This is a genomic window from Streptomyces sp. NBC_00377 (assembly GCF_036075115.1).
Taxonomy (GTDB): domain Bacteria; phylum Actinomycetota; class Actinomycetes; order Streptomycetales; family Streptomycetaceae; genus Streptomyces.
On sequence record NZ_CP107958.1, the window covers coordinates 4,518,356 to 4,574,621 of the forward strand.

Annotated in this window: 55 protein-coding genes (2 of these 55 cut by a window edge); 31 read left to right on the forward strand and 24 right to left on the reverse strand. The window is 73.0% G+C overall.

Features of this window, described 5'->3' with window-relative positions; translation table 11 throughout:
- Window positions 1-356, forward strand: partial view of a TIGR03618 family F420-dependent PPOX class oxidoreductase gene (locus OHS71_RS20280; RefSeq protein ID WP_328480791.1) — the 3' portion only. 103 nt of this gene lie to the left of the window's left edge; only the last 356 of its 459 coding nucleotides appear in the window; its start codon lies off the left edge, out of view; the stop codon is at window positions 354-356.
- A gap of 91 nt (window positions 357-447) precedes the next feature.
- Here OHS71_RS20280 and OHS71_RS20285 read toward each other — a convergent pair whose 3' ends face one another.
- A complete protein-coding gene (locus OHS71_RS20285; RefSeq protein ID WP_328480792.1) occupies window positions 448-2,031 on the reverse strand; it encodes a carbohydrate-binding protein in 1,584 nt (527 codons plus the stop codon).
- A 290-nt stretch (window positions 2,032-2,321) separates the two neighbouring features.
- On the opposite strand from OHS71_RS20285, the gene OHS71_RS41360 reads away from it, so the two are divergent.
- Entirely contained in the window at window positions 2,322-3,266 is a 945-nt protein-coding gene (locus OHS71_RS41360; protein WP_443046987.1) for an SCO2400 family protein, read from the forward strand.
- A gap of 144 nt (window positions 3,267-3,410) precedes the next feature.
- Window positions 3,411-3,866: a tellurite resistance TerB family protein gene (locus OHS71_RS20295; RefSeq protein ID WP_328480794.1), complete on the forward strand. Its 456-nt coding sequence runs from the start codon at window positions 3,411-3,413 to the stop codon at window positions 3,864-3,866.
- 46 nt (window positions 3,867-3,912) lie between these two features.
- On the opposite strand, the gene OHS71_RS20300 is transcribed toward OHS71_RS20295, so the two are convergent.
- Window positions 3,913-4,275: a DUF952 domain-containing protein gene (locus tag OHS71_RS20300; RefSeq protein WP_328480795.1), complete on the reverse strand. Its 363-nt coding sequence runs from the start codon at window positions 4,273-4,275 to the stop codon at window positions 3,913-3,915.
- 269 nt (window positions 4,276-4,544) lie between these two features.
- Between OHS71_RS20300 and OHS71_RS20305 the strand changes: the two genes are divergently transcribed.
- Together OHS71_RS20305 and OHS71_RS20310 are read left to right on the forward strand one after the other, a co-directional pair.
- Entirely contained in the window at window positions 4,545-4,748 is a 204-nt protein-coding gene (locus OHS71_RS20305) for a cold-shock protein (protein WP_020133270.1), read from the forward strand.
- A 130-nt stretch (window positions 4,749-4,878) separates the two neighbouring features.
- On the forward strand, window positions 4,879-6,492 hold the full coding sequence (locus OHS71_RS20310; RefSeq protein WP_328480796.1) for a DEAD/DEAH box helicase: 1,614 nt from the start codon (window positions 4,879-4,881) through the stop codon (window positions 6,490-6,492).
- Between the two features lie 31 nt (window positions 6,493-6,523).
- Here OHS71_RS20310 and OHS71_RS20315 read toward each other — a convergent pair whose 3' ends face one another.
- The 5 genes from OHS71_RS20315 to OHS71_RS20335 all read right to left on the reverse strand — a co-directional run bounded on the left by OHS71_RS20315 (window position 6,524) and on the right by OHS71_RS20335 (window position 11,048).
- Window positions 6,524-6,736 (reverse strand): DUF4287 domain-containing protein, encoded by a 213-nt coding sequence (locus OHS71_RS20315; RefSeq protein WP_328480797.1) that lies wholly within the window; start codon window positions 6,734-6,736, stop codon window positions 6,524-6,526.
- 93 nt (window positions 6,737-6,829) lie between these two features.
- Complete coding sequence (locus OHS71_RS20320; protein WP_328480798.1) at window positions 6,830-7,192, reverse strand: hypothetical protein; 363 nt, start codon at window positions 7,190-7,192, stop codon at window positions 6,830-6,832.
- Between the two features lie 175 nt (window positions 7,193-7,367).
- Window positions 7,368-7,754: a VOC family protein gene (locus OHS71_RS20325; RefSeq protein WP_328480799.1), complete on the reverse strand. Its 387-nt coding sequence runs from the start codon at window positions 7,752-7,754 to the stop codon at window positions 7,368-7,370.
- 7 nt (window positions 7,755-7,761) lie between these two features.
- Window positions 7,762-10,926 (reverse strand): AAA family ATPase, encoded by a 3,165-nt coding sequence (locus tag OHS71_RS20330; RefSeq protein ID WP_328480800.1) that lies wholly within the window; start codon window positions 10,924-10,926, stop codon window positions 7,762-7,764.
- A complete protein-coding gene (locus tag OHS71_RS20335) occupies window positions 10,923-11,048 on the reverse strand; it encodes a hypothetical protein (RefSeq protein ID WP_328480801.1) in 126 nt (41 codons plus the stop codon). The genes OHS71_RS20330 and OHS71_RS20335 overlap by 4 nt, the downstream gene beginning before the upstream one ends.
- Before the next feature lie 175 nt (window positions 11,049-11,223).
- Between OHS71_RS20335 and OHS71_RS20340 the strand changes: the two genes are divergently transcribed.
- From OHS71_RS20340 to OHS71_RS20350, 3 genes are all read left to right on the forward strand, one after another.
- Window positions 11,224-11,970: a helix-turn-helix transcriptional regulator gene (locus tag OHS71_RS20340; protein ID WP_328480802.1), complete on the forward strand. Its 747-nt coding sequence runs from the start codon at window positions 11,224-11,226 to the stop codon at window positions 11,968-11,970.
- A 139-nt stretch (window positions 11,971-12,109) separates the two neighbouring features.
- Window positions 12,110-12,784, forward strand: a complete 675-nt coding sequence (locus OHS71_RS20345; protein ID WP_328480803.1) for a DUF4255 domain-containing protein — start codon at window positions 12,110-12,112, stop codon at window positions 12,782-12,784.
- A 503-nt stretch (window positions 12,785-13,287) separates the two neighbouring features.
- Window positions 13,288-15,246 carry an ATP-binding protein gene (locus tag OHS71_RS20350; RefSeq protein ID WP_328484575.1) on the forward strand — a complete coding sequence of 653 codons (1,959 nt, stop codon included), beginning with the start codon at window positions 13,288-13,290 and terminating at the stop codon, window positions 15,244-15,246.
- Window positions 15,247-15,303: 57 nt separating this feature from the next.
- Here OHS71_RS20350 and OHS71_RS20355 read toward each other — a convergent pair whose 3' ends face one another.
- Together OHS71_RS20355 and OHS71_RS20360 are read right to left on the reverse strand one after the other, a co-directional pair.
- The gene (locus OHS71_RS20355) at window positions 15,304-16,689 is read right to left on the reverse strand and encodes a ricin-type beta-trefoil lectin domain protein (RefSeq protein ID WP_328480804.1); all 1,386 of its coding nucleotides are present in this window, start codon (window positions 16,687-16,689) and stop codon (window positions 15,304-15,306) included.
- Between the two features lie 107 nt (window positions 16,690-16,796).
- The gene (locus OHS71_RS20360; protein ID WP_328480805.1) at window positions 16,797-18,227 is read right to left on the reverse strand and encodes a hydrolase; all 1,431 of its coding nucleotides are present in this window, start codon (window positions 18,225-18,227) and stop codon (window positions 16,797-16,799) included.
- Window positions 18,228-18,608: 381 nt separating this feature from the next.
- Here OHS71_RS20360 and OHS71_RS20365 point away from each other — a divergent pair, with 381 nt between their 5' ends.
- From OHS71_RS20365 to OHS71_RS20380, 4 genes are all read left to right on the forward strand, one after another.
- Entirely contained in the window at window positions 18,609-20,210 is a 1,602-nt protein-coding gene (locus OHS71_RS20365) for a phage tail sheath family protein (protein WP_328480806.1), read from the forward strand.
- A gap of 66 nt (window positions 20,211-20,276) precedes the next feature.
- On the forward strand, window positions 20,277-20,720 hold the full coding sequence (locus tag OHS71_RS20370; RefSeq protein ID WP_020132887.1) for a phage tail protein: 444 nt from the start codon (window positions 20,277-20,279) through the stop codon (window positions 20,718-20,720).
- Entirely contained in the window at window positions 20,720-21,253 is a 534-nt protein-coding gene (locus OHS71_RS20375) for a hypothetical protein (protein WP_328480807.1), read from the forward strand. The genes OHS71_RS20370 and OHS71_RS20375 overlap by 1 nt, the downstream gene beginning before the upstream one ends.
- Window positions 21,250-21,408: a DUF6760 family protein gene (locus OHS71_RS20380; protein ID WP_020132885.1), complete on the forward strand. Its 159-nt coding sequence runs from the start codon at window positions 21,250-21,252 to the stop codon at window positions 21,406-21,408. Before OHS71_RS20375 ends, OHS71_RS20380 begins: the two co-directional genes overlap by 4 nt.
- 2,297 nt (window positions 21,409-23,705) lie before the next feature.
- On the opposite strand, the gene OHS71_RS20385 is transcribed toward OHS71_RS20380, so the two are convergent.
- Window positions 23,706-24,023, reverse strand: coding sequence for a hypothetical protein (locus OHS71_RS20385; RefSeq protein ID WP_328480808.1), 318 nt, complete (start codon window positions 24,021-24,023; stop codon window positions 23,706-23,708).
- A 207-nt stretch (window positions 24,024-24,230) separates the two neighbouring features.
- A complete protein-coding gene (locus OHS71_RS20390; RefSeq protein WP_328480809.1) occupies window positions 24,231-25,133 on the reverse strand; it encodes a hypothetical protein in 903 nt (300 codons plus the stop codon).
- Between OHS71_RS20390 and OHS71_RS20395 the strand changes: the two genes are divergently transcribed.
- The 8 genes from OHS71_RS20395 to OHS71_RS20430 all read left to right on the forward strand — a co-directional run bounded on the left by OHS71_RS20395 (window position 25,123) and on the right by OHS71_RS20430 (window position 33,479).
- Window positions 25,123-25,410, forward strand: a complete 288-nt coding sequence (locus OHS71_RS20395; protein ID WP_328480810.1) for a hypothetical protein — start codon at window positions 25,123-25,125, stop codon at window positions 25,408-25,410. The genes OHS71_RS20390 and OHS71_RS20395 overlap by 11 nt on opposite strands.
- 94 nt (window positions 25,411-25,504) lie before the next feature.
- Complete coding sequence (locus tag OHS71_RS20400) at window positions 25,505-25,930, forward strand: phage tail protein (protein ID WP_093780725.1); 426 nt, start codon at window positions 25,505-25,507, stop codon at window positions 25,928-25,930.
- 95 nt (window positions 25,931-26,025) lie between these two features.
- Window positions 26,026-26,751, forward strand: coding sequence for a CIS tube protein (locus tag OHS71_RS20405; protein ID WP_328480811.1), 726 nt, complete (start codon window positions 26,026-26,028; stop codon window positions 26,749-26,751).
- Window positions 26,751-28,655: a VgrG-related protein gene (locus OHS71_RS20410; RefSeq protein WP_328480812.1), complete on the forward strand. Its 1,905-nt coding sequence runs from the start codon at window positions 26,751-26,753 to the stop codon at window positions 28,653-28,655. Before OHS71_RS20405 ends, OHS71_RS20410 begins: the two co-directional genes overlap by 1 nt.
- Window positions 28,656-28,704: 49 nt before the next feature.
- Entirely contained in the window at window positions 28,705-29,148 is a 444-nt protein-coding gene (locus tag OHS71_RS20415; protein ID WP_328480813.1) for a GPW/gp25 family protein, read from the forward strand.
- On the forward strand, window positions 29,148-31,106 hold the full coding sequence (locus OHS71_RS20420) for a putative baseplate assembly protein (protein ID WP_328480814.1): 1,959 nt from the start codon (window positions 29,148-29,150) through the stop codon (window positions 31,104-31,106). The genes OHS71_RS20415 and OHS71_RS20420 overlap by 1 nt, the downstream gene beginning before the upstream one ends.
- 31 nt (window positions 31,107-31,137) lie before the next feature.
- Window positions 31,138-31,695, forward strand: a complete 558-nt coding sequence (locus OHS71_RS20425) for a phage tail protein (protein WP_328480815.1) — start codon at window positions 31,138-31,140, stop codon at window positions 31,693-31,695.
- A 569-nt stretch (window positions 31,696-32,264) separates the two neighbouring features.
- Window positions 32,265-33,479, forward strand: a complete 1,215-nt coding sequence (locus OHS71_RS20430) for an NADase-type glycan-binding domain-containing protein (RefSeq protein WP_328480816.1) — start codon at window positions 32,265-32,267, stop codon at window positions 33,477-33,479.
- A gap of 476 nt (window positions 33,480-33,955) precedes the next feature.
- Here OHS71_RS20430 and OHS71_RS20435 read toward each other — a convergent pair whose 3' ends face one another.
- From OHS71_RS20435 to OHS71_RS20445, 3 genes are all read right to left on the reverse strand, one after another.
- A complete protein-coding gene (locus tag OHS71_RS20435; protein WP_443046989.1) occupies window positions 33,956-35,398 on the reverse strand; it encodes an LCP family protein in 1,443 nt (480 codons plus the stop codon).
- Between the two features lie 278 nt (window positions 35,399-35,676).
- Entirely contained in the window at window positions 35,677-37,425 is a 1,749-nt protein-coding gene (locus tag OHS71_RS20440) for a lysyl oxidase family protein (RefSeq protein WP_328480817.1), read from the reverse strand.
- Between the two features lie 177 nt (window positions 37,426-37,602).
- Window positions 37,603-37,803, reverse strand: a complete 201-nt coding sequence (locus OHS71_RS20445) for a hypothetical protein (protein WP_328484821.1) — start codon at window positions 37,801-37,803, stop codon at window positions 37,603-37,605.
- A gap of 81 nt (window positions 37,804-37,884) precedes the next feature.
- Here OHS71_RS20445 and OHS71_RS20450 point away from each other — a divergent pair, with 81 nt between their 5' ends.
- Both OHS71_RS20450 and OHS71_RS20455 read left to right on the forward strand, forming a co-directional pair.
- A complete protein-coding gene (locus OHS71_RS20450; protein ID WP_443046991.1) occupies window positions 37,885-38,958 on the forward strand; it encodes a glycoside hydrolase family 26 protein in 1,074 nt (357 codons plus the stop codon).
- Between the two features lie 158 nt (window positions 38,959-39,116).
- Window positions 39,117-39,887, forward strand: coding sequence for a M23 family metallopeptidase (locus OHS71_RS20455; protein ID WP_328480818.1), 771 nt, complete (start codon window positions 39,117-39,119; stop codon window positions 39,885-39,887).
- 30 nt (window positions 39,888-39,917) lie between these two features.
- Here the strand turns inward: OHS71_RS20455 and OHS71_RS20460 are convergent, their stop codons facing one another.
- Window positions 39,918-40,406, reverse strand: a complete 489-nt coding sequence (locus tag OHS71_RS20460) for a DUF7144 family membrane protein (RefSeq protein WP_328480819.1) — start codon at window positions 40,404-40,406, stop codon at window positions 39,918-39,920.
- Window positions 40,407-40,579: 173 nt separating this feature from the next.
- On the opposite strand from OHS71_RS20460, the gene OHS71_RS20465 reads away from it, so the two are divergent.
- Window positions 40,580-41,122, forward strand: coding sequence for a hypothetical protein (locus OHS71_RS20465; protein WP_328480820.1), 543 nt, complete (start codon window positions 40,580-40,582; stop codon window positions 41,120-41,122).
- Window positions 41,123-41,180: 58 nt separating this feature from the next.
- Here OHS71_RS20465 and OHS71_RS20470 read toward each other — a convergent pair whose 3' ends face one another.
- Together OHS71_RS20470 and OHS71_RS20475 are read right to left on the reverse strand one after the other, a co-directional pair.
- A complete protein-coding gene (locus OHS71_RS20470; RefSeq protein WP_328480821.1) occupies window positions 41,181-41,885 on the reverse strand; it encodes a DUF6445 family protein in 705 nt (234 codons plus the stop codon).
- 167 nt (window positions 41,886-42,052) lie between these two features.
- On the reverse strand, window positions 42,053-42,472 hold the full coding sequence (locus OHS71_RS20475) for an ATP-binding protein (RefSeq protein ID WP_328480822.1): 420 nt from the start codon (window positions 42,470-42,472) through the stop codon (window positions 42,053-42,055).
- 233 nt (window positions 42,473-42,705) lie between these two features.
- Between OHS71_RS20475 and OHS71_RS20480 the strand changes: the two genes are divergently transcribed.
- From OHS71_RS20480 to OHS71_RS20495, 4 genes are all read left to right on the forward strand, one after another.
- Window positions 42,706-43,509: a helix-turn-helix domain-containing protein gene (locus OHS71_RS20480; protein ID WP_328480823.1), complete on the forward strand. Its 804-nt coding sequence runs from the start codon at window positions 42,706-42,708 to the stop codon at window positions 43,507-43,509.
- 8 nt (window positions 43,510-43,517) lie between these two features.
- Window positions 43,518-43,751, forward strand: a complete 234-nt coding sequence (locus OHS71_RS20485; RefSeq protein ID WP_328480824.1) for a DUF397 domain-containing protein — start codon at window positions 43,518-43,520, stop codon at window positions 43,749-43,751.
- A 9-nt stretch (window positions 43,752-43,760) separates the two neighbouring features.
- Window positions 43,761-44,006: a hypothetical protein gene (locus OHS71_RS20490; RefSeq protein WP_328480825.1), complete on the forward strand. Its 246-nt coding sequence runs from the start codon at window positions 43,761-43,763 to the stop codon at window positions 44,004-44,006.
- Window positions 44,007-44,091: 85 nt separating this feature from the next.
- Window positions 44,092-44,259, forward strand: a complete 168-nt coding sequence (locus OHS71_RS20495; RefSeq protein ID WP_328480826.1) for a hypothetical protein — start codon at window positions 44,092-44,094, stop codon at window positions 44,257-44,259.
- Between the two features lie 30 nt (window positions 44,260-44,289).
- Here the strand turns inward: OHS71_RS20495 and OHS71_RS20500 are convergent, their stop codons facing one another.
- Window positions 44,290-45,081 carry an MOSC domain-containing protein gene (locus OHS71_RS20500; protein WP_328480827.1) on the reverse strand — a complete coding sequence of 264 codons (792 nt, stop codon included), beginning with the start codon at window positions 45,079-45,081 and terminating at the stop codon, window positions 44,290-44,292.
- Between the two features lie 231 nt (window positions 45,082-45,312).
- Between OHS71_RS20500 and OHS71_RS20505 the strand changes: the two genes are divergently transcribed.
- Window positions 45,313-46,038, forward strand: a complete 726-nt coding sequence (locus OHS71_RS20505) for a DUF4142 domain-containing protein (protein WP_328484578.1) — start codon at window positions 45,313-45,315, stop codon at window positions 46,036-46,038.
- A 44-nt stretch (window positions 46,039-46,082) separates the two neighbouring features.
- Here OHS71_RS20505 and OHS71_RS20510 read toward each other — a convergent pair whose 3' ends face one another.
- Window positions 46,083-47,744: a glycoside hydrolase family 13 protein gene (locus OHS71_RS20510; protein ID WP_328480828.1), complete on the reverse strand. Its 1,662-nt coding sequence runs from the start codon at window positions 47,742-47,744 to the stop codon at window positions 46,083-46,085.
- A gap of 296 nt (window positions 47,745-48,040) precedes the next feature.
- Between OHS71_RS20510 and OHS71_RS20515 the strand changes: the two genes are divergently transcribed.
- Window positions 48,041-49,009, forward strand: coding sequence for an LAETG motif-containing sortase-dependent surface protein (locus tag OHS71_RS20515; RefSeq protein WP_328480829.1), 969 nt, complete (start codon window positions 48,041-48,043; stop codon window positions 49,007-49,009).
- Window positions 49,010-49,089: 80 nt separating this feature from the next.
- Here OHS71_RS20515 and OHS71_RS20520 read toward each other — a convergent pair whose 3' ends face one another.
- Window positions 49,090-50,049, reverse strand: coding sequence for a nucleoside hydrolase (locus tag OHS71_RS20520; protein WP_328480830.1), 960 nt, complete (start codon window positions 50,047-50,049; stop codon window positions 49,090-49,092).
- Between the two features lie 91 nt (window positions 50,050-50,140).
- Window positions 50,141-51,577 carry a threonine--tRNA ligase gene (gene thrS / locus OHS71_RS20525; RefSeq protein ID WP_328480831.1) on the reverse strand — a complete coding sequence of 479 codons (1,437 nt, stop codon included), beginning with the start codon at window positions 51,575-51,577 and terminating at the stop codon, window positions 50,141-50,143.
- Between the two features lie 476 nt (window positions 51,578-52,053).
- Between thrS and OHS71_RS20530 the strand changes: the two genes are divergently transcribed.
- Window positions 52,054-52,839 carry a hypothetical protein gene (locus OHS71_RS20530; protein WP_328480832.1) on the forward strand — a complete coding sequence of 262 codons (786 nt, stop codon included), beginning with the start codon at window positions 52,054-52,056 and terminating at the stop codon, window positions 52,837-52,839.
- Window positions 52,840-52,892: 53 nt separating this feature from the next.
- Here OHS71_RS20530 and OHS71_RS20535 read toward each other — a convergent pair whose 3' ends face one another.
- Together OHS71_RS20535 and OHS71_RS20540 are read right to left on the reverse strand one after the other, a co-directional pair.
- Window positions 52,893-53,624 (reverse strand): GAF and ANTAR domain-containing protein, encoded by a 732-nt coding sequence (locus OHS71_RS20535; protein WP_328480833.1) that lies wholly within the window; start codon window positions 53,622-53,624, stop codon window positions 52,893-52,895.
- A 174-nt stretch (window positions 53,625-53,798) separates the two neighbouring features.
- On the reverse strand, window positions 53,799-55,142 hold the full coding sequence (locus OHS71_RS20540; protein WP_328480834.1) for a helix-turn-helix domain-containing protein: 1,344 nt from the start codon (window positions 55,140-55,142) through the stop codon (window positions 53,799-53,801).
- Window positions 55,143-55,273: 131 nt separating this feature from the next.
- Here OHS71_RS20540 and OHS71_RS20545 point away from each other — a divergent pair, with 131 nt between their 5' ends.
- Entirely contained in the window at window positions 55,274-55,444 is a 171-nt protein-coding gene (locus OHS71_RS20545) for a hypothetical protein (protein WP_328480835.1), read from the forward strand.
- A gap of 214 nt (window positions 55,445-55,658) precedes the next feature.
- Here the strand turns inward: OHS71_RS20545 and OHS71_RS20550 are convergent, their stop codons facing one another.
- A protein-coding gene (locus tag OHS71_RS20550; RefSeq protein WP_328480836.1) for a hypothetical protein crosses the window boundary here: on the reverse strand, window positions 55,659-56,266 show its end. Its footprint extends 862 nt past the window's final position; the window shows 608 of its 1,470 coding nt (coding positions 863-1,470); the start codon falls outside the window, past its right edge; it ends in the stop codon at window positions 55,659-55,661.

A 56,266-nucleotide genomic window follows, 5' to 3' on the forward strand; every position in this document is an offset into this window, starting at 1 on the left:
ACCCGCACCTGACCACCATGGTCTACAGCTGGGACGCGCAGGCCCGTGTCGTGCGGTTCTCGACGACGGCCGACCGCATCAAGGTCCAGCACCTGCGACGCCACCCGCAGGCCGCCCTGCACGTACCGGGCGACGACGTGTGGTCGTTCGCGGTCGCCGAGGGCGAGGCCGAGATCTCCGAGGTCACGACGGTCCCTGGCGACGCGGTCGGACGGGAGCTGCTCGGGATGATCCCGGCGGACGCGCGGCCGCAGGACGAGGAGGAGTTCCTGGCCCAGCTGGTCGCGGAGCGCCGGGTGGTCGTCCGGCTGAAGGTGGACCGGCTGTACGGAACCGCGCTCGACATCGACGGCTAGGAACGCCGCCGCACCCCGCCCCGCGACCCGCGCAGGGGTGCGGGTGCGGGGGAAGGACAGATCCCCGCACCCGCACCCGTACAGGCTGCTGCTACAGCGTCACCCGGCTGCCGCCCAGCGTCACCACCAGTTGCCCGTTCGCGGCGAAGGACCAGGCGAGTGCGCCGCCGTAGGAGGACGCGCAGCGGGAACCGTTGGCGCCCGTCCAGAACTGGTTGGTGCTGTCGGCGTCCCCGACGGTCTTGTCGTTGGAGCCGCTGACGTTGTACCGGCAGGACGTGTTGGTGCGGAACACCGAGGTCCCCGCGTCCCACGAGTAGTTGCGCTGGGCGTTGTCGATGCTCAGGTTGTTCGACACGGCCATGGAGCCCGGGTTGCTGTTGTACGTGAACCCGTGCTTGCCGTTGTGGTAGGCGATGCTGCGCCGTACGACGTGGTTGACGGCGATGTCGTCCCCGCCCAGCTTGTAGCCGTTGCGGTCGCCGTTGGAGTTCACGGTGCCGTCGGACAGGGTGCCGTTGTTGTAGGAGAGGGAGTCCTCGATGGTCACCGGGCCGATGGCGCCGGTGTCCGTCTTGGTGTAGAGGTCCCAGCCGTCGTCGATGTTGTTGTGCGAGACGGCGTACCGGAAGACGTTGCCGGTTCCCGTGGTGAGCTTCGCGGCGAAGCCGTCGGCGTCCTCGCCGTCGGAGTCGGCGTTGTCGTGCGACTCCGCGCTCAGGATCAGGTTGCGGGCCGGCCACTGGGCGGCGGGGGTGGTGGAGGCGATCCGGCCGAGCTGGAGCCCGGTGTCGTGGTTGAAGCGGGTGACGGTGCGCTCGATGACGTTGTCGCTGCCGCCGACGTAGATGCCGTTGTCACCGGCGTGTTCCACGACGAGGCCGTAGACGTGCCAGTACGAGCCGAACAGCTGGAGTCCGCGGTTCGAGGAACTCTCGCTCTGCGCCGAGAAGTTGAGCACCGGTGTCTCACCCGGGTAGGCGGACAGGGTGGTGCGGGCGCTCGCCGTGCCGTTGCTGGTCGCCGGGACGGTGACCGTCGACGAGGGGCTGTACGTCCCGCCGCGCAGATAGATCGTGCCGCCCGCGGCGACGCGGCTGATCGCGGAGGTGAGGGTGGTGGGCGCGGACTGGGTACCGGCGGCGCCGTCCGTGCCGCTCGGCGACACGTAGATCGCGCCGCCGGCCGGGGGTGTGGTGCCGTCGGCCGTCGTCGCCTCCAGGTAGTCGATGTTGGGCAGTCCCGCCGCGGCGGTGGGGCTGAGCCGGACGGTGTTGCTGCCGGCCGCGAGCGACACGGTGAGCGTCTTGGTGACCCAGGTCGACCAGGCGCCCGTGCCCTCGAAGGACGGCGTCTGCACCGTCGTGCCGTTGACGACGAGCGAGGCCGCTCGGGCGGCGGCGGTGCCGTTGGCGAAGCGCACGTTCAGCGTCGCCGTGCCGGCGGTGGCCGCGTTCACGGTGAACTGGACGGAGCCGCTGGTCGCGTTGGTGCCGTTGCAGAATCCGCTGCCGGAGAAGCCGGTCCAGTCGGAGTCGATGGTGCCGGAGCAGACCGCCGGAGAGGTCTCGGCCTCGTAGCGGACGGTGGTGGCGGCCTGGGCCGTGGTGCCGGACAGCGCGACGAGCGTGCCTGCCACCAGGCTGACGCAGGCCATGACGGATCTCAGCTGCATGCTTCATCTCCAGGAACGGAACGGGACGAGTGCGGGTCGGCCGAACCAGGAAGCGCGACCGGACGGAACCAGAAAGCGCTTTCCCTCGGAAGCTAGGGGTGTGGCCTGAGCACGTCAAGAGACGCGTACCTGTTTTACGTTCACATAGATGGACGGGAACGGGGTGTTCTCGGCGTGTGTGCCCATCCCCTCAAGGGATTCGTGCAGGAGCGTCACACAGACTGCACACAGTCTTTCGAACGAGTCGTTAGCGTTGCCGGCCATCGGACCCCCGCGTAGGAAGACCGCAGATGGACTACTGCTCCACGTGTCGTCGGCATCTCAACGGCGCCCTGGTGTGCCCTGGATGCGGCGCCTACGCTCCGGACATCGCACCCGTCACGGTCGACCGCGGCATCGCCCCGGCCCGGGTCGCCCGGTCGACCACGGCATCCGTGCCGACGACGGCGATCGCACCGGCCCAGGCCCCGCCGCTGTCACCGACCCCGCCGCCGGCGCCGTACGCCGACACCGCGCCACGGACCGCGCCGTCGGACGAAACCGAAAGCGGGCTGACCTCGCCCTCCGTCCCGTACGCGCCGCCGGGGCGGGCGGCGCGGCGTCGGCAGCTGGCCCGCTGGAAGAAGAACCAGCGCCGGGCGGTGGTCGCGACGGCCGTCGCCCTCGTCGGAGGCGGACTGACCTTCGCCGCGCTGGACCGGCAGACCGGCGACCAGGCGCAGGCGGCCACGACGCCGGACGTCCCGACCACGGCCGACGGGAAGGAACCCACGTCGGAGCGCACCCGCCCGACGGTGACCCGGTCCGACGCCCACCGGCCCACGCCCTCCCGCACGCTCGCGGCGCAGTCCCCGGCGGACACCCGCCCGGACTCGCTGGCGTCCTCTCCCGCGTCGGCGCCGTCGGTCCCCCGGCAGCGCACCGGGAGTTCGTCCCACGGCGCGACGGTCACCGCCCCCGGCGACCGGTCCGGCACGGCGGGCGCCACCGGCTCCTCGGGAACGACCGGCGCGACCGGCACGAGGGGGCAGCAGTCTTCCGGTTCGGCCGCGGGCGACGGCACGGGGTCGTCGGCCTCTGACGCGAACTCGCCCTCGAACGCGTCGGATTCGTCGAACTCCTCGTCGTCCTCGTCCTCGTCGTCCTCGTCTTCGTCGTCCTCCTCGACGAGCACCGCGCCCGCGGGGACGTCCCCGTCGGACGTCTGTCTGCTGGGCCTGATCTGCCTCAGCTGACCGGGGAACGGGGGAACTTCTCGGGGCGGCCGTCAGTTTCCACACTGCTGCGGACGCAGCTGTGGATCCGACGACGAGCAGCTGTCGACGCAGCCGTGGTTGTTGTTCCAGACACTGATCCCGCCCCGACCTTCTGGAGTTCTCATGGCCCTGTGGGACCGCGTCAAGGAGTCCGCGTCGACGATGCAGACGCAGCTCCTGTCGAAGAAGAACGACCTCAAGAGCGGCGCCTTCCGCGACGCGAGCATGGCGATGTGCGCCCTGGTCGCGGCGGCGGACGGCACCGTCGACCCCGCCGAGCGGCGTCGGGTGGCACAGCTGATCGCCACCAACGAGGTGCTTCAGAACTTCGACGCCACGGACCTCCAGCGGCGCTTCGACGCCAATCTCGACAAGCTGACCGCCGACTTCGACTTCGGCAAGGTCGGTGTCCTTCAGGAGATCGCCAAGGCGAAGAAGAAGCCGGCCGAGGCGCGGGCCGTCATCCAGATCGGCATCGTCATCGGCGGCGCCGACGGCGACTTCGACAAGACCGAGCAGGGAGTCGTACGGGAGGCGTGCTTCACCCTCGACCTGCCGCCGCACGAGTTCGACCTCTGAACACGGGGAGAACCGGAGGGACTTGACGGGGAGACGAGCGGAAGGGTCAGCCGGCGTCCGTCAGGCCCGTCGCCAGGCCCCTCTCGTCCCAGCGGACCTCCAGGACGCGGATCACGGCATCCCGGTCGATCGGCCCGAACACATGCGGGAACAGGGCGTCCGCGCGGACGCCGGGCGGCGGGGCGGGCGCGGCCGCCTCCCACTCGCACCTCGCGGTGAGCCGCTCCTCGTCCAGGACGAGCGCCAGCAGCGGCCGGGGACCGGTCCGGTAGAACGCGTTGACGACGGCGAGCGTCGTCCCCTCGTCGGGCGAGCAGTGCACGTACCCGTCCGCGGCGAGGGAGGCGGGTGCGTAGGGCCGGTCCGGGACGGCGTTCCAGTCGTCGAGCGGCACAACGTGATAAATCATGATCCGGTTATACAACAGGCGTTTGACCGCCGCCGGGCATCCCGAAGCCGCCGTTCCCGGCATGTGACACGCACTGGCTCGCTCCCGGGCCCGCACCCGGACCTGTGCTACCGTGATAAAAGTGGCAGTTTCGGTTACCAGAGGCTTTTGAGTGCTCTTCGACCTTCCGTCGACGGGCACTCTTTTTGTTTTTGGGGCTTTCCCGATCCTGCCGCTACGCCGGGTCCGTAAGGTGCGGGCCCGGGGCATTGCCGCATAGGAGATACAACATGGCATCTGGCACCGTGAAGTGGTTCAACTCGGAAAAGGGCTTCGGCTTCATCGAGCAGGACGGTGGCGGCGCTGACGTGTTCGCCCACTACTCGAACATCGCCACGTCCGGCTTCCGTGAGCTTCAGGAAGGCCAGAAGGTTACCTTCGACGTCACTCAGGGCCAGAAGGGCCCGCAGGCGGAGAACATCCAGCCCGCCTGAACCGCCTGACGCCGCCTGACGCTGACGCTGACGCATCGGCTGCGCATCACGCGGACTAAGTGGCCGGGGCCCGCACTCCTGAGTGCGGGCCCCGGCCCATGGCATTTTCCCCTTTCGAGGAAGGTATCGGATGAACCGCAACAGCTCCGTCCGCTCCCGTACGGACAGGCGCCAAGGCGCCCCCTCCCGTTCGGCCAAGCCGGGGCGGAGCGGACGCGGGAGTCGTCCCGCCGCGTCCGGCGGTGAATTCGCGGTGCCCGTCACTCTCACCCCGGGACTGCCCGCGGTGGAGTCGTTCACCGAACTCGACATGCCCGAGCGGCTGTTGACCGCCCTCGACGCCGAGGGCGTGACCACCCCGTTCCCGATCCAGGCCGCGACGCTGCCGAACTCGCTGGCCGGCCGGGACGTCCTCGGACGTGGCCGCACGGGCTCCGGCAAGACCCTCGCCTTCGGCCTCGCCCTGCTGGCCCGCACCGCCGGGCAGCGTGCCGAGCCCCGGCAGCCGCTGGCCCTGGTGCTCGTCCCGACCCGGGAACTCGCGCAGCAGGTCACCGACGCCCTCACCCCCTACGCCCGTGCGCTGCGGCTGCGGCTCGCCACGGTCGTCGGCGGTCTGTCGATCGGCCGGCAGGCGAGTGCGCTGCGCGGCGGCGCCGAGGTCGTCGTGGCCACGCCGGGCCGGCTCAAGGACCTCATCGACCGGGCCGACTGCCGTCTGGACCAGGTTGCCATCACCGTCCTCGACGAGGCCGACCAGATGGCCGACATGGGCTTCATGCCGCAGGTCACCGCCCTGCTCGACCAGGTGCGTCCCGACGGCCAGCGCATGCTGTTCTCGGCGACCCTGGACCGTAACGTCGACCGCCTGGTGCGCAACTACCTGCACGACCCCGTCGTCCACTCGGTCGACCCGTCGGCGGGCGCCGTCACCACGATGGAGCACCACCTGCTGCACGTGGAGGACGAGGACAAGCACGCCACGACGACGGAGATCGCCGCCCGCGAGGGCCGCGTGATCATGTTCCTGGACACCAAGCACGCGGCGGACCGGCTGGCCAAGAAGCTGCTGGCGGTCGGGGTGCGCGCCGCGTCCCTGCACGGCGGCAAGTCCCAGAACCAGCGGACCCGGACACTGGCGCAGTTCAAGGACGGCCACGTCACGGTGCTGGTGGCGACCAACGTCGCGGCCCGCGGCATCCACGTCGACAACCTCGACCTCGTCGTCAACGTCGACCCGCCCGCCGACCACAAGGACTACCTGCACCGCGGCGGCCGCACCGCACGCGCCGGCGAGTCCGGCACCGTCGTCACGCTGGTGCTGCCCAGTCAGCGCCGGGAGATGACCCGTCTGATGGCGGACGCCGGTATCACCCCGCAGACCACCCGGGTCCGCTCGGGAGGCACCGAGCTGAGCCGGATCACCGGTGCACAGGCGCCCTCCGGCGTGCCCGTCGTGCTCGCTCCGCCGGCCGCCACGGAGAACCGTCCGGCGCGCACGGCTTCCGCCCCGCGCTCCCGCCGTGGCCGTCCCGCGGCACAGGGCGGCGGACGCCCCGCAGCACAGGGCAGCGGACGACCCGCAGCACAGGGCAGCGGACGCCCCGCGGCACAGGGCAGCGGACGACCCGCAGCACAGGGCGGCGGACGACCCGCGGCACAGGGCAGCGGACGCCCCGCCTCGCAGGGCCGCCGCCGCTCCTCGGCCAACGGCAACGGCGGCAACGCCTCGAACGGTCGCTGACGCCGGGCCCGGCCCGGCGACCGGCCGGGGCTCACTCGCCGGGGCTCTCCGCCAGCGTGTGGGCGACCAGCGCGTTGGCGTGGCCGTGCCCCAGGCCGTGCTCGGTCTTCAGCCAGGAGACGAGCTCCATGTGCCGGGTGAGCGGTGAGGCGCGGATCAGGGTCTTCCACTCGGCGATCGGGCGTCCGTACTTCTTCTCGATCGACGGGAAGTAACTCGCGGGGCCCTTCACAGGTTCGGTCATGTCGGTAGGACCGGCGCCGACGGGCGAAGTGAGCGGCGTCGCAGGAGTGATCCGCGTCACTGTTCTCGTCCGCCGTGCGGCGCGGCACGCGGCTCACCCGCCGGGCGCGGCGCAGGTCACGTACACGGCGTAGGGCAGCAGGATCGCGGGCAGGGTCACCAGCCGGGGCGTGAGCGAGCGGCCGGTCCTCAGAGGGCGCACACCGTCGAACAGCACGAGCAGCAGGCCGGTGAACGCGGCGGACAGGGCCAGGGCGATCAGCACGAAGCCGCTGTTCTCGATCTGGTCGTAGGTGCAGTTGTCCAGGTCGCGCAGGCGGAGGTCGCCGTCGGTGCAGTGGCCGTGGGCGAGATACCAGCGCGCGCACAGCACGACGACGGCCGTCGGGAGACCGATCAGCAGGTGCGCCAGCAGCGGCGGCAGCCAGCCGCGCAGGGCGGAGAGTGCGGTACGCATCCGGTCACCCCACCAGGGCGGGGCCGGGCGGGCTGTGACGGAGGCCACTCCTGTGGTCACAGGGCTGTCACGGCGGCTCAGCGCGCCGGGAACCGCGCCCGGAACCGGGCCGGGGCCCGGCGTCGGCGACCGGCCGGGGCGGCCGGGGGCGGTGGGCGGCCGGTGCTGTCGGCGGTCAGAGCGGGGAGCCGCCGAAGCCGATCTCGTTGCCGTCCGGGTCGTGGTAGGTGACCTTGCGTACGCCGTTGGAGTAGGTCTCGCGGCGGGTGGGGACCAGTCCCCGGCCGGTGATGGCGGCTACCCGGGCGCCGAGGTCGTCGACGAAGACGGTGTGCATGGCGTGGCCCGCGCGGCCGGGCCGGTGCTCGATGTACAGGTAGCGATGTTCGGCGAGTTCCCAGACGGCCTCCGCGTCGTTCGGCAGGAACGCCGACCCGGCGCCGAGCAGCCGCTCGTACCAGGCGAGGGCCGGTGCGAAGTCGTTGACGGGGATGCCTGCGAAGAGGTCGACGGCCATGACCTCGTCGTAGGTCGGGCGGCTCGTGGCGGCCGGGTACCGCACAGCCGTCTCACTCCTCCAGGGCGCCCCGCAACTCGCCCCGCCTGCGGATCCCCAACTTCCGGTAGGTGCTGGTGAGGTGGGTTTCCACGGTACGGCGGGCGACGTGCAGGAGTTCCGCTATCTCGGTGTTGGTACGTCCCTCCGCCGCCAGTTCCGCGATACGGCGTTCGCTGGCGGTGAGGGCCCCGGAGCCGGTGTGGGCGGGGGTGGTGCGACGGCCGCCCGCGGTACGGAGGGCTTGCTCGGCATAGGTCAGGAGACGGACGCTGCCCAGTCGTTCGGCGCGTTCGGCACCCTCACGCAGGTGGTCACGGCCCCGTCCGCGCTCGCCGGCGGCGGTCAGCTGCCGGCCGTGCGCGAGGAGGGAGGCCACGAGCTCCGCCTCGGCCGGGGAGTCCCGCAGGACGGCCACCGCCTCCTCACCCAGTTCCAGGCCCCGCCTGCCGCGGGTCGCCCGGCCCAGGACGCGCAACGCCCGTCCCGTCGTGCGCGGGGTGTTCCACACACGGGCCAGCCGCAGTTCCTCGGTCGCGAGGGCCAGCGCCTCCTGGGAGTTGCCCAGCGCCAGCCGGCACTCCGCGGCCGCCGTCCGCCACGGTGTGACGACCGGGCTGAGGACGGCACGGGCGGACTGGCGGCGGCCGCACTCCAGGAAGTCGTGCAGGGCGCCCGCGACATCGCCCTCGGTGAAGCGCAGCACGCCCCGCGCGTACAGGAAGCGGTTCAGCTCCCAGGAGTCGGGGACGTCACGCAGGTCGAAGGCGTCGGCCAGACGGCGGGCCTCGGCCGTGCGGCCCGTCTCGACCAGCGCGAGCAGGATGTGCGCGTCCGCGCCCACGGGGCCGCCGCCGGTACGCCGGACGTGGGCCGCCTCGGAGTACCCCGCGAGCACGGTGTCGTAGGCGCCCCGCGCCGCCGCTATGTCCCACCCGGTGTCCAGGAGGGCCTGCTCCATCGGGTGCAGCAGCGACGGATGCTGGCCGGCCAGGCCGCGCTCCACCAGGCGTTCCGCCTCGTCGAGCTCGTCGGCCCACTGGGCGACCGCCGCGGCCGTGCCCAGCAGGAACGGCTCGGCGAGGGAGTCGGCGGGTTCCGTCAGCAGGGTGCGCAGCCGTCGCATCGCCTCCCGCGCCGGGAGTTCGCCCGCGGTCGCCGCGTACCGCACGAGCAGGGCCTGACCCGAGGGACCGACGAGTTCCGGGGAGCGTTCGGCGGTGTCGGTGAGCCAGCGGTAGGCCTCCCTGCGGACCATCCGGTCCTGGTCGGCGAGGAGCGCGGACGCCGTCTGGAGGGCGCGCGCCAGATCGGGGTGGGCGCTCAGCCGGGTCTCCAGGCGGCGCAGCACCTCCACCGCCGTGCGGACCTCGCCCCGGCCCACCAGCGCGGTGCCCAGCGCGATGGCCGTACGGACCTGGTCACGGGGTTCGGCGGGCAGGTCGAGCGCCTCGGCCAGCCGCGGGATGCCCGCCGGGGTGTCGGCGGAGGCGTACTCCAGGGAGCCGAGTTCGGTGAGCAGGCGCTGGCGCAGGTCGTCGGGCAGCGGTTCCTGGAGGGCCCGGCGCAGATAGCGGACGGCGTCGTGGGGGCGGTCCTCGCGCGCGGCCACGGTGCCGGCGTCGCGCAGCACGCGCTGTGCCCAGGGCAGGCCCTCGGGGGCGCTGCCCAGCAACTGCCGTGCCACGGAGTCGAGTGGGTCGCCCCGGCGCAGCATGGCCTGCGCCACCGCCCGGTGCGCGTCCTGGCGGCGGGCGGTGGACCAGCCTCCGAGAACGGCGTCCCGCAGGAGGGGGTGCGCGTAGCGGGGGCGGCCGGACCGATCCGGCCGCAGCACGCCGAGGCGCGTCATCGCGGTGAACCAGCCGGAGACACGGGCCGGATCGGCGCCGGAGGCGTCGGCGACGAGGGCGGCGAGGGTGTCCGTGGCCGCTTCGGACACGGCCGCGGGTGCGGTGCCCCGGGCGGGGTCGGCGGCCGGGCCGGTGGGGGTGGCGGTGGTTGCGACGGTCGCGGCCGGTCCGGTGGTGGTGGCCGGTCCGGAGCGGGTGGCGGTCCCGGGAGCCGTTTCGTCGGCGGTCCCGGGGATCCCTGGGAAGACCGCCCCGGAGGCCGTTGCGGAAGCCGCTCCAGAAGCGCTCCGGGGCTGGTGAGGTGTCGCGGAAGCGGTCCGGGCCCGGTGAGGGGTTCCCGGGCCGGTCCGGGCCTGGTGGGGGATCACGGGCGCGGAGTCGGTGTTCCGGACACCGGCGCCCCCGGCGCCCCCGTCTCGCTCGGCTCGCTGAACAGCCCCTTCCCGCTCGGCGCCCGCGGTGCGCTGCGCCTGTTCCGTCCGCCGGGACTGCTGCGTACGCTCCGTCTGGTCCGCCTGTTCCAGGGCCGCGAGGGTGCGGGCCACCTCCGCCGTCGCCGGGCCCGCGTTGTCCAGCCACCAGGAGACGGCCGCAGGGTAGGAACCCGGGTACAGCGCGGCGCACGTCCTCGGGACGGCCAGGGGCGGCGGGGCGCCGTCGAGGTCGTCGAGGAGGGCGTGCAGCAGCAGCGGGTTGCCCGCCCCGGCCCGTACGCAGTCCGCCGTCCACCGGTCGGAAGCCGTCGGGAAGGCGGCCCGGACCAGGTCGGCCGAGGCGTCCTCGGTGAGCGGGGCGAGGGTGTGGGTGCGGAACACGGACGGGGACAGGGTGTGGGTGAGGCCGGTGGGCCGCGGGCCGATGTCGTACTGACTGCGCTCGGTGGCCACCAGGACCACCGGTAATCGGTCGATACGGCGGGCCGCCTCCACGAACCAGCGGCGCGAGGCCTCGTCGGCGAGGTGGACGTCGTCCACGGCCACCATGAGCGGCGCCTCGTCGGCGTACGCACGCAGGACCCGCCAGAGCCGGGCCGCGCTCTCCCGGTCGTCGCCGCCCGGTCCGACGTCCGCGAACTCCGGTACGGAGCCGAGGAGGTGCAGGACCGAGGAGAACGGCAGCGCGGTGTCCTCGGGGGAGCAGCGGGCATGCAGGACTCGCAGCCCGAGACCGGCCGCGTGCGCGGCGGCGGCTTCGAGGACGGCGGACCGGCCGGTGCCGGTGGCCCCGCGCAGCAGGACGAGCCGGCCTTCTCCGGCGCGGGCGCGCTCGGCCTCGGCCGCGAGCAGCGCCTGCGCGTCCTCGCGTTCCCGCAACGGTCCGGTCATCCCTGCCTCCTGCTGTCGGGCACATCGGACTTGTCCATGTACACGTAGAGGTCGTGCGGTTCGGTACGGGTCCGCGCGGCCGTTGTGGCGAGGCTCACGGTGACCCGGCACGCGACGGCCATGCCAGCTCTGACCTGCGACGATGCAGACGATTCGGGGTGGTCGGCGGCTTGCTCTCGTGGTCCGCCTCGTGGTGCTCCACGATTGCGCGCGCCCCGGCGGTCGCAGAAGGCTGGACCGGACCCACCCGTCACCGGTCCCCGCCGGACGGCGGGCTCGTGAACATGGGGGATTCGGTTGCTCAGCTCACCACGGACATCAGACACCGGCGTCGCGGCCGCCGCGGCCCTGGGCGCCGCCGCCGCAGGCACCACCATCGGCACCACGGTCGGCAGTGGCCTCGGCGGCGGACTCGGCTCCCGGCGGCGGGTCCCCGTGGCCGTCCAGGCACCGGACCCGATCTCCCGGGAGGGCGCCGTCAGCCAGTTGCGCGGGCGTCCCGAGGTCGAGGTCCGCGAGGAGGTCTCGGCCGCCGCGGGCACCGTGGCGCTGCTGATCGAGGACACCCTCGACGAAGCGGCGCTGGCCCGGCTGCGGCGGATCGTGCGCAGCGAGGGGGCACGGGCGGTGCTCGTCGTGGGCACGATCCGCGAGACCGAACTGCTGGACGTCATCGAGTGCGGGGTCGGGGCCATCGTCTGGCGCCGGGAGGCCACCGCGCACCGGCTGGTGCAGGCCGTGCTGGCCGCCCACCGCGGCGACGGCGACCTGCCCGCCGACCTGCTCGGCAGGCTCATCAGCCAGGTGGGCACGCTGCACCGTGGTGCGGCGGGCCGGCCCGGCGCACCCTCGCTGGGACTCGCGCCGCGGGAGGTGGACGTCCTTCGGCTGGTCGCCGAGGGCCTGGACACCGGAGAGATCGCCAGCAAGCTGTCCTACTCCGAACGAACCGTCAAGAACGTCATGCACGGACTCACGACGCGGTTGCACCTGCGCAACCGGGCGCACGCGGTGGCATATGCCCTCCGGGAAGGCTACATCTGACCGAACGGGCAATCGAAGGCGGACACGCGGGCACGATGCCCTGCCCGGCCGCCGACCCCGAGGCGCCTGCGGATCGGGGGCCGCCCGGGGCACGATCGTCGGACAGTGGGTGCAGCACGGCAAGTTGAGGAGCACGACGGTGATCCACGAGGTGGACGAGGTCCTCAAAGAGCTGCTCGGGGGTGGCGCGCTGGCGGGCTCCGGCATCGATGTCTCCTTCGAGGCGCCGACCCGCGACTGGGCGGCCCGGCGCAACGCCCCTGTGATCAACACCTACTTGTACGACATTCGCGAGGACGTGACCCGTCGGCAGCGCGGCCAGATGGCGGTGCGTGACGAACGCGACATCGTCGTGAAGCGCCGTCAGCCACCGCGCTGGTTCCGGCTCTCCTATCTCGTGACGGCCTGGACGCGGACCCCACAGGACGAACACCGCCTGCTGTCGGCCGTGTTGGCGACGCTGCTGCCGCGCGAGATGCTGACGGCCGACGAACTGCCCGGCTCACTGCGGGCCCTGGGGCTGGCGATGCCGGTGACGGTGGCCGGTATCCAGACCGAGTCACGTTCCCTCGCCGAGATCTGGTCCGCCCTGGGCGGCGAGCTCAAGCCGTCCCTCGACCTGGTGGTGACGGCGCCCTTCCCGGCATACCCGGAGTACGACGCCGGGCCGCCTGTCACGGAGGGCGCGGCGGTCCGCCTGCGCGGCATGGACGGCGACCCACCCGAGTCCGGCGAACGCACCCACCGCCCTCACCAGGTGGCAGCGGCCCGCGCCGCCCGCGAGGCCGGCCCCCGCCGCCCGGACCCACAGTGAACGGCGCCCACACCGGAGCGTCCAGGGCCGACACCGACCCGGCCGGGGTCGACACCGACCCCGGTACCGGCACGTTCCCGGCCGACACCGGCCCCGCCGTGGCCGACCGTGCGGGGCGTTCGCCGCATCGGGACTCGGGGGCAGCCGGGGCACCCGGAACGGACACCGAAGCGGTCGCGCCCGGTCCTGCGGCGCTCGGTTCGGACACCGACCCGGCCAGGGCCGACACCGGCCCCGGTACCGGCACGTTCCCGGCAGACACCGACCCCGCCGTGGCCGACCGTGCGGGGCGTTCGCCGCATCGGGACTCGGGGGCAGCCGGGGCAGCGGCAGCGAGCACCGACGCGGGCGGGGCCGGGATCACCCCGGCCGCAGCCGACCGTCCGGGGCGCGAACCTCGTCGGGGCTCGGGGGCACCCGGAACGGACTCCGAAGCGGTCGCGGCCGGTCCTGCGGCGCACGGCTCGCGCGGCGGGTCCGGTTCTCGGGGTGAGGCCGCCTCGCTGCTCGGCCGGCTCGGTGTGCTGCGGGATCGGGTCGGTGCTCTGGTCGACCGGCGCGCGGCCGTCGACCCGACCGCCGCCGACCCGCTGCGCGGCCTGTACCTCTCCGAGGAGGCGGTACGCCATCTGCTCGACGCCGGGACCGCCGCCCCCGTCGACGCTGCCCTCGCCCCCGAGGGCACCGCCCCCGACTCCCTCACCGCGCTGGCCGCGCGGCTGCGGCTCACCGCGCTCGACACCGCGATCCTCCTCGTCGCTCTCGCACCCGATCTGGACCGCGGCTTCGAGCCGCTCTACGGGTATCTCAACGACGATGTGAGCCGACGGCGGGCCACCACGGGGCTCGCCCTCGAACTGTGCGGGACGCCCCCGCACCGGGCCGCGGCCCGGGCCCGTTTCCACTCCTCGGCGCCGCTGCGCGCGTACGGCCTGCTGGACGTCGAGGAGCCCGAACGGCCTTTCCTCACACGGACGTTGCGGGTACCGGACCGGCTGCTCGCCCACCTCCTCGGCGACGACACCCCGGACGCCGCCCTGCGCGGACACCTGCACCCGCTGCCCCCGCCGCTGCCCGCCGACGACGAGGACTTCACCCGGCGGCTGGCGCACCGGCTGCGCGACGGCGGCCCGCTCATCGCCTACCTGCGCGAACACCGCGAGGGCGACGGCCTCGCGGCGATCACCTCGGCCCTGAGCGCCGCCGGAACCGACGCCCTTCGCTTCACCGGCCCCGACGACCGCGTCCCGTGCCTGCTGCGCGAGGCACGTCTCGGCGGCCGGGCCGTGGTCCTGTCCGGGCTGCCCGACCGGCCGGGACCGCTGCTCGCTGCGCTGGCCGAGGCGACGGACGTCACCGTCCTCCTCACGGACCCGCGCCCCTACGACCCGCACTGGGCCACCCACGACCCGCTCGTGCTGGACGCCCCGCGCCGCCGGGCGGGCGGGACGGCCTCCTGGGCGGCGGCGCTGGACTCCGCCGGCGCCCCCGACACCGCCCCAGGCTTCGACCTCGCCGCCGTCGTCGCCCCCTACCGCCTGGGCGGCGAGCGGGTCGCGCGGGCGGCGCGAGCCGCCTCCGTGCTGGCGGCCTTCGAGGGCGGACCGCTCACCGCCGACCATGTGCGGCTGGCCGCGCGGCAGCAGTCGGCGTCCGGGCTCGAGCGGCACGCGCGGCGGATCCGGCCGGACGTCGGATGGCAGGATCTCGTGCTGCCCGAGCGGCCGTTGACCCAGCTGCACGAGCTCGCCCTGCGCGCCCGGCACCGTGACCGCGTCCTGGGCGACTGGCGGCTCAGCGCCGGCGGCGGACGCGGCCGGGGGGTGCTCGGGCTGTTCGCGGGCGAGTCCGGCACCGGCAAGACGCTCTCCGCCGAGGTCGTCGCCGCCGAACTCGGCCTCGACCTGTACGTCGTCCAGCTGTCCTCGGTCGTCGACAAGTACGTGGGCGAGACCGAGAAGAACCTGGAGCGCATCTTCTCCGAGGCCGACCGCACCGACGCCGTGCTCCTCTTCGACGAGGCCGACGCCGTCTTCGGCAAGCGGTCGGAGGTCAAGGACGCGCACGACAAGTACGCCAACATGGAGAGCGCCTACCTGCTCCAGCGGCTGGAGTCCTTCGACGGCATCGCGCTGCTCACCACCAACCTGCGCGCCAACATCGACGAGGCGTTCACCCGCCGCCTGGACCTGGTGGTCGACTTCCCGTTCCCGGACGCCGGGCAACGGCTCGCGCTGTGGCGGCACGGACTGTCCCACGTCCCGTGCGCGCCCGACGTCGACCTCGGGCCCCTGGCCAAGGACTTCGAGCTGGCCGGGGGGTCGATCCGCAGCGCGGTCGTGACCGCCGCCTACCTCGCCGCCGGACGCGACGAGCCGGTGGGCGACGGCGACCTGCTGGAGGGGGCCCGCCGCGAGTACCGCAAGGCGGGCCGCCTGGTGCCGGGCGAAGCCACCTGGTGAGCCCCGGTCCGGGGCCCGCCCGCCGGGCCTGCTGAGCCTGCCCCTGCTGCGCCGGCCCTACTGCGCGCGCCACTTCTGGTTGGGCGTCCCCGAGCAGGTCCACAGCTGGAGCCTGGTGCCGTTGCCGGTGCCGCTGTCCTTGGCGTCGATGCACTTGTCGGCCTGCGGGTTGACCAGGTCGCCGTACTGGCTCAGCACCCACTGCTGGGCGGGGTTGCCGGAGCAGTTGGCCACCTGGATGACCGCGCCGTCGTCCTTGGAGCCCCAGGCGACGTCCATGCACAGGCCGAGCGCGCGGACGGTGCCGTCGCTCTTGAACACCCACTTCTGATTGGCCGAGCCGGCGCAGTCCCACAGCTGGAGCGGGGTGCCGTCCTTGCCCTTGCCGTTCTGGGCGTTGGTGATGTCGACGCACCGGTTGGAGCCCTGGCCGATGATCAACGCGCCGGGTACCGGGGCCGCCGGCTTCGAGCCGCCCGAACCACCGGACCCGCTCCCGCTCCCGCTGCCGCCACCCGACGTGGAGGAGCCGCCGGACGCGGAACCGCCGCTGCCGTCCTCCTGCTTCGCCGGGGCGGAGGGCGCCGGCTGCTCGGGCAGCGGTGCGGCGGAGGCGTCCGCTTTGGGCGCGGACGGCGCGGAGACGGACGGGCTCGGCAGCGCGGTGCTCCCGACTTCCGCGACCTTCTCGCTCGCGGCCGAGATCACCCGCGGCTTGTAGGCCAGCCAGATCATCACGAACGCGATGGCCAGGGCCAGCGTCAGACTGAGCGCCGTCGCCAGCCAGCGCGGCAGGAACCCGCGCTGCACGAACGTGCCGTCCACCGCCAGCGGCACCGCGCCCGACCGCTGCACGCTCAGCGCGTACGGCCGCTGCTCCTTCGAGCCGAACCAGATGACCTGGCGCGGGCGCAGCGTCGTCTCCACGAACACCGCCCGGCCCGGTTCGATCTGCACATTGCCCGGCCGGAACTCGTATCCGAGGTGGTCGCCCATGTCGGTGCCCGCGACGGACGCCGTCACGCGCGTGTTCCCGAGGTTGTCGATGGCGAGGCGTGGCCGGCCGCGGAACCGCCCCTTCACCGTCGGCGGCACCAGCTCGGCGCGCACCTCGGTGAACGGCGTGACCGTCAGGTTCCCCTCGGGAACGGTCACCGCCTCCGGATGCTCGGTGGGCGTGATGCGCACCGCGTACGGGTTGGGCCCGGCCGTGGCGTCCGGGGTCCGCGGCGGCGAGAAGGTCAGCTCGACCGTGCCCGTCGTCCCCGGATACAACCGCAGCGTCGGCGGCTCCACCACCGTCCACGGCGCCACCGCACCCACCGGCTCGAACCGGTACTCGTCGACCACGTCACCGGTGTTGCGCACCCGCAACCGCACGGTCGTGGTGCCGCCGGGATCCACGGTCGCCGCGACCGGTTCCAGAGAAGTCCACAGAGTCACCTGTCGACGCTATGACGCGGGGCGGGGGCCCGTCAGGAAGCCGCGGGGCACCACCGCTGCCCGAAAGGGACGAGCGGCGGTGCCCCCGCGCGCCGTGCGAGCGTGCGTCAGACCGTGAAACGGACTGCCTCGAGCTGGAGCTTCTGCTCCATGGGGCTGCCGCCGTAGATCCAGTCGCCCGGCTTGGTGCAGCCGTTGCCCAGCCAGCCGCGGTCCTTGATGTGCGGGTTCTGGCAGACGGAGCCTTCCATGGTCTTGATGGTGAACCCCTGCATCACCGAGACCGCCGGCTTGCTGGAGCCCATGTACATGTTGGCGCCGTCGCTCGCCTTCGACCACTTGTCGCCGGTCAGCCAGCCCCCGTCCACATGGGCGGCGTTGCCCATGACACCGCCGGTGCGCGCGGTGGCGATGTTGAGGGCCTTGATGGCCAGGGCCTTGCCGGTCGTGCCGGCGATCGCGCCGTCGCAGACCGGGTCCTGCCAGCCCTTGTCCTCCACGTAGGCGCGGTAGCAGATGTGCCGCCCGTCGCTGCGCGCCGCGAGCTTGTTCACGGCGTCGGCCGCCGTCTCCTGCTTGGGCTTCGCGGGAGCCTTCGACTCGCCGCCGCCACCCCCGCCACCCCCGCCCCCGCCGCCGCCGCTGCCGCCGCCGGCCGGGGCCTGGCTGGTGACGGGCGCCTCGACCACGGCGGCTGCCGTCGGCGTGGGCACCAGGGGCGGGGCGCTGGGCGTGGCCGAGGGGCTGGGCGCCAGGGTGCTGACGCCGGCCCCCGCCAGCTTCTCGTTGGCGCTGGTGATGACCCGCGGCTTGTAGGCCAGCCAGATCATCACGAACGCGATGGCCAGGGCCAGCGTCAGACTGAGCGCCGTCGCCAGCCAGCGCGGCAGGAACCCGCGCTGCACGAACGTGCCCTCCACCTCCAAGGGGTGGGCGCCCGACCGGCGTACCGCCAGGCTGTAGCGCTGTTCCTCCTTCGAGCCGAACCAGATGACCTGGCGCGGGCGCAGCGTCGTGTTCACGAACACCGCCCGCCCCGGTTCGACCTGGACGTTGGCCGGCTGGAGTTCGTACGACAGCCGGTCGCCGGTGTCGCTGCCGCTCAGCGAGGCGGTGACCTTGGTGTTGCCGAGGTTGTCGATGGCGAGGCGTGGCCGGCCGCGGAACCGCCCCTTCACCGTCGGCGGCACCAGCTCGGCGCGCACCTCGGTGAACGGCGTGACCGTCAGGTTCCCCTCGGGAACGGTCACCGCCTCCGGATGCTCGGTGGGCGTGATGCGCACCGCGTACGGGTTGGGCCCGGCCGTGGCGTCCGGGGTCCGCGGCGGCGAGAAGGTCAGCTCGACCGTGCCCGTCGTCCCCGGATACAACCGCAGCGTCGGCGGCTCCACCACCGTCCACGGCGCCACCGCACCCACCGGCTCGAACCGGTACTCGTCGACCACGTCACCGGTGTTGCGCACCCGCAACCGCACGGTCGCCCGGCTGCCGGGGTCGACGGTGACGGACGCCGGTTCAAGAGAAGTCCACAGGCTCACGCGCCGACGCTACGGCGAGGGCGGCGGGCGGGGTCAGAGGCATGGGGGCAGGGTGCGTGCCCGCCGGGCCGTGACGGGTTGCCCGAGGGGACCTGGAGCGTGTCTGACGCCGCGCGCCCGGCGGGAATTGTCAGACACGACCCAGCGGCCGGGCTGCGCCCCCGGGTCCGGGCAGGCGCCCCCGCCGGGAAGGCCCGCGCACCGGTGCCGACGAGCGCCTCGCGGGCCGGACGAGGGCGTCGCGGGCCGGACCCGGCGGCCCGCGCTGCCCCCGAGGGCAACAGCGGTGCCCCGGACCCTGCACCGGAAGCCGTTTCGACGGACGCGCTTCGCGCGTGACGGTGAAAGACGTCCTGACGCGTACCCCGAGGAGAGCACAGCATGCCGTCCTACCTGTCGCCCGGCGTATACGTCGAGGAGGTGGCCAGCGGCTCCCGCCCGATCGAGGGGGTGGGCACCTCGGTGGCGGCCTTCGTCGGGCTCGCCCCGTCCGGCCCCCTCAACGAACCGACCCTGGTGACCAACTGGACCCAGTACGTGGCGGCGTTCGGTGACTTCACCGACGGCTACTACCTGGCGCACTCCGTCTACGGGTTCTTCAACAACGGCGGCTCGGCGGCCTACGTCGTCCGCGTCGGCGGATCCTCGGCGGGTGCCGCCGGAGACGCCAAGTCGCCTGCCGCGGTCGCCGGTTCCGGCCCCGCGCCGGCCGCCCTGCCGGCCGGTGAGCCGAAGCAGCTCGGCACGTTCACCGTGACGGCCGTGGCGCCGGGCGAGAGCGGCGGCCCGCTGAGCGTGGAGGTCGCGGACGCGGAGGGCGAGGGCCCCGCCGAGCGCTTCAAGCTGATCGTCAAGGACGGCGACAAGCCCGTCGAGACGTTCGACGTGTCGGCGAAGAAGGGCAACCGCTCCTACGTCGTCACCCAGGTCAAGGAACGCTCCAAGCTCATCACCGTGGCGGAGGCCGCGCCCGCCGCGCAGCTGGCCCGCCCCGACAACCAGACGGTCGCGCTGGCCGCGCCGCCCGCCGGCGCGCCCGCCGCCGCCGGTGGCGCTGTCGAGGCCGCGCAGCCCGTAGGCCCCGCGCAGTACCTGGGCGACAGCTCCGACCGCACCGGCTTCGGCGGCCTGGAGGCCGTCGACGAGGTGTCCATGGTCGCGGTGCCCGACCTGATGGCCGCCTACCAGCGCGGCGCGATCGACCTGGAGTCGGTCAAGGCCGTCCAGCTGGGCCTGATCGCGCACTGTGAGCTGATGGGCGACCGCGTCGCCATCATCGACCCGCCGCCCGGCCTCAACGCCCGCCAGATCCGCGTCTGGCGCCAGGAGACGGCCGGCTACGACTCCAAGTACGCGGCGCTGTACTACCCGTGGATCAAGTCCTTCGACCCGGCCGCGGGCAAGGCCCGGCTGATCCCGCCGAGCGGCCACGTGGCCGGGGTGTGGGCCCGCAACGACTCCGAGCGCGGCGTGCACAAGGCCCCCGCGAACGAGGTCGTGCGCGGTGCGGTGGACCTGGAGATCCAGATCACGCGCGGTGAGCAGGACCTGCTCAACCCGATCGGCGTGAACTGCATCCGGGCGTTCCCCGGCCGGGGCATCCGCATCTGGGGAGCCCGCACCCTCTCCTCCGACCCTGCCTGGCGCTACCTGAACGTCCGCCGGTACTTCAACTACCTGGAGGAGTCGATCCTGATCGGCACCCAGTGGGTGGTGTTCGAGCCGAACGACCACGCTCTGTGGGCCCGGATCCGGCGCAACGTCTCCGCGTTCCTCGTGAACGAGTGGCGCGCGGGCGCGCTGTTCGGCGCCCGTCCCGAGGAGGCGTTCTACGTCAAGTGTGACGAGGAGTCCAACCCGCCGGAGTCGGTCGACCTCGGCCGTGTGGTGTGCGAGATCGGCATCGCGCCGGTCAAGCCCGCCGAGTTCGTGATCTTCCGGCTGGCCCAGTTCTCCAGCGGCAACGGCGAGCTGGAGGAGTAGGCCCGCGGCAGGCCCTCCGCCGCGCCCCCGTACCGCCCTCCGCAACACACCTAGAAGGAAAGCCAGATGAGTCTCCAGCCGGGTGACGCCCTTACTTCACACAATTTCGGTCTCCAGATCGACGGCGTGATGGTCGAGTACCTCGCCGAGGTCAGCGGCCTCAGCCTCGAACAGGACGTCATCGAGTACCAGCAGGTCTCCGCGCAGGGCAAGCCCGTCACCAAGAAGCTGCCCGGCGTGAAGAAGGCCGGTACCTGCACGGTCGTCCGCGGTATGACCCAGTCCGCGGCGTTCAACCAGTGGATCACCGAGTCGATCAACGGCGTGATGGGCACCGCCCGCAAGAACGCCACGATCATGGTGATGGACTACCAGAACAACCCGGTCAAGCGGTACAACATGCGCAACGCCTGGTGCAGCAAGATCGACACCAGTTCGGTGAAGGCCGGCGAGGCCTCCGCGCTGACCGAGACCGTGACCATCACGTTCGAAGAACTGGTCATCGAGTAATGCGGCGCACGGCTGTCCGGGCGGCGGCGGGCGGGGAGCCGCAGGAGGCGCTCCCGGCCGCCGCCGTGCCCGAATCCGCGTCGGGGACCGGACCCGCCTCCGGGTCCGCCTCCACGTTCGCCGCGCCGGGTGCGGCTGCCGCCCCGGCTCCGGCGCCGTACCGGCTCCAGACGGAGTTCCCCTTCGAGCTGCCGCGCGGTTACGTCGACGACGCGGGCACGGTCCACCGCGACGGCGTGATGCGGCTGGCCACGGCACGGGACGAGCTGGTCCCCCTCCGGGACATCCGCGTCCAGGAGAACCCGGCGTATCTGTCGGTGGTGCTGCTGGGCCGGGTCATCACCAGGCTCGGCAGCCTCCCGCTGGTCCACGACGGCGTCGTGGAGAACATGTTCGCCTCCGACCTGGCGTTCCTCCAGGACTTCTACCGCCAGGTCAACGCCGAGGGGCACACCCGCGCCTCGGTGCAGTGCCCGCACTGCTCGGAGCCCTTCGAGGTGGAACTCGGCGGGAGCCGCCTGGGGGAATCGTGACGTACGCGACCGACCGGCTGCACGAGGAGATCGCGTACGTCGCCTACCACTTCCACTGGGGCCAGGACGAGATCCTCGACCTGGAACACCACGACCGGCGCCGTTACGCCGACCAGATCGCTTCCCTGGTGACCCGGGGCGGGGCGGAGGGCTGAGGCATGGGGTTCCTGGAACGGCTGCGGGGCCGGCGCGGGGACGAAGGCGGGCGCGGAAGCGGCCCGGATGCGTCGCCGCCCGGGTCGCCGTCGGCGGCGGGTCCGGCTTCGGCATCTGCCACTGGTCCGGCTTCGGCACCGGCTGCTGGTCCGGCTTCGACTGCGCCTTCGGCCGCAGCTCCGGCCGCACCTTCCGCTTCGGCTCCGGTGAGTGGCTCCGGTTCCGTGCCGCGTGTCGTCGCGGCCGCCTGGCCGACGCTTCCGCCCATCCAGCGGGCGGCGGCCGGGGGGACCTCGGGCGTCGCCGACGCCGGGTTCGGGGGGCGGCTGGCCACCTGGCAGAACCCCTCCTTCACCGGCACCGGTTTCCACGCGGTGCTGGACGCGGCGCCGGGCGGCGCGATGAGCAGCCTGCGGGCGGCTCCGCCGGCCGCGGAACCCGAGCGGGTGTCCGCGCCGCCCCGGCCGACACCCCTCCAGCGTGCGGTGCCCGCGTCACCCATGACGTCGCCGGTGTCCGGGCCCCGCCCGGCCGCCCCGACCGCGCCGGGTCCGGTCGCTGCGGGTGCGGTGCCGCAGTCGGCCGGGCCCGCCGCTCCCGCCCACTCGACGGCGTCCGCGCCACCGGCGTCCTCGTTCGTCCCGTCGGCTCCGGCCACTCCGGCCGTGCCTGTGACGGCCACCCGACCGACGGCTCCGTCCGCTCCCGCCGCCTTCCCCGCACGGGGCATCCGGGTGTCCCCGGCGAGCCCGCCCACCGGGTCGGGTCCGGCCCCGCTGACAAGGTCCATGTCGGCGCCGGTACAGCGCCGCAGCCTGCCTGCCCGGCCGCCGTCCCCGGCCGGCACTCCGGCTCCGGTCGCGCCGGCGTCACCGGGGACCGGCTCCGCCCGGGCGTCCGGACGGGGTACCGAGACCGACGGCGCAGGCGCGGCGGCCGGCAAGGAACCCGCTCCCGGCCCGCGACCGGCTCCGGGCGGCACCTCCGCTACGGGAGAACCACGCACGCCGTCTCCCGCCCCCGTCGCACTCCAGCGAGCGGCCTCCCCTCACCATGGCTCCCCGACCGGCGGCGAGCCGGTTCGAGCGCGGCGGGCGATACCGGGCGCGGGTGACGCCGGTACGGCTCCCGGTCCTCCGGCGGCGGACGGAGCCACGCCCGCCGTGCAGGCAGGCGCAGCCGTCCCCTCGCCCGCGAACTCGCCCACGGTGTCCGACGGTTCGGCGTTCCGAGCCGTGCCGCGGGCGGCGAAGGGTGCGTCGGCCCACTCCGCCGGTCCCGACGTACGGGACGCCGGGCGGAGCGTGCAGCGTGCCGTGTCGGCGCGCACGGCGCCGTCCTCCTCCCCCGGTGAGACGCCCGGGGGCACCGGCACACGCTCCCCGGGCAGCGGCCCCGCCGCACCCCGGTCGGACGCGGGGCAAGGACGGACCGGCGCAGCGGAACGCACCCCGGCGCCAGCGCCAGCACCAGCACCAGCACCAGCAGCGAACCAGGGTCGGCGCGCCGTGAGCGCCCAGCGTCCCGGCGCGGTGGCGCCGGTTCAGGTGAGCAGACGCCTGGCCCCCGACACGACCTCCGCTCCTGCCGCCGGCACCCTCAACGGGCCGTCGGCCAGTCGCGGTTCGGGCTCCGATTCCGGTCGGGTCCCTGGCGCCCCCTCCGGTTCCCGTCCCGGCTCCGCACCGGGTACCGGTATCGGGTCGGGCGCGGGCCTCGGTCCCGCCGTCGGGTCCGGCCCTGCCCCCGTGCCCGCCGACGGCCCCGCGCGGGGCGCCGCCCCGAGCACCGGATCCGGTGCGCCCGTTCGTCCCCGCCCGGCCACCGTCGACGGCGGTACGTCGTCCCCCAGCGTGCAACGGGCGGCGAGGACACCGGAATCGGCACCGGGTACCACGCCGGGATCCACTCCGGGTTCGCCCTCGGGTTCGACTGCGCGCCCCGGCTCCCGCCCGGTTCCGGCCTCGCACCCCGGTCCCGGACCCGTATCAGGCGCCGCCTCCGCCGCGGGTGCCGCCCCGGTGCCCGGCTCCGCCTCGGGCCCCGGCGACGGCGGCCGCGCGTCGGCCCGGCCCGTACACCGCACGGCGACGGCCTCGGCATCCGGCCCCACCTCGTCCCCGGGCGACGGTGCCCCTGTCCCGGCCCTCCCCGTGCAGCGCGCGGCGACGGCCCCCGCATCGGCCACTTCCCCCGGCTCCACCCCCGGCTCCACCCCGGGATCGACACCGGCGTCGGCACAGACTTCGGCACAGACTTCGGCGCCGGCCCCGCGCGCGGTCCCGGCCACCGGCGCTCATACGCCCTCCACGGACGTGCGGCGCACGGCAGCCGCCCCTGTCCCGGTGATCCCGCCCACGCACCCCGGCCCGAGCGGCCCCGTCCGGCCGGTGGGCGGCGCGAGGGGGCCGGGGTCGATACCCGCCGGCCCGGCGCGGCCTTCGCGCGCTGCGGCCGACTCACCGCCGCCCGCCCGGGGGGCCGCGTCCACCCCCGCACCCGCGCCCCCGTTCACGTCTTCGACCTCGACCTCGACCTCGACCTCGACGAGCGTCCAGCGGGTCGCCTCCGGGACGACCGCTCCCCCGCGTCGCGTGGGTCTCGGTGCCCCCACCAGCCTGCCCGCGGGCCGACCGAATCCGGCGACACCGCCGAACGCGCCCTCGGCGCACGGGCCTTCCGCCCCTTTGGCGTCTCCGACGGTTCCCGCACCGGCTACGCCCCCGGCGCTTCCGGGGGCCTCGATCCCGGCCGGTACGCTCCCGGTCGCCGCGCCCGTCTCCGGCACCCCGGGTCCGGGGACCGGACCGCTGCCCGCGCCTCAGCGCTCCACGCCCCTCGGCGCTCCCGTCCAGCGGGCCGCCCTGCCGGTCGCCGCCACCGCGCGGCCCTCGCGCCCCGCGGCCGGGCGTCCCGCGCTGGGCGCCCCGCTGTCCGCCCGCCCCGCCGACGCCGCCCCGCTCGATGCGCCGAGCGGCATTCCCCTCGCGCCGCACCGCCACGCACCGCGTCCGCCGTCCGGACCGGGAGCGACCGCCCCGGCGCGGCCGCCGCTCCCGTCTCCCGTCGTGCAGCGCAGCACCGGGACCTCCGGATCCTCGGAACTCCCCTTGTCCGCAACGGCGTCCGGCCCCGGCACGCCCGCGCACCGGCCGGGGCCGTCGCCGCAGAGCTTCACCCCCGCCACCACCGCCACCGCCACCGCCACCACAGGCACGCTCCCGAGCGCGGTCCGTCCCACGGCGACGGACGGGCAGGGGCGTGTTCCGCACCCCGTCTCCTTCTCCGGCAGGCCCCCGGTGTCCCCCTCATCACCCGCGTCACCGTCATCGCTCCCGTCACCGTCACCGTCATCGCTCCCGTCACCGTCCTCCCGGAGCATGCCGTCGGCCGTGCAGCGCAGTGCGGTCAAAGCCCCCGTGGCGTTGCGCCGCACCGCGCCCGGAGCGGCTGCGGGCCAACCCGTGGCCCGGCCGTACCCGACACCCGCCTTCGCCTCCGGCCTGTCGCACGAGCCCGCGGCCCCGTCGGCCCCGGGCGGGTCCGGCGTCCCGCACCAGCCGGCCCAGTTCTCGCCCCTCGCCGTCCAGCGCCGGCCGTCGGGCGCCCCGATGGCACCGGCGACCGGCCCCGTGCGTCCCGTCGCACCGGCCCAGGGGTCGCCCGCGCCGATGCCGGTCCAAACGGCGGCCGCGCCGCCGCCCGCACCGCCTGTGCCCCGCACCCCCGTCGTCCAGCGCGTCGCCGGCCCGCCCCCCGCGCCGCCGCAGGCACCCCGCTCGGCCGCCGGTACGCCGTCCGGGCCCCCGCCCGACGTGGACCGGGGCGCGGCGGGCGCGGGTCGCGAACAGCCGCATCCCGGCTTCGACCCCCGTGCGCTCACCGACTTCCAGCTCGACGAGCTGACGCACCGTCTGACCGGCCGCATCACCCGGCTCCTGCGCACCGAACTCCGGCTCGACCGTGAACGGGTGGGACGACTCCGCGACCCCCGCCACTGACCCGGCCACCGGCCCGGACCCCCGGACCCCGACGCCCGCCCGACACACCCCGCCCCGCGCCCCCGCCGCCCCTCCCAGAAAGGCCAGGCTCCCGATGCCGTCCGATCTCGACCCGGGCTCCACCATCTTCTTCACCCTGACCATCGACGGAGAGAGCCTCGGCTACTTCAACGGGTGCGAGGGGCTCTCGTCCCAGGTGGAGATCGAGCACCGCCAGGAGGGCGGCAACAACGGCTTCGTCTGGCAGTTGCCCTCCCGGGTCACGTTCTCCACGATCCGGCTGACCCGCCCCCTCACCCCGGACACCACCAAGGTCGCCAAGTGGATCTCCTCGGTCACCACCGGGGTGACCCGGCCGACCGCGCAGATCGCGGCGCTGCGCGCGGACGGTTCGGAGGTCGCCCGCTGGGGCCTCATCGACGTGCTGCCGGTCAGTTGGCAGGGGCCGTCTCTCAGCCCGGACAGCCCGGGTGTGGCCACGGAGGTCCTGGAGATCACCCACCACGGCTTCACGGACTGAGCGAACCGCATCCCGTCAGCGGGACCGGAGCAGCGGGACCCGAGCAGCAGGACCAGGACCAGGACGAGCCAGGACTAGGCAGGGAGTCATAAGCCATGGCCAAGGGAAGCAAAGGCGGCGCCGGCAAGAGCCTGGTCCGTGCCACCCTCGCGATCCACGAACCGCCGGTGGGCACGAGCACGACCCCCGGCGGGCTGATCAAATCCTTCGGGTTCGACTTCAACCCGTCGCAGCTCCAGCTCGGCCGCCGGGCCCAGTGGAAGGTCACCCCCACGGCGGCCGTCCGGGACGGCTCCGTACCGGAGTTCATGGGCCCGGAGCCCCGCGAGATGACCGTGGAGATCTTCCTCGACACCTCGGACCAGCCCGGCAGCAACACCGTGCTGAAGAAGGTGGAGTCACTGCTGGAGTGCTGCGAGGTCACCACCAAGAGCATCGCCGCCAAGCAGCCCTCGCCGCCGTGGGTGGTGTTCCAGTGGGGCTCGTTCTCCACCGCCCGCTTCACCGCCTACGTCAGCAGCATCGACGTCACGTACTCCCTCTTCGGCACCACCGGCGTCCCGATCCGTGCCACCTGCCAGGTGCGCCTGCACGAGATCCCCAGCAAGACCAAGGGCCAGAACCCGACCTCCGGCGCCCTCACCGCGCAGCGCGTGCACCGGGTCGTCGCCGGCGACTCCCTCCAGTCGCTGGCGTGGCGGGAGTACGGGGACGCCTCCGCCTGGCGGTCCATCGCCGAGATGAACGGCATCGACGACCCCTCCCGCCTGCCGACCGGCATCGAGCTCGTCCTGCCGGCCGCCGAGGAGGTGCGCCACTAGTGGTCCAGTCCGCGTTCTCCAGCGTCATCCAGGTCACCCTCGGTGGCGGCCCCCTCCCCGTCGACATCGCGCCCCTCCTCGTCGACGGCTGGGTCGACCAGGGGCTCGGAGTGCCGGCCGCGTTCCGGCTCACCTTCCGCGATCCCGGCCGGCTGGTCCTGGGCAAGCTGGGCGTCAAGTTCGGCACCCCCGTGGTCCTCGCCCCGATCGCCGACGGCAAGGGCGCCTCCGACCCGCTCCTCACCGGTGAGGTCTGCGGCCTGGAGGCCGACTACGACGGCACCGGCAGCTTCACCGTCATCCGCGGCTACGACTTCGGCCACCGTCTGATGCGCCAGCGCCGCGTCGCCGCCTACCGCAACCAGAGCGCCTCGGACATCGCCCGCAAACTGGCCGCGCAGGACGGCGTCCCGGTCGGCAGGATCGAGTCCACCAAGACCGTCTACGAGTTCATCAGCCAGGCCAACGTCACCGACTGGGACTTCCTCGCCCGGCTGGCCGACGAGAACGAGATGGTCATGTCGGTGGACGCCAAGGGCAAGTTCCAGTTCGTCAGACCCGACCCGGCGTCCGGCGCGCCGGCCACCTCGACGCCCGGCGACAAGAGTCCCTTCGTCCTCGAGGCCGGCACCGACATCCTGCGGCTGCGCGCCGCCGTCACCGCCGCCGAGCAGGTCGCGACCGTCGAGGCGCGCGGCTGGGACGTGACGACCAAGAAGAAGCTCACCGCGACGGCGCCCGCGAAGACCAACCCGGGCATCAGCATCGGCACGACCCCCGGTGAGGCCGCCGCCAAGTTCAAGCCCGCCAAGCTGGTCGACGCGCAGACTCCGTACGACCGGCAGTCCGAGGTGAAGTTCGCCGCCGAGGCCCTCGCCGACGACGTCACCGGCTCCTTCGCCGAGCTGGAGGTCATCGCGCGCGGCACCCCGAAGCTGCGCCCCGGCCTGCCCGTCACCCTCGCCGACGTCGGCGCCCCCTTCGAGGGCAAGTACACCGCGACCTCCGTACGGCACGTCTTCGGCGACGGCAAGCACTACGAGGCATGGGTCACGGTGAGCGGGCGACAGTGGCGGTCCCTGTACGGGCTGGCCTCCGGCGGCGGCGGCGCCACCAACGGCCTCAACCTGCCCGGCACCGCGAACGCCCTGGTCACCGACGTGCAGGACCCTCTCAAGCAGGGCCGGGTGAAGCTCCAGTTCCCCTGGCTCGACGACGCCTACATCAGTGACTGGACGCGGGTCGTGCAGTGGGGCGGCAAGGCGGGCGGGTCCATGTTCCCGCTGGACGTCGGCGACGAGGTGCTGGTCGCCTTCGACCGGGGCGCCCTCGACCACCCGTACGTCATCGGCGGCCTCTACAACGGCAGGGACAAGCCGACCCCGGTCAAGGACGTGCCCCTGCACGACGGGGCGCGCCGCCGTGCCGTCCGCCACACCCTGTCCGACCGGGACGGCAACCGTGTCGACCTGCTCAGCCAGACGACCGGGGGGCGTAAGCAGGGGGTTCGGGTGACGTCCGGTGACGACAGGCTCGTCATCAACCTGGACCGGACGAAGACCGAGATCACCATCGACAGCAAGGGCACGGTCAGCATCAAGGGCAGCAGGGCGGTGTCGGTCGAGGCCGGCACCGACCTCACGCTCAGCGCACGCCGCAACCTCACCATCAAGAGCGGAGCCCTTCTCTCCATCCGGGGCAGCTCGGTCAACGTCAAGTCGCTGACGGGGGTGCTGTCGGTGGACTCGGCCGGTCTGCTCAGTCTCAAGTCGCTCGGCGCCGCGATCGTCACCTCGGGCGCCACCGTCCAGGTCAACGCCACCGCCAACGTGGGCATCAGGGCCGCAACCCTCATGCTCCAGGGCGTGGTGATGGTCAACAGCAAGCCGTACCCGCTGCCGTGACAGCCCGGCAGTCTTTCCAGAGCTTCAGGAATAGGCAGGTGGCCCACTGATGGCCGAGCAATTCGTCGGATCGGGCTGGGCGTTCCCGCTCCGCATCGGCCCCACCGGGGGTATCGCCCTGGTCAGCGGGGAGCGCGAGGTCGAGGAGGCCATCCGGCTGATCCTCGCCACCGCGCCGGGCGAACGCCCCATGCGCCCGGAGTACGGCTGCGCCATCCACGACCTGGTCTTCGCGCCGGTCAACGAGGCGACGGCCGGCCGTATCCAGCACGAGGTGTACACCAGCCTGGACCGCTGGGAGCCGCGCATCGAGGTCACCGACGTCGAGGTCACCGCCGGCGCCGAACAGGGCGTGCTCTTCATCGACGTCCGCTACGCGATCCGCGGCACCAACAATCCGCGCAGTCTCGTCTTCCCCTTCTACGTCATTCCGTCCCACGACGAGCCGGATCTTCCCGGCCCGTCCGGTACGGCCTCCGAAAGCGACCGCTGATGGCCCTGCCCTCCCCCAACCTGGACGACCGCCGCTTCCAGCAGTTCGTCGACGACGCCAAGCGCTACATCCAGCAGCGCGCACCGGAGTGGACGGACCACAACGTCTCCGACCCGGGCGTGACGCTCGTCGAGACGGTCGCCCACATGGCCGACCAGATCGTCTACCGCCTCAACCGCGTCCCCGACAAGAACCACCTCGCCTTCCTGGACCTGGTCGGCATCCGCCTGTTCCCGCCGTCCGCGGCCCGCACGGAGGTCACCTTCTGGCTGTCCGCGCCGCAGGACGAAGCGGTCCTCCTGCCGGTGGGCACCGAGGTGGCGACGGTCCGCACGGAGAGCGAGGAAGCGGTCGTCTTCGCGACGGAACGCGAACTCAACGTCGTACCGAGCCGGTTGAGCCACCTCGTCGTGCAGCACCGGGGCGAGCCGGTCTCCGACCGGACCAGCGACCTCACCGAGGGCAAGGACGTGCTGTGCTTCGCCGAGGCGCCGCAGCCCGGCGACTGCATGCTGTTCGGCCTGAGCGCGGCCGTCCCCCACTGCGCGGTGGTCCTGGAACTGGACAGCCGCGTCGACGGAGTCGGCGTCGACCCGCGTCAGCCCCCGCTCGTGTGGGAGGCCTGGACCGAGGACGGCTGGCACGAGTGCGAGATCGACCGCGACGGCACCGGCGGACTCAACCGCCCCGGCGAGGTCGTCCTGCACATCACCGGCGCTCACGTCCTGTCCCGCTCCGGCGGCCAGGAGGCGGGCTGGCTGCGCTGCCGCGTCACGGAGCCCCTCCCCGGCCAGCCCTTCTACACCACCTCCCCGACCGTGCGCTCCGCCGAGGTCTTCACGGTCGGCGGCACGGCCCCCGCAGTGCACGCCGAGACCGTGTACGACGAGGCCCTCGGCGAGTCCACGGGCCTGCCCGGCCAGCATGTCGCCCTCGCGCACGCGCCCGTGGTCGGCGACGACCCGCCACTGCTGCTCCAGACCGCCGAGCACGAGGGCTGGACCGACTGGCAGGTGGTCCCGCACTTCGCCGCCTCCGGCCCCGACGACCGCCATGTCACCCTCGACGCGGCCACCGGCGAGATCGCCTTCGGCCCGTCCGTCCGTGAGCCCGACGGCAGGCTCCGCCAGTACGGGGCCGTCGCCGCCAAGGGGTCGGTCATCCGCGCCCGCCGCTACCGCACGGGCGGCGGCCGGGCCGGCAACGTGGCCCGGGGCGCGGTCCAGGTGCTGCGCACCTCCGTCCCGTACGTCTCGGAGGTCGTCAACCGGGAGGCGGCGCGCGGCGGGGTCGACGGCGAGACGGTGCAGGAGGCGAAACTCCGCGCGCCGATCACCCTGCGCGCCCAGGAGCGGGCTGTGACCCTGCGCGACTACGAGGAGCTGGCCCGCCGCGCGGCCCCCGAGACCGCCCGGATCACCTGCCTGGAGGGCGAGCCGGACGAGCACGGTTCCTACGCCGTACGGGTGCTGGTGGTCCCGCAGGCCGTGCCGGACCCCGGCGGACGGCTCCGCTTCGAGCAACTGGTGCCCGGTGACTCCCTGCTGGACCGCATCACCCGCCACCTCGACGAACGCCGCCTGATCGGCACCAGGCTGGCCGTCGGCCCGCCGTACTACCAGGGCGTGACGGTGGTGGCGACGGTGCACGCCTTCCGGGGCGTCGACACGGACCGGGTCCGCCGCCAGGCCCACGACGCCCTCTACCGCCACCTCGACCCGCTGATCGGCGGCGCGGACGGCAAGGGGTGGCCGTTCGGCCGTCCGGTGCAGTCGGGCGAGGTCTTCGCCGTCCTCCAGCGGGTCCCGGGGGTGGAGCTGGTCGACCAGGTCACGCTGCACCCGGCCGACCCCCTGACGGGCAAGCGGGGCGAGGCGACCGACCGCATCGACCTGGCCGCCCCGGCCCTGGTGTTCTCCTACGACCACCGGGTGCGAGTGATCGGGGACGGTTCATGAGCCGTCCGGACGCACGGAAGGGGACGGGGCGTTGAGGGGCTCGGTGGACGGACTCGGCTCCTCCGTCCCGATCGGTTCGATGCTGCCGGCCGTCTTCGCCGACGACGACCTGGCACAGCGTTTCGTCGCGGGTCTGGACGAGGTGATGGCCCCCGTCCTCAACGTCCTCGACTGTCTGCCCGCCTACTTCGACCCGGCGCTCGCCCCGGTCGACTTCACCCGCTGGCTGGCGACCTGGGTCGGCGCGGAGACCGACGGCACCGAACCCGAGCCGAGGCTGCGGGCCGCGGTCGCGGCGGCCGCGTACCTGCACCGCGTGCGCGGCACCCGGCGCGGTCTGTCGGAGACGGTCCGGCTGGCCTTCGGCGTGGAGCCGGACATCTCCGAGAGCGGCGGAGCCGCCTGGAGTGCCCGCCCGCTGGGCCCGGTCCCCGGCGAACCCCGGCCGCACCTGCACGTCACCGTCCGCCTGCCCGACCCCGGCCCGGCGGACGAACACCGCCTGGACACCCTCGTGGCCGCCGCCCGCCCCGCCCACATGCCGTACTCGGTCAAGGTGACCGCCGCCGAAAGGACCCCGGAGAGATGACCACCCAGAACTGCGCGGAGTGCGGCACGCGGGCCGAGCCCGGCCAGTCGTTCTGCGACGCCTGCGGCGCCGTACTGAGCTGGACGGACCGCCCCGCGGCCCGCACGGGCGGCGCGGGCACCGGGCCGGCCGCCGGCTCGGCAGGCGAGCCGGTCACCGGGTCGGGCACGGGGCCGGCCGCCGGGTCGGGCTCGGGGCCGGGTACCGGGTCCGGGTCGGATTCCCGTCCCGGAACGGGCTTCGGCGCCGCGGCAGATGCCGGGTCGGGTTCCGGTGCGGCATCCGCGACGGGTGTCGGGTCCGGGCCGGGCTCGGCCCACGGGTCCGCGTCGACGGCCGCACACGGGTCCGGCTCCGCTCACGCGTCCGGATCGGGGTCGGGCTCCGGTGCCACGTACGGGTCCGCGCCCGGACCCGGCTCGGTCGCCGCACCCGGCCCGGGCCCGGCGCACGGGTCCGTGGCAGCGGCTGGTGCCGGTTCCGGGGTCGTCGGTGGCGGCTCCGGGCCCGGCCACCGCTCCGCGGAGGGCGCGCAGGTGCCGTCGGGCGCCCCGGGCCCGGAGGCCGGTGTGGTTTCCGGTACGGCCTCCGTCACCGCCGCCCCCGCCGCCGTCTCCGGTACGGCGGTGGCGGACACCTCGGCTCCCGGCTCGCCCCGTGCCACCCCCCACTCCGCTCCCCAGGCCGCCGCCCCGGCCGCCGACGACGACTACGACCCGGACGACGAGGACACCACGGAAACTCCCCTGCCGGTCATCCCGCCGGAGGACGGCGCAGCCGCTCCCTCGGGCACCGCACCGGCCCCCGCGCACACTCCCGCCCCCGACGCGACCGCCCCCACCACCCCCGTACCGGCGGCAGCCGCCCCCGCGCCCGCCCTCGGCGACACGATGGCCGCGCGGGCCCGTTCCCTCCTGGTCCCCGTCACCGACGCGGAACCCCGCCCCGCCGCGCCCCCGTCCGTCGCCCCGGTCCTGCCGGGCAGGCCGGTCGCGGACCGGCCGCAGGTGCGCGCGCCGGGCCCCGTCCAGGGCGAGCCGTACGGCGTCGCGTGCCCCTGGTGCGCCACCCCCAACAATCCCGACCGGCACTTCTGCGTCCGCTGTGCGATGCCCATGACCCTGGAGGATCGTTCCTCGGTCCGCCTTCCCTGGTGGCGTCGCCTGTTCCACCGCAACGGCGAGTCCCACTGGGCGGGCGACCGCCCGCGCCTGCGCCGTACGTTCGACCGCATCCTCAGCTGGGTGGTCGCGGCGATCGTCCTCACCCTCCTGATCATCGCGGGGGTGAACACACCGGCCGCCGTCCAGGCCACCCGTGACCACTTCGCCAAGCGGGCTCCGGTCACCCCGGACTCGTTCGCGGCCTCGCGTTCCTACCCGGGCCACAAGCCGGAACTGGCCTTCGACAAGATCAACAACTCCTGGTGGGGCCCCGGCGTCTCACAGGCGGGTGAGGGCGAGTGGATCGAGGCCCGTTTCGACGAGCCGACCCGTCTGCTGGACCTGCTCATCACCTCGGGCACGTCGGTCCGCCCCGACCAGCTCACGCAGTCGGCGCTCCCGCACCGCATCAAGGCGACGATCACCTTGAAGGACGGCACGACGACGACCCGGCAGATCGTCCTCGACCAGAGCGCGGGGGCCCAGTCGCGCTCCTTCCGGGTGGGCGAGGTGACCAAGGTCCGCTTCACCATCGAGTCCTCGTACATGGCATCCGGGAGCAAGCAGGTGTCGATAGCCGAGATCGAGTTCTTCGGCCCGTCCAGCGCGAACAGGACCTGACGGACCCGACCGTCTGACGGTCAGACCGACCGGCCGTCAGACCGACCGGCCGGCTGACCGGCCTACTGACTGACAGGGCCATGTGGCATCAGGGAGATCGGATCCTCCCCGCCGGCACATGGCCCTCAGTCGTGGGCGGCCCGCGGACCGCCGTTACCGCGTGCGGAAACGAACGAGTCCCACCCCGCCTGACACGGGATGGGACTCGTTCTTCTTGGAGCGCCGGGCAGGCCTTGCACCTGCATTTCCCCGCAGGAAGCGGGGCGTCTTTCCTTGGACCACCAACGCAGAGGTCGTTCACCGTTGTGCTTTCCGGTGACCGGCTCAAGATCAAGCTTACCCCATCTCGGGGGTGCACTTGACCATGTACATCGTCAGGCCGGCCACGCCCTCGGGACGGATACGCCGACGGGTCGGATACGCCGACGGGCCGGGCAAGTCGCCGGCCCGGGCGGGCCGAGGGGCCGGGCAGGCCGTCAGGCGACGTCGCCGACCTTCAGCTCGGGTCCGACCACCAGGGTGACGACGCCGGAAGCGGCGGAGGTGTCGGCCGTGGGCCGCAGACCGGGCAGCCGGGAGGCGAGGACGGCGGCCTGGCGGTCGAGGCCCGTCGGGTAGGTGACGGTCGTCCTGGTCACCGTCGCGGGGGCGTTTCCGGTGCTGGTCACGGTGTAGCCGGCGGCCTTCAGCCTCTCGGCGACGGCGGCGGCCCGCCCGGAGACCCCGGTGCCGTTGAGGACCTGGACACGCACGCTGGAGGCGTACACCAGGTTCTTCTTGGCCGCCTCCAACTGCGGCTTGGTGACCTCCTTGTCCTTGGCCAGGGAGGTGAACAGGTCGGCGGCCTGCGGGTACTGCCAGACGATGTTGGCCTTGTCGGTGGGCTGGTCGGCCTCACGCCCGTAGTTGGGCACGGTCAGGAAGCTCAGACGGTCGCTCGGTATCCCCTTGAGCTCGTTGGCCAGCCCGTACAGCGGCTGGATACCGGCCATGTCGGGGTCGGTGGTGAGGGACTTGGTGATCGACTGGAGGAAGCCGTACATGGCGTCGGGGCTCGTGAGCTTGGACTTGGCCTTCTTGGCCAGCGCGTCCATGAACTCCTGCTGGCGTCCGATGCGTCCGATGTCGGAGCCGTCGCCCACGCTGTAGCGGGTGCGGACGTAGCCGAGCGCCTTCTCGCCCTTGACGGTCTGGCAGCCCGCCTCCAGGTCCAGGTGGGCCTTCTCGTCGTGGATGGCCTGCTTCGGGCAGACCTCGATGCCCTCCAGCGCGTCGACCATGCCCTTGAAGCCGGAGAAGTCGACCGACATGAAGTGGTCGATGCGCAGCCCGGTGTTGGCCTCGACGGTCTTGATGCTGCACGCGGCGGCCTCGGCGACCTTGCCGTTGCTGCCGCCGAGCGCGAACGCCTCGTTGATCTTGAAGTGGTGGGGGGAGGACGAGCTGCCGTCCCCCTTCTCACAACTGGGTATCTCCACCCACGAGTCGCGGGGGAAGGAGACGACCGAGGCCCATTCACGGTCCGCCGGTATGTGCAGCACCATCAGCGTGTCGGACTGCATGGTGGTCAGGTCCTTGCCGTACTTGGCGTTGGCGCCGTCACGGCTGTCGGACCCGACGATCATGATGTTCTTGGAGCCCGGGCTGAGGTTCTCGGGCCGGTCGCCGCCCAGCTTGTCGTCCACCTCGGCGGAGTTGATGTTGTTGTTGAGGTCGTTGTAGACCCAGGCTCCGACCCCGCCGATCCCCAGGACGACCAGGGACGTCACGCCCGCGCCCCACGCCAGGATCCGCCCGCGTCGGGTGAGCCGCGTCCTGCCGGGACCGCCCGGCCTGCCGCCGGGACCGCCCGGCCCGTTCCTGCTGCCTCGGCCGGCCGCCTCCTGCGGAGTACGCCCGCGCCTCCTCGTTCCGCTCACCGGCGCTCGCTCCTCCGCTTCGGCTGTCTTCACCCCGTACACCGTGCTCGGATCGCCGGCGTTGGTCACCGCCGAACGTCGGAACCCTACACGCGTGCAGGAATACGTCCGAAAAGCACAGACGACTCAGGAGACTCCCGGAGCCGCCCGGGGGTTGCCCCCGCCGGACCGGGGCGGTGACCGCCGCGGGGGTGCCCTGCGTCCCCGCGGACATGCCACCGCGGGGACGCCGGGATCGGATGGACGGGTGGACGGATCAGCGCGCGATCAGGGCGCGATCAGGGCGCGTTGACCAGGTCGACCGGCGGGACCGACACCGTGCGGGCACCCACGGTGCCGCCCAGGACGACCTTGCGCAGGGAGACGTTGTTCTTGGTGTTCGTCTCCTGGAGACGGTTCGCCGGGTTGGCGATGACCTGGATGTAGTAGGTGCCGTTCGGCAGGTCGGTGATGTCGAAGGACTGGCCGGGACGGTACTGGGTGTACGTGTCGCCGGAGCCGACGTCGAGGACCTCGCGCACGGAGATGGAGTTCTGCTGACCGCAGGCCGTCGACAGATCGGTGTTGTTCGGGTGCCAGTTGGCGTTCTTCACCGTGTAGTCGATGGCGTCGGTGTTGGCGAGGCAGAACGCCTCCTTGCCGCTCTTCACGATCTCGTGCTGGTCGGCGGCGAGGAGCCGGTAACTGGCGAAGTCGGTGAAGTGCCAGTGCTCGTGGCCGACGCGCGGGTCCCATTCCATGGTGCCCGCGGGGGCGTAGCCGACCTGCTTGCCCTTGGCGTCGTAGAAGTACTGGTACGAGTCCATGAGGTCCGCGCCCGGCTTGCGGAAGCCGTCCACGACGAGCGGCGCGGGGCCGGCGTTCCAGACGTTGGCGCTGAAGGCGAGGTAGTCCTTGCCGGCCGCGTCGCCGTCCTCGCCGTCGGTGACCGCGATGTCCCAGGCCGGCAGCGAACGCAGGTCGGGCTTGGGCACGTTGGCGGGGGCGCCCGCGCGCCCCGCGGGCCGCTTGGCGGCGGCCTTCAGCGCGGGCGCGACACGCGAGCCGTCGGTGTGTCCGGCGGCGTCGCCCAGGTGATGGGCGAGACCGCGGGCCTCCAGGGCGTGCGAGAGCGCGGAGGGCGTGGGGGCGTCGGCGCCGCGGGGCCCGTAGTGATGCCCACCCGCCATCCCTGCCATGCCGTCCATGCCGTCCATGCCGTCCATGCCCGCCATGCCGGCCATGTCGTGGGACGCGCCATGACTGCCCCCGGTGTGCGCGCCGTGCGCACCACGGGCGGTGAGCCCGGCTCCGCCACCCCCGCCTTCGCCGCCGTCACTGATCTCCCGGACGGTCAGCTTGATGGTCGGCCGGTCGTCGGGGATGCCGAACAGGTCCCGGTACTTCTTGGCCACCGCCACCTTGACGGTGTACTCGCCCGCGGCCAGATCGACGGGCTTGTCGTAGCCGAAGGCGGAGGTGTTGGCCGCCCAGCCCTTCTCGACGCCCCATACCGAGCCGAGCGTGAAGGGGTTGGTGGAGCAGCTCTCGGGATAGTGCGAGGTGGCCGGGGCGTCCGGGCGCAGCCGCCCGGAGGCGTTGTTCGGGCAGAAGCCGCTCTTGATCTTCTGCACCTCCGCCCCGGCCGCGTTCTTGATGGAGACCTCCAGGAAGTCCGTGAGCCCCCCGAAGTCCTTCACGAGCCCGGCGGGCAGGGCCTTCGTCTTCACCTTCGACCCGTCGCGCAGGATCTGCTGGGCGACGATCGGGTCCTTGTACGACTTGCGGGTCACCTTGAGCTCCAGCGGAGCGTTGTCGGCGGTGACATACGTACCGAGGTCGAGATAGACCCCGGCTTCCCCCGAGTACCGGTCGGCGATCACGGTCTTCGACGCGGCGACGAGCTTGAGCTTCGGCGTCCCGGGCGTGCTCGCCGGCGCCGCGCCGGCGCCGGGTGCGGACCCGGCGACGGCGGCCACGACGGTGAGCGCGGCCCCGGCGGCGAACGCCGTGCGCCTGAGGCCCTTGCGGTTCTGCGGTCTGGTCATCGGTTCCTCGTCTGCGAGTGCCATGGTCAGTGGCATCGGACTGGACAGCCCACCGCCCGGCCGGGTCTGACATCCCCTCGCACCCCGGCCTGCGCTGTGAGCACCCTGTGAGACAGGCAAAGGGTGTGCCGGGGTTGCCTGCCGGGCGAGAAACCGGTCGGAGGAATTTCAGAGGCCCTAGCGGTTTTTGAGGTGGCACCAGAAGTCCCGGAGCATCCGCTTGTCGAAGTCGGTGATCCGGGTCGCGCTGCCCCCTTTCCTCAGGAAGCAGCACTGGCCGGCCGGGGTCCAGTCGTAGAAGTCGCCGAGGCCGAAGGTGTGGATGCTGTGGACCCCGTGGTCGTGTTCATGGTGCGCGGGCCCCGTCCCTGATCCCATGCCCTCCTGCCCTGTCCCCGATACGGATGGTTCCGTGGCGATTTCGGTGTGCAGGCGAGGATGGAAGGTCATCATGTGCCGATGCTTCTGCCGGTGTTTCGTCCTTTTCGTGCCGTGTCCGGGTCTCCGGGTGTCCGGCGCGGTCTTCGGCCGCCCCGTTCGGCCCTGGCCCCTCTCCTCGCCGCTCTCGTTCTCCTTGCCGGGCCGGCGAGTGTGACCGTCGGGGAACAGACGCGGGCCGGGGTCTCCGGTGTCTCCGAAGACAAGGGGGCCGGTCCGGCGCCGCCCGGGCCCTTCGGGGCCTATGTCGGATACGGCCCCGTCGGCATCCAGCGGATCGCGGAGATCGACAGGTGGCTGGGACCGGCCACGCCGCGGGTCGGTCACGCCTATCTGGCCGGGACCCGGTGGGGATACATCGAGGGAGCGGCCGGCGACCTCGAGCACTGGGCGAAGTGGCGGAGGGCCCGCGCCGACCGTCTGTTCGTGCTCAACGTGCCGATGCTGGACCGTGCGGAGGCGCATCTGCCCGATTCCGATGTGCGGAGCGAACTGCGCAAGGGTGCGGACGGCGCGTACGACGAGCACTTCCGGAAGCTGGCCCGGCGGCTGGTCTCGCTGAGGGTGCCGGACACGGTGCTCGTGGTCGGCTGGGAGATGAACGGGATCACCTACACCCATCGGTGCGGGCCCGATCCGGCTGCCTGGAAGGCGTACTGGGTGCGGATCGTGAAGGTCATGCGGTCCGTGGGCGGGCAGCGGTTCCGGTTCGAGTTCGCACCGAACCGGGGGCGTGACGCCATCCCGTGGACCGAGTGCTATCCCGGCGACCGGTACGTGGACGTCGTCGGCATGGACGCCTACGACCAGCCCCACGGCATGTCCTTCGAGGAGCAGGTCGGCGAGCCGTACGGTCTCGCCGCGCATGTGCGGTTCGCGCGGGCGCACGGCAAGCCGTTCTCGTATCCCGAGTGGGGGCTGTTCCGCAACGGCGACAACCCGAAGTACGTGCGCTCCATGCTGACCTGGTTCGCCCAGCACCGGCCGCTGTACCAGACCATCAGCGACTACTGTCCGCACGGCGTGTGGCGGTGCCCGGACAATCCACGGTCGTCGGCCGTCTACCGGTCGCTGGTCGGGGGGCCGTTCGGCTGAACCCGGCCGCCACGCGGGCCGGGTGCCGCACCTGGCCACCTCGCCGGTCCGATGATCCCAAGATGGGACGAGAACACCAGGCCCGTCTCGCACGAACGCGAGCGCGGGCGCGAAGGCGAACACTGCCGCGGGCCCGGGCGCGGGCCCGCTTGCGTACCGTGACCGGGTCCGCGACCGGCGCCGCCCTGATCGCCCTTCTGCTGCTCGCGCTCACCGCCGTGCCCGCGGGCGCCGGGAGCGACGGGTTCCGCAGGGAGGCCGCAAGGGCCGTCCACGCGCACGAGAGGGCTCGCGCGCGGGTCGACCGGCTACGCGAGGCGGACGCCCCCGCCACGATGGTGAGGGCCGCAGAACGCCGCCGTAAGGCCGTGCGCGCCGAGCTGTGGGACCTGTTGTGGGCGATCGGGAGGAACGCCGGCGATCCGGTCGCCGTGGACCCCTACGGACGGGACGGCCACTGTCCGTTCGGCGACCGGAGCCACTCGCCCGAGCGGCGCGCCCGCCACTGGACCGTCCCGACCCGCCACTACTGGCTGTCCGCGGGCTACGCCGCCAAGGGCTCCCGCTGGGCCCACCGGCACACCGGCCAGGACTTCGCCGTGGGCTCCGGCTCCCCCGTGTACGCCGTCGGCGCCGGCACCGTCCGCGCCACGACCTGCGGCGACGGCTTCGGCAACCAGATCGTGATCCGCCACCGTGACGGCTACTTCACGCAGTACGCCCATCTGTCACGCATCGACGTGCGCAAGGGCGGCCGGGTGAAGGCCGGCCAGCGCATCGGCCTCTCCGGCGCGACCGGCAACGTCACCGGCCCGCATCTGCACTTCGAGGTACGGATCACGCCCTACCTCGGGTCCGCCGTGCCACCGCTGACCTGGCTGCGCCGGAAGGACGTCCGGGTCGACGAAGCATCCGCGCCGACGCAATGACCGCAAGTCCCGGACGCCCCCAGCGGGCGCCTATGCCTGCCGGGGGCGGTAGGCGGACAGCGCCCAGATCACGAACACGTCGATGGCGATCTGTACGACCGCCCAGACCGGTGCGTACGGCAGGAACAGGAACTGGAGGATCAGGCTCAGGGAGGCCAGCGTGATACCGCTGATCCGGGCCCATCCGGCCCACTCGCCCCCGCTGAGCAGCCCGTAGCCGGTCACCGCCGCCACGATGCCCACGATCAGCAGGACCCAGCCCCAGCCGGTGAGGTTCAGCTCGTAGACGTAGTCCCCGACTCGCGCGTAGACGTCGTCCTCGGCGATGGCGGAGATGCCCTGGAAGACGGCGAGGACACCGCTGACGAACATGAGCACACCCGCGAAGACGACCCCGCCGGCGGCCATTCCGCCTCCCGCCGGCGGGGGTGTGGTCCGGCCGGGCGTACCGGTTCCCTGGTGGGACGGGTCCCACACGCGGGGCCCGGGTGAGGGTCGGGAGTGCGGCTGGTCGCTCATGGCGCCACCCCGTCTCTGTGTCGGCGAGTGTCCTTCTCCGTGCTCCACCGACCCTCCGTCCGGCCGGGGGCCGCCACCACGGGGGTGCGCCGTTCGGGTGACCCGGCATGCGGACGGCCGGGACCGCCCCTTCACTGGAGGAAGGCCCGCGGACCCTCAGAAGGAGACATCAGATGCGACGCACCAAGGGCGTGCTGCTGACGGCGGCGGCGATCTGCTGCGCCACCGCTCTCACCGGCTGCTCGGACGACAACACCCCTTCGTCCGTCTCGTCCGCGGCCAGCAAGGCCGCCTCGGCGGCGGAGTCCCTGGGCAGGGAGGCCACCGCGGCCGCGTCCTCGATCGCCTCGGGTCTGGCCTCCGATCTCGCCTCCGACGCGTCCTCGGCGCTGGCGTCGGCGACGGCGGAGGCGAGCCGCGAGCTGGGCGAGATCAAGGACGGCGCGGATGTGAAGTCCGACGTGAAGCTCGGCAAACCGGGCACGGACCAGGACGGACGTACCACCGTCGAGGTCACCGTCTCCAACACCGCCGACGGGACGAAGTCCTTCGCCGTCCAGGTCGACTTCAAGGGCTCAGACGGCAACCGGCTCGACACGGTGGTCGTCACCGTGTCGGACGTGGCGGCGGGGAAGACGGGCACGCAGACGGCCCGCAGCCACCGCACCCTGTCCGGCGAGGTGAAGGCGGAGGTGGCCCGGGCGGTGCGCTACTGACGCCAGCCCCTTGGCGGTCGTCCTCACCGGCATGCGACGGGCTCACGCCGTCGAGCGGTCAGGCCATCCAGAAGAAGACGGCCGTCATCCGCTTCTCCTCCAGCGTCGTCCCGGTGTAACCGGTCGCGCTGTGCACGAGGTTGGCGTGGTAGAGCAGCAGCCGGTTGTGCCTGTGGGGCACCCGCACGTCCTCCTCGAAGGCGTCCGGCGCGACGAACCGGGTGCCGAGGGCCTCGACGAGGTTGTTGTGCGGGGCCTGGACGACGTTGCCGCCGAGCCGCCCGCCGGGCAGTGACTGCCGGTAGAAGCTGGTACCGCAGTCCTTGGGGACCGACGGGTTGAGGTACAGGACGGCCGCGTACCGGCACAGCGCGCGCGAGTCGGAGTGCGGCCGTGGGGTGCTCTCGCCCTCCCCCACCACCTGGATGCAGTTGTGGTTGAGGGTCCCGCCGCCGGGCGTCTGCTGCACCCACAGCTTCCGCGCGCCCGTCGCCCTGCTCACCAGCCGTTCCACGCGCCCGAGTTCAGCAGGCAGGAGCCCCGGCATGGTGCGCAGTCCGGGCCAGCTCTCCGAGGTGTACGGGTAGCCCTCGACCCAGTCGTCCTTGGCGAGGCAGCGTTCGCGGATCGCGGCGATGTCGGCGTCGGGGAAGACGTCGTCGATCACCCAGTAGTCGCGTCCCCGAGTGGGCTTGCGGTAGGGGAGCACGGGGAGCGTGGCGGCAGCCCTCGGGGGCCGGTGGGGCCGCTGTGGCATGGACATGCGGTGAATGTAGGCCGGAGGCGCCTCATGACTCGCCCTCCCGTTCGTCCGCACTCCTGCGCGAAGTGGTCAACGTTTCGCCGGGGCGGTCAACGGTTCACCAACAGAGGGGACCGGCCCCATCGGTTCGGATCGGCGAAGAGGTCGCCGGCGGTGGCGGCAGCTTCCTACGCCGCGTTCAGTTCGCACCACACCAACTTGCCCCGGTGACCCATGCGCGACAGGGGCTGCCAGTGCCAGAGGTCGGCGCAGGCCCGGACCAGGGCCATCCCGCGCCCGCTCTCGGCGTCGGCCGGCTCCCCCGGCCCGCTCGGAAGCCCGGGCGGTTCGGGGTCCGCATCCCAGGCACCGATCTGGAGGACGCCGTCCCGGAAACGGAGGCGCAGACAGGCGGGACCCTTGGTGTGGAGCACGGCGTTGGAGACCAGCTCCGAGGCGAGCAGCTCCGCGGTGTCGAGCAGGTGGGTCAGCCCGTGCAGCGTGAGGATCAGACGCAGGGTGCGGCGGCAGACGGTGACGGCACGGGGGTCACCGGGGATGTAGAGGGAGTACTCCCACGAGTCGGGCGCGGGGGCGGCTTCGGGCACGGGTCGGCTCCAGGGAAGTGAACGGGGTGAATGCGCGCGGTGGCATGCCTCAGCCGTCCCGGCAGGACGGAGCGGTGCACTTCCGCAGCGTGTGCGTTGCGTCACCGACGGTAGATCTAAATTTAGAGACGCGGCAAGTCGATCGCGTAATCTGACGTCGAACGAGTCGCGCCCGCAGGCGCGTTCAACCTAGGAGCGACCGAGCCTTGAGGCGTGAACCGACGGCACGTCAGATGCGCGTGGCAACCGAACTTCGCAGACTTCGAGAGGCTGCGGACCTCACGGCCCGCCAAGCGGCGGCGCTGCTCGGCGTGAGCCCGGCCCAGATCACTCATATCGAGTCCGGACTCGCGGGCGTGAGCGAGAAACGGCTTCGCCGTCTCGCGTCCCACTACGCCTGCACGGACGACGATTTCATCGACGCCCTGGTGGCCATGGCCACAGAGCGGACACGCGGCTGGTGGGAGGAGTACAGAGGCCTGCTGCCCACCCCGTTCCTGGATCTGTCGGAGCTGGACCACCACGCTTCGTTCAGGCGCGAGGTGGCCATCCTCTTCGTACCCGGCCTGCTCCAGACGGAGAGCTACGCTCGGGCCGTTTTCTCCTCGCGGGTGCCTGAACTCATGGCCGAGGAGATTGAGTTGCGGGTACGCCATCGACTGGATCGCCAGAGAATGACCACCCCTTACGAGGTGGTGGTCCACGAGGCGGCGCTGCGCATCAGAGTCGGCAGCCGCGCCGACTCACGGGCTCAACTCGCGCACCTCGTCGAGCTCTCCGAAAAAGATCACATCACCCTGCGCGTGGTCCCCTTCGACCTGGACGGGTTCTCGAGGGCTTCGAGCACCATGACGTACGTGAGCGGCCCTCTGCCCAAACTCGACACGGTGGTACGGGACTCACCCCACGGGTCCGTGTTCATCGACTCCGAAGCTCACCTCAAGGCCTACCGAACGCGCTTCCGTAAGGTGGAGGCCGTATCGCTCGGACCCGAACGGTCGCGTGACTTCATCGGCAAGCTCGCGAAGGAGCTCTGAGGCGCCTCATGAACACCCCCCGCATCTGGCAGAAGTCGTCGCACTCCGGCGAGGGCGACGGCAACGACTGCGTCGAGCTGGCCGCCACCACCCCCGCCTCGCTCCACCTGCGTGAGTCCGACGCCCCCGGCGCCGTCCTCACCACCGCGCCGGTCCCGCTCGCCCATTTTCTTCACGCGATACACACAGGGACCCCCGGAATTGTGGCCTCCATCACAGCACGCAGGGGCGGCGCCTGCTGAAGTGACGGGATGATCGGTCTCCTCGTACGCGCCCTCCCGTTCTGGGTGCGCGAGCCCCTGCTCGCCGTCTTCGGCGTCGTCTTCAGCGGCTTCCTCTTCTATGCGGCCATCCGGGACAGCGAGTGGGCGATGGCCGGCCTCGGCGCCGCCGTCGTCGTGTTCACCGTGATCCGCATTTACACCATCAACCGCGCCCTCGAAGCCCGCCGCCTGCTGAAGCGCAGAGAGGGCATGAAGCGCATCGAGGGCATCTAGGCAGCCCCTGCGGCTAGGGCGTGTCTGACAATTCCCGCCGGGCGCGCGGCGTCCGGCACGGCACTCCCCCAGCCTTCGGCCGGGGGTGCCCCCACGCCGCGTTGTCGCATCACCCGAGTACATCCAGTACGCGGGCGATGCTCCGCCTTGCGATGCACCGCACCGGACGCCGCGCGGCACCGCCCACTACCCCAACGTGGAGAAGCCGAAGGAGTTCAACGCCGTCCTCACGGACTTCCTGCACTCCCTCTGATCCCGGGCCGGGCCGGGTCGGGCCGGACGATCACCGGTCCGGCGACGCCCGTTCCGCCGTACGCGCGCTGTCGCGGAAGGTCCCGGCCGAAGCCGACCCCGGACCCGCGCCCGACCCCGCATCCTGCCCCGGGCCCAGCACCACCTCGTCGCCCACCGACACCTTCCCCGCCCGCAGCACCTCGAAGTACGCGCCGAAGGCGACTCCGCCGCCGTCGGCCCGGCGGTAGTCCGCGAGGGTGCGCAGGGGTTCGGGGCCCGAGCGGCGGCCGGTGCGCTGGTCGACCATCGTGATGGCGCAGCGGATCGTGTCCTCGGTGAAGGCCAGTTCCGCGCCGGCGATGGCGAGACGGGCCGCGCCGTCCTCCGTGTGCGGGACGTCCCAGCCGTCCACCACCAGGTTGGGGCGGAAGCGGTTCATGGGGAGAGGATCGGCCCCGCGCTCGGCGATCCGGTGGTTCAGGGCGTCGAGACTGGCCCGGGAGACCAGGTGCAGCCGGCCGCCGTTGCCGTCCGGGGACCGCACCAGGGTACTCGGGGCGCCCAGGACGTCCGTGATCCAGGCGTGCACGTCGTCGCTGTCCGCCCGCACCGGGTCCCTGCCCGGAGCCCTCAACGTCAGTACTCCGTCGCTCAGTTCCGGATGGATCAGTGCCAGCCGGGGGTCGCCCCCCTGCCAGCGCAGGTCGCCCTTGTCGTCGGCGATCGCGTACGTGCGGTCGTGCGGCAGTCCGGTGCTCGTCAGCGTCACCTCCCGGAGCGCCGTCCCCGCGCATCCCTTCACCGGGTAGTACGTGATCCCTGTCAGTCTCGCGACCGTCATCCCGACGCCCCCTCGGCAGTCCGTCGTCCGGCATCGCACTCGGCGAGTTCCTTATGGGAACTTATCGATGCCGGTGACGGCCGTCCATCAACTTTTCACGGATACCGGTGAGTCGGATCCGCTCCGCGTCCGTACTCCTGTCTGTCCGCCCCCCAGCGGGCGGAGTACATCGACATCATCGGCGGAGTCCCCGACCGGGCAGGAGGCACGGTGCCACTTTCGCGAAACATGATGGGAACCCTGTTCGTCGGCGGTGCGCTGACCTTGACACTCGGCGCGCTCGCCTACCCATCGATGCTCGGACTTGACACCGTGTCGACCTCGACCGACCGGGTGATCGCCAACACCCAGTGGGGCCCGCTGACCGAGGGCGACCGGGACTTCGTGGTGAAGGTGCGGGCCGCCGGGCTGTGGGAGTACCCGCTGGGTCAGCTCGGACTCCAGAAGAGCCAGACTCCGGCTGTCCGCACCGCCAGCAACCACCTGATCGACGGTCATGGCGCGCTGGACACCAGCTGCCGCAAGATCGCGCCGATGCTGAACATCACGCTGCCCAACGTGGCCAGCCCTCAGCAGGAGGGATTCGTCACCCAGCTGAAGGCGGAGAGCGGCAAGCAGTTCGACAGCGACTTCGCCAACATCCTGCGCATGACGCACGGCTCGATCTTCAACACGATCGCCAAGATCCGGTCCACCACGAAGAACACCCTGGTCCGGGCCCTCGCCGACCAGGCCAATGACACCGTTCTGGACCACATCACGGTGATGGAGAAGACCGGTCTGGTCGACTTCGACACGACGCTGTTCAACCAGACCACGCCGCCGAAGCTGCCCAAGTCGGACCTGACCCCTCCGGTCCCGCCCGCCGGCCAGCCCATGATCGTCCTCAACCCGCCGCCGACCGCCACCTCCACTCCGCTGGACCTCAACGCGGCCATATCGGGCAACGCCGGCTAGCCGTCGGCCTCGTCGCCCGGTCCGGCCCCGGACAGGCTCCGGAGTCAGTACGTCCCGGCCCCGGCGAGCCAGACTGTCGTGTCCGGGCCCAGCCGTCCACTGTCGCCGAGGGAAACGCTGCTCAGCAGCACCTCCCCCGGCGGCAGCGGAACCGGCTCCCGCGACAGGTTGGTCACGCACCGCCAGCCGTCGTGGCGGGCGAAGGCCAGCACGCCCGGCGGGGTGTCCCGCAGCCAGTCGAGCTCCTCGCCGTCGAGCAGCTTGCGGCGCAGGCGCAGGGCCGTGCGGTAGAGCTCCAGGGTGGAGCCCTGCACACCGTCCTGGGCCTCGACGGCGTACCGCGCGAAGTACGGCGGCTGCGGCAGCCAGGCGCCGGCCGCGCCGAATCCGTACGACGCTCCCGTCGTCGTCCACGGAAGCGGCACCCGGCAGCCGTCGCGGCCCTTGCGGACGCGGCCCGTCTGCTCCCACAGGGGGTCCTGCAAGACCTCCACGGGCAGGTCGGCGACCTCGGGCAGACCCAGCTCCTCGCCCTGGTAGACGTACGACGATCCCGGCAGCGCCAGCATCAGCAGCGTCGCCGCACGGGCCCGGCGCAGGCCGGCGCTCTCGTCGACGCGCGGGGCGTGGCCGCCCGAGAGGAGCCAGGCGTTGGCGTCCGTGCCGGGCGGCAGCATGAGCCGGGAGGCATGGCGCACGACGTCGTGGTTGGACAGGACCCAGGTGGCCGACGCCCCGACGGCGCGGGCGGTGGCGAGCGAGTCGGTGATGACCGTTCGGATCGTCTCGGCGTCCCAGTCCGCCTGGAGATACTCGAAGTTGAACGCCTGGTTCAGTTCGTCCGGGCGGGCGTAGAGGGCGCGCCGGATGCCGGGGACCCAGGCTTCGGCGACGGCCGTGCGGGGCGGGGTGTAGGAGTCGAGGACGCGGCGCCAGTCACGGTAGATCTCGTGGACCTCGTCGCGGTCGTAGAAGGGGTGGGTGCCCGGGGGCAGGCGGTCGAGGGCCTCCTCGCCCACGAGGTCCGGTGTGTCCAGGTCGCGCAGGGGGTCCGTGAGGTCCTTGGCGAGGGCGTGGGCCACGTCCACCCGGAAGCCGTCGACACCCCGGTCGGACCAGAACCGCAGCGTGGTGCGGAAGTCCTCGCGGACCTCCTCGAGGTCCCAGTTCAGGTCCGGCTGCTCGCGGGCGAAGAGGTGCAGGTACCACTGGCCGTCGGGGACACGCTGCCAGGCGCTGCCCCCGAAGACCGACTGCCAGTCGGTGGGCGGGAGTTCGCCGCCGAACCCGCGCCCGGGGCGGAACACGTAGCGCTCGCGGGCCCGGGAGCCCGGTCCTGCGGCCAGCGCCTCCTGGAACCAGACGTGCCGGTGGGAGGTGTGGTTGGGGACGAGGTCGACGATCACCTTGAGGCCGAGACGGTGGGCCTCGGCGGTCAGCGCGTCGAAGTCGGCCAGGGTGCCCAGGCGCGGGTCCACGTCCCGGTGGTCGGCGACGTCGTAGCCGCCGTCGGCCAGCTCGGACGGATAGAACGGGGAGAGCCACAGGGCGTCGACGCCGAGGCCCGCCAGATGGGGCAGCCGGCCGGTGACGCCTCGCAGATCCCCCAGCCCGTCGCCGTCGGCGTCGGCGAAGCTGCGCGGATAGACCTGGTAGACGACGGCCTGTCGCCACCAGTCGGGGCGGTGGGAGGAGAAGTCGGTCATGGACGGAAGTCTGTCCATCTTGCCGGGAATGTGAACGTGCGAGCCATTCGGAGCAGATCATTCCGTACGTGAGGAAGAGGTGACGGAATTCTGAACTCCCCGAGGTTTGAACCAGGTTGACAGCGGTCTGCGATGCGCACGACGATGGGCCCACACTGTGGCCCCTGTGACCGGAGGGCCTGGTGTTTCTTCTTCTGAACGAACCTCCCTGATCCGACCTTTTCTGATCTGACCAATCAGCCCCGGCCGTTCCGCCCGGCCGATGAGTCCTGGCATTCGCCAAGAACGGGATTCGCATGTCCATAGCCCGCCGTGTCACCGTGCGCCGCCTGCTGGGGGCGGGCGCCGCCTCGCTCACCCTGTGCGCCGCCTCCGTCGCCGCCGCCTCCACCGCCTCCGCCGGAACCGGGACGCCCGGTGGCGACGGCTGGAATTCCGGCGGCCAGTACCAGCCGGGCACGGGCGCGGGCACCGAGACGGAGACCGACCGCTGCGAGTTCTCCCTCGACGGCACGCGCTTCTTCAGCTCCGTCCGGGTCGACGACCAGAACCTCAGGCCGACCGGGGACGGCAAGATCCACGTCACGGTCCGCGCGGCCGGTGACGCGACGACCTGCACCGCCTCCCTCGCCTCCTACCTCGCCCACGGCGCCAGTTTCCGCACCTCCGGCGAGCAGGTCTTCGTCGACTTCGACACCGTGACGGTCAAGCCCGGCAAGACCGACACCCTCGACATCTCCGTGCCCGACGCCGGCTGCTTCGCTCAGATCGACCTCTACCGGGGCGCGGTCAAGTTCGACGGCAAGCTCGACGCGAAGGACGGGTTCGCCCACGGGGACCTGCCCAAGGGCCCGGACCGTCCCGTCATCAAGGACAAGCTGATCGCGGCCTGGAACGGCGGCACGAAGGACTGCACGGTCACCGAGCAGCCGCCGACGAAGCCGCCGGCCGGAGGCGGCGGGCCGTCGCCGTCCGCCTCGACGCCCACCGAGCCGTCGCAGCCGAAGCCGTCGCCGTCGGCGTCCGGGAGCACGTCTCCCTCGCCGTCCCCGTCGGAGTCGGAGTCGGGCACGCCGACACCGGCCCCGTCCGTCTCCGAGTCGACCACCGCGCCCGCGCCCACGCCGAACGGCGGCGGCGGCGACCTCGCCGAGACCGGTGCGGACGGCAACACCCCGCTGATCGCGGGCGGCGCGGCCGCGCTGCTGGCGGGCGGCGCGGCGATCGTCGTCGCGACCCGCCGCCGCAAGGCCCTGCGCGGCTGACGGGGACGACGTGACGTGACGGGGGGTCCGGGGCGCTGCTCCGGGCCCCCCGTCCGGCTCCTGGGCAGCCGGGGCCCCTCCTAGCCCTCCACGGCCGTCAGCCACAGCTTCACGTAACGCTCCACATCCACGTCCAACGCCACGTCCACGAGCCTCTGTTCGCGGGCGCCCCCGTGGATCTCGGACTCACCGGGGCGCGGACGGCGGTCGACGACCGTCTGACCGCGGGCCGGTCCGGGGGCGAGCGAGACCTCGACCGGGAGCAGCTCGGTGGTCAGGCCCGCCGGGTCGGCCACCGCGCAGACCGCTCCCGCGTCGCCGAGACCGCCGGTCGGGGTGGGGTCGCCGGAGGTGGCCGGGTCGCGGTGGGCGAGGAGTTCGCCCGCCAGCCGGAGCCGGGGCTCCGCACTCGCCCGCAGCCGCGCCACGTCCGCCGCCGGGACCAGGACCCGCTTGAACACGTCCAGGCCGTACATGGTGATCGGCACGCCCGCGGTGAGCAGGATCGCGGCCGCCTCCGGGTCGTGCCACACGTTGAACTCCGCGACCGGCGTGGCGTTCCCGGTCGTCACCGCGCCGCCCATGAAGACGATCCGCTCGATGTTGCGGGTCACCTCCGGATGGGTGCGCAGCAGGAGGGCGATGTTCGTCAGCGGGGCGGTGGGGACCAGGGTGACCGGACGCGGGGAGGCGAGGATCTCCCGGCGCAGCAGCGTGACCGCGTCGACGTCGACCGGCCTGCGGGTCGGGGCGGGCAGACCCAGGTCGCCCATGCCGTCCTGTCCGTGCACGTGCGACGCCGTGCGAACCGGCTCGATCAGCGGCCGCTCGGCACCCCGGGCGACGGGGACGTCACCGGCGCCCGCGTACTCCAGCACGGTGAGCGTGTTGCGGACCACGCCGTCCACGTCCGTGTTCCCGGCCACGCACGTCACCGCCCGCACGTCCAGGCCGGGATGGCGGACGGCGAACAGCAGGGCGAGGGCGTCGTCGACACCCGTGTCACAGTCGATGATCACGGGAATGGGCTGCTCGGTCACCTTCGGGACTCCTTCCGCACCACGGTCGCCGTCGCCACCGACCCTATGCGGACGGGTCCGTCACCACCCGTCCCGCTGCGGCGCGGGCCGGTCACCCCCACAGGCCGGTTCCGCGCGCCGCCGCCCGCTCCCCGATCCGGCGGACCAGCTCGTCGGCGGACAGTGCCCCCGGCCGGCGGCCGTCGCGCAGCCGGACGGCGGCCAGACCGCCCCGCGCCTCCCGCTCCCCGATCACCGCCCGGTACGGAACCAGCCGCGCCGCCCGCACCCGGGCCCCGAGGCTGCCCCGCTCCGGGCCGGCGAGCTCCGCCCGCAGTCCGGCCGCCTCCGCCCGCCGCACCAGCTCCGCCGCCCGTTCCCCCTGCGCCTGCGACACCGGCAGCACGACCAGCTGGACGGGCGCCAGCCACACCGGGAACGCGCCGCCGTGTTCCTCGAGGAGATGCGCCACGGCCCGTTCCACACTGCCGATGATGCTGCGGTGCACCATCACCGGGCGGTGTTTCGCACCGTCGGCGCCGATGTAGTGCAGGCCGAAGCGTTCCGGCTGGTGGAAGTCGACCTGGACGGTGGAGAGGGTCGCCTCGCGGCCGGCCCGGTCGGTGATCTGCACGTCGATCTTCGGACCGTAGAAGGCGGCCTCGCCCTCGACTGCCTCGTAGGCGACGCCCGCCTCCCGCAGGACCTGCCGGAGCAGATCGCCGGCCCGGCGCCACAGCTGCGGATCGGCGATGTACTTGCCGCCCGCACCCGGCAGGGAGAGCCGGTACCCGGCCGGGCGGATCCCCAGGTCCGCATAGGCGCGGCCGATCAGCTCCAGGGCGCCCCGGGCCTCGTCGACAACCTGCTCCAGGGTGCAGAAGATATGGGCGTCGTTCAGCTGGATCGCCCGCACTCTGGTCAGCCCGCCGAGCACACCGGACGGCTCGGAGCGGTACATGCCGCCCAACTCCGCGATACGAAGAGGCAGTTCGCGGTAGCTGCGGGAGCGGGAGCGGTAGATGAGCGCATGGTGGGGGCAGAGGCTGGGCCGCAGCACGACCTGCTCGGCACCCAGCTCCATCGGCGGGAACATGTCCTCGCTGTAGTGCTCCCAGTGGCCCGAGATCTCGTACAGCTCGCGTTTGCCGAGGACCGGCGAGTACACGTGCCGGTATCCGGCGGCGCGCTCGGCCTGGCGTACGTACTCCTCCAGGGCGTGCCGTACGACCGCGCCGTCGGGCAGCCAGTACGGCAGCCCCGCGCCCATCAGGGGGTCGGTGCCGAAGAGACCCAACTCCCGGCCCAGGCGCCGGTGGTCATGGGCGGGAGCATGAGCGGGGTCGCCGTCGCGGTCCCGGTCCTGGGCGGGGTCACGGTCGCGGTCCTGGGCGGGGTCACGGTCGCGGTCCTCGGGGCGGTCGCCGTCCCGGTCCCGGTCCTCCAGGCGTTCGCCGTCATGGTCCCGGTCCTGGCCGTGGTCCCGCTCCTGGACGGGGCGGCGGTCGAGGTCCTCGGCGCGGTCGCTGATGTGGTCGTGGGGGTTCATGGTGGGGCTCCCTCGCTCGGGGTGGGGCGAGAGCCGGGAACGACGAAGCCCCGGGGCACTCGCCCCGGGGCTTCGGACATCCAGTCGTGGATCAGCGCGCCGGGACGGAGTCCGGCGTCGTCGTGAGGAACGGCTGGGCACGCTTCATACCGCCGACCGTAGCAACGGGATCAGGCGGCGCGCGATCCGATTTCCCGCACCGGCCCGCCCCGGCCCACTCCGGTCCACTCCGGTCCACTCCGGTCCGCGCCCCTGCCCACGTCCTGCCCGCGACCCGGCCCGCAGCTCCGCCCACGCCCCCGCCCTCCGCCCCGCCACCCGCTCGCACCAACGCCGGTAACCCGTACGGCCCGCCGCGCTGGTCGGCCCGCGGCACCGGTGCTGCCGTGGGAGGAGGCACTCCGGCGCCACCCCGCACAGCCCGGCACTCCCGGCACACCTCTCGGCACCGCGCGCACCTCTGGAGGCACCCCCCGATGGCCCGTACGCCCCTCCTGGCCTCCATTCTTCTCCTCGCCCCGGTCGCCACCGGCACGACCGGCTGCGCCACCCTGGGTCTCGAGCACCCGCCGACCGCCGCCCCGGCCACTCCCACCGTCGAGCGGTCGTCGGCCCGGCCCACCGCACCGACGACCTCCCCCGTCCTCACCGAGGCGCAGGCGCGCGCCGCCCTCATCACCGAGACCGACCTCGGCCCGCCCTGGACCAAGACACAGGGCGCCGCCACCTGGCGGGACGGGATGCTCAAGGCGACCACCTCCACCCCCGACTGCCAGAAACTGCTCGACGCCCTCTACGCCGACGAGGTGCTCGGCGGCCCCGCCCGCGCGGTCGTCGGGCTCGACGACCCGGACGCCGGCGCGCAGCTCCGCTACCAGCTCAGCGGCGGCCGCCCGGCGGACGTCGACCGCGGGCTGGCCTGGTTGAGGACGATGCCGCAGAAGTGCGCCCGGTTCATGGCGCAGGCGACCGGCGACACCGTGCTGGACGTGCAGGTCTCCGAGCTGCCACTGCCCGAGGTGGGCGACGTCCGCCAGGGCCTGCGCGTGACGCTGACCATCTGGGCCTCCGCCGAGGACAACCCCGGCGGCGACCCGACCGCCCTCACCCTCGACGTCGCCGCCGTCCGGGCCGGAGAGGACGCGTTCGCCCTCACCAACGGCGGCCTGAACGACGCGCCGAACGCGGCGACCCAGGCGGCGGTACAGCTGGGCGTCCGGCGCCTGGCGGACGTCAGACAGCAAGGGAAGGTGCAGGTCTAGAGAAGGTGCAGGTCCAGGGAAGGTGCAGGTCGGAGGCCCGGGCGGGAGCGGGCTCAGACAATCGGATGGCCGTCGAAGCGCGTCCGCTGGGCGACCACCTCGTGGGCCAGCTCCAGCACGGTGCGGTCCTTCGCGAAGGCGTGGCCCCGCAGCAGCGACAGCGCCTCGTCCGCCGGGACGCCGAGCTGGGCCATCACCATCCCGACGGCCTGGTACACCTCGTCGTGTTCGGCGGCCAGCGGGCTGAGCCCGTGGCCGAGGTTCTCCGCGTCCTGCGGCGCGACCCGCGACAGCGCCAGCAGCGCCGCAGTCAGGACCTCGGCGACCACCCGGGCCGTACGGACCTCGTCGGCGGTGAGCTCGCCCGGTACGTCCCGGTAGAGGTCGAGGGTGCCGACGCACAGTGCGCGGTCGCCCAGCGGCAGCGCGTACACCGACCGCACCCCGGCGGCCGACGCCTGCTGGGCGAACACCGGCCAGCGGAAGGCGTCCCGGTTCGACAGCAGGTCCGGCGCGCAGACCATGGAACCGGATCCGGCCGCCTCCAGACAGGGGCCGTCCCCCAGCGTGACCTCTATCTCCATGACCCGGGCGGCCCGCTCACCGCTCGCGCCCAGCGGCACCGGCATCCCGTCGCCGCGCAGCGACAGACCTGCCCCGCTGACCGGCAGCAGCTGCATCACCGCGTCGCACAGCCGCTGCGGCACCTCGGGCGGACCGGCGCCACACATCTCCTCGGCGATGACTTCGGCGACCCGGTCACGTTCCAGGTGGCCCACGGTCATCACCTCCGTCCACGGACCGGCTCCCCCCTGCGGTCCGCCGGGTACCCAGCGCCCATCCGGGAAATCGGCGGCGGCCACGACTTCTCGTACGGGTCCGCGGGCCGTTCCGGGGGCGGGACGAGGAGAAGGGCGCGGGCGGGCAGGGCGGGCAGCCGGACGGCGGCCGCGGGACGACTACAGCGGCGGCTGCGCGGGCGCGGGTCCCAGCGTCGTGGTGCCGGGCGCCGTACGGTGACCGAGGCCCGTACGGTACGCGTCCAGAGCCGCCTCGACGCGCCCCGTACGGCGCAGCAGATCCCCCAGCATGCGGCAGAGATCGGCGAGATCCCCGGCCGCGCCCGCCCGCTCCAGCAGACTCAGCGCCCGCACATAGTGCTCCTCCGCCGCCTCCGTGTCCCGCGCGTCCTCGGCGATGATCCCGAGCAGCCGGTGCGCCCCTGCCGAGTGCACGGCGCCGCGCTCGGGCGACAGGTCGCCGAGCACGGTGTGCAGCAGCGCGGCGGCCTCCTCCGACCTGCCCCGCCGGTGCAGGACGTCGGCCAGCTCGACGGCGACCTGGCTGCTGTAGAGCGCGGCACGCTGGGCCGACAGCATCGCCTGCGCCTGCTTCAACTCGTCCTCGGCACGCCCCAGTTCGCCGTTCTGGGCGTAGACGTAGCCGCGCATCCAGTGGCAGTTGGCGAGTTCGGTACGAAGCTGGAGCTGCCGGTAGAGCTCGGAGGCCTTGGCCAGCGAGGCGTCGGCCTCCGCGAGGCGGCCCTCCGCGAGGAGCGTGCGGGCGACGGACCGGTGCATGCGGGCGACCAGCGCGGGGTCGCCGACCTGGGGCGCGAGGGCGAGGGCGAACTCGGCGGCCTGTGCGGCGCGGGCCTGGGCGCCCATGTCCATGTACGGGCCGATGACGGAGGCGTAGAGCAGCAGCAGCGCGTCGGGGTCGTGCAGCCCGCCCCGGTTGAGCTCGTCGAGGGTCGACTCCAGCAGGTAGACGGCGTAACGGAGTTCACCGGCGAGGTAGTGGGCGACGGCCCGGCCGCGCAGGGCGGGGACGCGGGCGGGCAGCGGCGCGTGCGCGAGAGCGGCCTCGGCGCGCTCGAAGCAGCGCAGCGCCGCGTCCAGGTCGCCCGTGTCGATCCCGCACTCCCCGAGGCCGAGCAGCGCGGTGGCCTGCTCCTCGTCGAGCCCGTTCTCCTGCGCCTCGGTGAGCAGCGCGGTGTACTGGAGGGCCGCTTCCTCGGCCTCTCCGGTGGCCAGCGCCCGCTGGGCCTCGATGAGACGGAGCCGCAGATCGGTGACGAGACGGGCGGGCCGTCCGGTCGCCAGCTCCTCGAAGTCGACGCCGAGCCGCTCGGCGATGTGTTTGAGCGCCTCGTCGGAGGGCCGCACCCGGCCGGCCTCCAGCGTGGAGACATAGGCAGGGGTGTAGGTCGGCTCGGCCAGCTGCCGCTGCGTGAGCCCTCGTTCGACACGCAACCGCTGCACCCGGCGCCCCACGACGTCCGGTTCGTCCCGCTCTCCCACGGCCGTCTCCCCCAACTACCCCTGTGCCTCTTGCCGTTGGACTATCGCAGCCCATAGGTTAAACGGCGAGTTAAGCACGCTTAACAGCTGGCTGACGTGAGTATCGCAGTAGCCGACGTTGCGAGGTAGCCGTGTCCGGACGCACATCCGCACGCCCTTCCACGCCCATCGCCAGGGCCGTCGCCGCGGCGGTGCTGGCCGTCGCGGCCCTGATCACCGCGGCCAACGCGGGCCCGGCCGGAGCCGCGGACACCACACCGGCCTCCCGCCCCGCCCACCACGACACGGCGGACCGCCGCTAGACCGGGTCCGCGAAGCAGCGCCGACGGCCCGAAGGGCAGGGCTCGCGGCGTCCGGTGCGTGCGATCGCCGGGCGGAGGGCCGCCCTCGTACCGGGTGTACGTGGGTGATCCCGGCAACGCGGCCGGGGCCCCCTCCGGGGGAGTGCGTGCCGGGCGCCGCGGGCCGGCGGGACTTTGCGGACACGGCCAGGGCCCCGCCCCGGTCAGCCGCGGCTCACCCCTGCGTCTGCAACTGGCGAAGCTGCTGCTGGACGTGGTCCAGCGCGCCCTCGTGCCGGCCCGGTACCCGGGCGCGCAACTCCGCGATCGCCTGGCCCAGCGCACGGGCCCGCGGGGCGTCGGTGATCCGGCCCCACTGGTGGTGCGCCCGGTCGACCGCCGCCTCCACGGCGGGCGCGTCGACCGGCTGGCCGACCTCCAGCCGCGCGACGGCGACCGCCATCCAGGTACGGCAACTGCGCTCGGCGTCCCCCGCGAACATCGCCAGGTCCGCCCGCACCTCGGCCCAGTGCAGCGCCTCCTCGGACCCGGGCCCCAGCTCCGCGACGGCGTCCTGCTCCAGGCGAGCCGCAAGCACATCGGCCTCACCGTGCCGCCCGGCCCGGACGGCGGTGGAAAGGGCGGCATGCGGATCGGAGGCGCCGGGGACGCTGGGGACACCGGAGGGGACGGAGACGCCGGCGGGGACGGCGGGTACGACGGAGAGAGCAGGTGCGCCGGGGATGGCGGGTGCGCCGGGGGCCGGGGGCAGAGCGGCGGGCGGGGATACGTAGACGACGGGTATGGCCGAAGCGGCGGGCACACCGGAGGCACCGGACACGG

Coding starts and splice junctions, on each gene's coding strand:
- OHS71_RS20440 (WP_328480817.1), bottom strand. CDS start 37,425: ATGACCAGACCGCAGAACCGCAAGGGCCTCAGGCGCACGGCGTTCGCC.
- OHS71_RS20400 (WP_093780725.1), top strand. CDS start 25,505: ATGCCGTCCGATCTCGACCCGGGCTCCACCATCTTCTTCACCCTGACC.
- OHS71_RS20405 (WP_328480811.1), top strand. CDS start 26,026: ATGGCCAAGGGAAGCAAAGGCGGCGCCGGCAAGAGCCTGGTCCGTGCC.
- OHS71_RS20490 (WP_328480825.1), top strand. CDS start 43,761: ATGATCGGTCTCCTCGTACGCGCCCTCCCGTTCTGGGTGCGCGAGCCC.
- OHS71_RS20295 (WP_328480794.1), top strand. CDS start 3,411: ATGGCCCTGTGGGACCGCGTCAAGGAGTCCGCGTCGACGATGCAGACG.
- OHS71_RS20480 (WP_328480823.1), top strand. CDS start 42,706: ATGCGCGTGGCAACCGAACTTCGCAGACTTCGAGAGGCTGCGGACCTC.
- OHS71_RS20485 (WP_328480824.1), top strand. CDS start 43,518: ATGAACACCCCCCGCATCTGGCAGAAGTCGTCGCACTCCGGCGAGGGC.
- thrS (WP_328480831.1), bottom strand. CDS start 51,577: ATGAACCCCCACGACCACATCAGCGACCGCGCCGAGGACCTCGACCGC.
- OHS71_RS20335 (WP_328480801.1), bottom strand. CDS start 11,048: ATGGCCGTCGCGTGCCGGGTCACCGTGAGCCTCGCCACAACGGCCGCG.
- OHS71_RS20300 (WP_328480795.1), bottom strand. CDS start 4,275: ATGATTTATCACGTTGTGCCGCTCGACGACTGGAACGCCGTCCCGGAC.
- OHS71_RS20365 (WP_328480806.1), top strand. CDS start 18,609: ATGCCGTCCTACCTGTCGCCCGGCGTATACGTCGAGGAGGTGGCCAGC.
- OHS71_RS20310 (WP_328480796.1), top strand. CDS start 4,879: ATGAACCGCAACAGCTCCGTCCGCTCCCGTACGGACAGGCGCCAAGGC.
- OHS71_RS20500 (WP_328480827.1), bottom strand. CDS start 45,081: ATGACGGTCGCGAGACTGACAGGGATCACGTACTACCCGGTGAAGGGA.
- OHS71_RS20510 (WP_328480828.1), bottom strand. CDS start 47,744: ATGACCGACTTCTCCTCCCACCGCCCCGACTGGTGGCGACAGGCCGTC.
- OHS71_RS20330 (WP_328480800.1), bottom strand. CDS start 10,926: ATGACCGGACCGTTGCGGGAACGCGAGGACGCGCAGGCGCTGCTCGCG.
- OHS71_RS20470 (WP_328480821.1), bottom strand. CDS start 41,885: ATGTCCATGCCACAGCGGCCCCACCGGCCCCCGAGGGCTGCCGCCACG.
- OHS71_RS20370 (WP_020132887.1), top strand. CDS start 20,277: ATGAGTCTCCAGCCGGGTGACGCCCTTACTTCACACAATTTCGGTCTC.
- OHS71_RS20285 (WP_328480792.1), bottom strand. CDS start 2,031: ATGCAGCTGAGATCCGTCATGGCCTGCGTCAGCCTGGTGGCAGGCACG.
- OHS71_RS20420 (WP_328480814.1), top strand. CDS start 29,148: ATGGCCCTGCCCTCCCCCAACCTGGACGACCGCCGCTTCCAGCAGTTC.
- OHS71_RS20460 (WP_328480819.1), bottom strand. CDS start 40,406: ATGAGCGACCAGCCGCACTCCCGACCCTCACCCGGGCCCCGCGTGTGG.
- OHS71_RS20320 (WP_328480798.1), bottom strand. CDS start 7,192: ATGCGTACCGCACTCTCCGCCCTGCGCGGCTGGCTGCCGCCGCTGCTG.
- OHS71_RS20445 (WP_328484821.1), bottom strand. CDS start 37,803: ATGGGATCAGGGACGGGGCCCGCGCACCATGAACACGACCACGGGGTC.
- OHS71_RS20505 (WP_328484578.1), top strand. CDS start 45,313: ATGGGAACCCTGTTCGTCGGCGGTGCGCTGACCTTGACACTCGGCGCG.
- OHS71_RS20465 (WP_328480820.1), top strand. CDS start 40,580: ATGCGACGCACCAAGGGCGTGCTGCTGACGGCGGCGGCGATCTGCTGC.
- OHS71_RS41360 (WP_443046987.1), top strand. CDS start 2,322: ATGGACTACTGCTCCACGTGTCGTCGGCATCTCAACGGCGCCCTGGTG.
- OHS71_RS20535 (WP_328480833.1), bottom strand. CDS start 53,624: ATGACCGTGGGCCACCTGGAACGTGACCGGGTCGCCGAAGTCATCGCC.
- OHS71_RS20415 (WP_328480813.1), top strand. CDS start 28,705: ATGGCCGAGCAATTCGTCGGATCGGGCTGGGCGTTCCCGCTCCGCATC.
- OHS71_RS20315 (WP_328480797.1), bottom strand. CDS start 6,736: ATGACCGAACCTGTGAAGGGCCCCGCGAGTTACTTCCCGTCGATCGAG.
- OHS71_RS20375 (WP_328480807.1), top strand. CDS start 20,720: ATGCGGCGCACGGCTGTCCGGGCGGCGGCGGGCGGGGAGCCGCAGGAG.
- OHS71_RS20530 (WP_328480832.1), top strand. CDS start 52,054: ATGGCCCGTACGCCCCTCCTGGCCTCCATTCTTCTCCTCGCCCCGGTC.
- OHS71_RS20450 (WP_443046991.1), top strand. CDS start 37,885: ATGCTTCTGCCGGTGTTTCGTCCTTTTCGTGCCGTGTCCGGGTCTCCG.
- OHS71_RS20305 (WP_020133270.1), top strand. CDS start 4,545: ATGGCATCTGGCACCGTGAAGTGGTTCAACTCGGAAAAGGGCTTCGGC.
- OHS71_RS20515 (WP_328480829.1), top strand. CDS start 48,041: ATGTCCATAGCCCGCCGTGTCACCGTGCGCCGCCTGCTGGGGGCGGGC.